This is a genomic window from Candidatus Methylobacter oryzae, assembly GCF_003994235.2.
In the GTDB taxonomy this organism is placed as follows: domain Bacteria; phylum Pseudomonadota; class Gammaproteobacteria; order Methylococcales; family Methylomonadaceae; genus Methylobacter_A; species Methylobacter_A oryzae.
The window spans coordinates 2445-44484 of record NZ_RYFG02000018.1; the positions used below are offsets into that span (position 1 = coordinate 2445).

Consider the following 42040-nt stretch of genomic DNA (forward strand, 5'->3'; position numbering starts at 1 on the left):
GTACTCGCTTGATCCAGATGGTAAAGCTGCGTCTTAACCGGGTTTGTTCCGGCGTTGCCAGCCATTCTATCAGATTACCGATCACGTCGATGATGTCTTCACGCGATGTCGAATTCTCCAGACGGAAGATCGCCGCAACTAGGTTTTTCAACGGGCTGAGTTCCTTGGCGTCGAAAGCGCCTTCATCCAGCAGCAGGTAATTTAACGAGGGTAGGTATTTTTCCAGGCCGCCGGGGACTTTGACAATCAGGTCTTTGAGTTCGGTGGCGGCATCCCAACGCTTTTCGCCGTTGTATAAGACGACGGGGAGGATCGGCGGCAGTTGTTTGTTTTCGGTCTGCTGTTTGGTTTTGATCAGGTCTTGGTACAGCAGGCCCATGTAGCTCATCAATCTGACGGCCATGTAGGCGTCTACGGTCGATTGGAATTCAATCAGCAAATAGACGTAAATCCAGCTTTGCTGGTATTGGACTCGCCAGATCACGTCGTCTTCCCGGCTGCGTAAGTCGTCGGCAATGTAGCTGCCGGAGACTTTTTCCAGGGTGCTGAAATCCAGTTCGTTAACCCAGGGTTCGTGAACGAAGCCCTGCAGCAGGTCGATGATGATTTCGGGTTCGGAAAACAGGAGTTTATAAGAGGAATCGTGGGCTTTATTCATGGCCTCATGCTAACACGTTTGTTTTTTTGTTCATAAATGTTAAGGGTCGATTAATCCGGGTTTTGTGGTCGGGCATGAACGGCGTACCCGGCCTCCCGCCCGTATCAAAATAAACAAATAAGGGGCAAGTCTTGCATTATATGGATAGGTGCGCACGACGAATATGAAATTCTTATTCGCTAAGATAACGCGTGGAGCCCGTTAAAAACCTGATCAACGCTGGAAACTCGTGCGTAACCGTACAGTGACATTTATTCCGGCCAGAACTCAGGGTTCATGATCTGCTTGTAGTCCCTCGGGCAAGATTTAGGAAACACGTTCAATATCCCGGTTTCGTTCTCTGCAATGCGTGCAGCATCGGTTCACGACTCCGACCAAAAATCAGGATTTTCAAGATTGGGTTTTAAACTCGGTATTTTACTGAGTCTGCGCGTAAGCATAGTACGCTGGTCGTTGATGGTTCGTTCCCAACTTTTACCCTGATGGCTTGGGTGATATCGCCATTTAATTAAGTGTGCTAGCAACAGCGCATTCTGTTTTCAAATTCACGTTGCTCACTTTTGCCCACGTCTTCAATCTCGTCCGCAATATGTTCAAGGTCGAGCAAGTTAAAGCGACCGGAACGAATAAACGCCGCTTGGCTATTACGTCAGTTTCGTAGCTTTGCATTAGTAATGCGCTCTGTGTCTCAATAGAGTTTAAACCTTTTCAGAATAACAGCCAGTCACAAACGGAACAATCCTATTGATCAGGACAATCGCGTTATATTTTCTTTTAGCGAGGCGTCTCATTACGGACGCGGACGCCGATACCAGCAGTTAATGGCAAAGCGGGCGTGCTCGAAGGCTTGCGATGGGCAACTGACCGGCAGTACTTCGTGCGGCGCCCAAGCCGGAAATAGCACCAGTTGGTCGCGCTCAGGCTCGATATCGATAAAACCGCCGCCTTGTTCCTGCGGCACCAACGCATGCATCCGCAATTGCCCGCCGCTAAAACATTTTGGTACGGAATGGAAATAATAAACGCCGGTTAATACGCGGTGGTTTTTTATATCCGGATCGTCAGCTTGAGTTATGGTGTCGATATGGCGTTTAAAAAATGCGCCGTCGCCATGAGCCACCAGTTCGATTTCGCAGGTTGACAGTTCAAATGGCGATAGGCGCAATTCGGAAACCGCTTGCGGCATAGCTGCCCGGAAGAGAGATTCCAGCTCGGCGCGCAGTGCGCCGAAATTCCGTAGTGTGGATGAAATGCGAACGCTCGGGTCGAGTCGGGCATTTGCTCGATAGCCTAGACCGCTGGCAACGAATGAAGATTGATGTTCGACGGCATACGCCAGTAAACGCTCTACCCAGTCGTTGCCAAGAAAGTTCGGCACAACGTGGTAAGGGAATGGGCGTGTCGAAGCGGCAAAGGAAGTGGTGATGTTCAAGCGATTGCTCCTGAAAGATGCTGTGAATTAGCGGGAGGTTTTTAGAGGAAAGGATAGTAACGGCGGCGCAATCTTTCTTCATCAATATTCAGGGGATCGTAGCCAAGCCGGGCGGCGAGCTCCATTATGTCCGGATATTTCTGAATGTCCAACGGGTTCCACCAACTATCGCAAACATAGTGGAACTTATCCTTCATCGTTCTCAATGGTTCCTCCCTATTTTTCGGCACGGTTAATCCAAGAAAATTGATTAAATCCAATAGAGCATTTCCATGAAACAAGTCTTCAAAACGTACTTGCAGCCAAGGCGTATCGGTTTCTTCCTCAAGTTTCAGGCCAAGATTATTGACTTCCGCCCAGAAAAAAAGAGCTTTTTCAAACGGATTCATGGAGTCCCATTTTTCTCGGTATTGAGGAAAAGAGCTTCCTGGGTCGAAAGGAGAGGCTAATATTTTTTCTTGAAAAGAATATCCCGGGATCAACGGGGGGCAAAAAGCCCTGTGGGAAACCCACGAACATGCAACAGGGACAGGATGACGGACAAGCTGCACAATTTTAATCCGGCCTTCAAATTGCCGCGAAAGATAAGGAATGGCCCCCCATGCAGGCCAGCCGCATTCGATATAGGATTTGGTCTTTAGGATTTCTTCGATTTTCGAGCAATGGGCAATAATCTCCGCCGCATTGCCGACGGCTTCCAAATTCCGGTTTCCGAGCATTATTCTCGGATAATAACGATCATGCAGAGGCTCGTGTTCAATAACGGCATTTTCTTTGCCAATGTGCTGCAAATACTCGGCAAGCCATTGGGTGCCGCATCTTCCGGTCGATAGAAAAAAGGTTGCTGTGTTCATTTAAATTTATAAAGAATGAGCGCTTAGTAAAAAGTTAGCGTGTTTTTTGATCAAAATCTCTGGCCAATTTCATCAATAACTTGCGCAAGGTCGCGAGACCCAAACGTTTTAAACGGCAGTCATCCGTAGTTGTTCGATTTCGGATTCGGACAAGCCTGTCGCGTGAGCAATGATGTCGATTGAAGTTCCGGCTTTTATTAAATTAAGCGCTATAGCACGCGCGGCCTTATCCATGCCCTTTTCCATTCCTCGCTCCATGCCTTTCTCTACCGCCGAAGCAATCTTGCTTTCCACGTCAGCCAACGCCTGCATACGCACCGGCATTTGGGCTCCGTTGTCGTTTTGGATTTCAATATGCAGAATAAATGTTTCGCCTTCAACAAGTTTTACACGAGCAACCAAGTCGGCATGGCGGTCCTCTACACGCTATTGGAATGTTTCAAACTACTCAACTTCTGTCACCGGTAAGTTGAATAAATAGTTAGCAAAATCTCGCACCAAATGCTTAAAAATTCGTTTGGAGATGATGTCTTTTTCTGCCATGCGTTTACCCTAGAACTTATCCGGGCAGTATACAACACAAGTAATTATATGTGCTTTCCCGGTCAATACATCGGATCTTGAAGAATGGATAAATTTGTTCGATACGTTCGTGTCTTGGATTACAAACCGGCTACAAGGCTGGCTGTCCGTAAGCGGGGCAATTAAGGACTTAACTTCCCGAATCACTGCTTCCGGTTGTCAAACCGTTCGTGCTGAGCCCCATTCGACAAGGTTCTCCTGAGCGTAGTCGAAAGGGCGAACGGAAAATCTATATCGGAATGTTATTAATGGCCGTACCCAAGTCGGTAGCCACCCGCTCTGTGGCAGCAGCGCAATAATTGCTCTTAAATATTGAGGCTATTGAAAATGAAACGCGGTAAATGGCGAACCACCGCCATAATCCAACGCCACTTGGCGGGTGTATATATAATCGGCTTTCCACGATCGATTCCGTCGACGATACAGCGGGCAACATCTTTTACCGGGGCGAGCTGCTGATTTAGCTGCGCGGTCATAGGGGTTTCTGTAGGACCCGGTTTTATTAGCACCACCTTAACATTCGTGGCCGCTAGACGGTGTTGCAAGCCTTGCGTATAGCGAGCAAGTAATCCTTTGGCGGCGCCGTAGACGTAATTAGATTTACGGCCGCGGTCTCCGGCCACCGAACCGATAATCGCCAACGTCCCCCGGCCTGCCTTGATCATGTGTCCGGCAAAAGCTTCGGCAAACAGTGCCGGAGAGACGCCGTTGATGGTCAGCGCTTCATGGGCGAGGCTCAGATTTTGCTGACAGAGCGCTTGATTCGGCAATGCTCCGTGTGCAATCAGGACGATATCGACGCCTCCTTGATCGACGGATTCATCTGCCACAGCCTGAATAGCGGATGGTTCGGTAAAATGCGCCTCGCGTACCCGAATGACCGATTGCGGGTTACGGATGCGTAGATCGGCCGCAATAGATTCCGCTTTTAGACGATCACGAACGACTAGCGTCAGGTCGACCGCGCTGCCCGAAACCCACAAGCGGGCGCAGTGTTCCGCAATTGTTGAGTTTCCGCCGATGATGACGATTCTTTTTTTGGGGGATTGCATCATCACATGCCGATTAAACGTCGCGATAGCGCTGAACTGATGCCGGGATCACGATAGCGTAAAAACTCGGCCAATCGCGGATAACCGGACCCGAACAGGTCGCGCGGCATGCGCGCGTCCTTGGCCAGATAAAGCCGCCCGTCCGCCGCATGCACGATGGCATCCAAGCGTTTGAAGAGCCGTTGAGTCGCGGAGCCTCGGTTGGCAAAATCCAGCGTCAGGGTAACGCCTTCCTGCGGAAAGCTCATTATCCCCGCCGCAGAAATACGGCCAAAAGTTTTCAGCACTGCCAGAAAAGAACCGTCTCCGTAGCGCGCGGTTTCCGCCAACATCGCGGTTATTGCATCGTGCGCCCATCGGCAGGGTACAACGCTTTGGTATTGAAAAAAACCTGAAGGACCGTAGAGCCGGTTCCATCCTTGCACTGTATCCAGCGGATAAAAAAAATTCTGGTAATGCGCCAAATGCCGACCTGTACGCCGTTTATTGATATGGAAATAGGCTGAATTGAACAGTGGCAGCGTTAGTCGATTTATCAAAGACAGCGGCGGCGTAAAAGGGATGCTTAGTCTCCGGTTGCGCGGCGGAGGCTGGTTCACTGCCGCTGAAGCAGGATTAGCGCGCATGAAAACTCCCCGCGTGTTTTTAGCGGACAGGCAATCGATCCAGGCCGCGCTGTATTCCCAATCCGTATGCGAGCTGTCCGCCAGATCGAAAAAATCGTCCAGCCGATCATAAGGCAACACTTCGACTTCTAACCAGGAACTGTCAGCTTGTTTCAGCTGAATTTCGGCTTCGGCGATCACGCCGGTCAGGCCAAAACCGCCTATGGTGGCGGCAAACCAGTCGGGCCGAAAGTTTGGGCCGCAATCGATGACTGTTCCATCGGTACGAATGAGTTTTAAGCGGCGGATATGGTTGCCGAATGAGCCGCAAGCGTGATGGTTTTTGCCATGCACGTCATTGGCGATGGCGCCGCCGACGGTAACGAACCGGGTGCCCGGCGTCACGGGGAGCGCCCAACCCTGAGGGATGGCAAGTTGCTGAATGTCGGATAACAGTACGCCGGCCTCGCACGTCAGGCGTCCCGTGTTCGCGTCAAAGTGGATAAAACGATCCAGCTGGGCCGTGTTCCATAAAATGCCGTGCGGATTCAGGCAAACATCGCCGTAGCTGCGGCCCATGCCGTAAGCAATGCCGGTTTGCCGGCCTTGCAACTGCTGAACGATGCGGTGGCGGTCGAACAGGCGCCGGACTTTATGTTCGGAGCTGTTTAAGCGCCCCCACGAAGAGACGGTTACCATAACGGCCAACCGTTCGCGCCTATTGCCAATATCGAGGCGAACACGAGACCGGACAACAAGCTGGCTTTATCGGTCAAGGCAAATATCAGCGGATCGTCGTGCATGTGGCCCCGATGCGTCTGCATCCACATCCAGCTAATCCAAAACAGCATAACGGGCACGTTTCCCCAAATGATTTCCGGTGTTCGATAGAGCCGGACGACGGCGTCGCTATTGATATATAAGGCCAGGATCAACGTGGCGGCATAGCCGGACACAATTCCCATTATTTGGATCAACGGAGCATCGGCTAAGACATAAGCGCGTCCGTATGCTTTCGGGGACTTATCCGGTAGTTGAGCGTCCAGCTCCGCATAGCGTTTGACAAAAGCCAGCGATAAAAACAGAAAGACAGAAAATGCAAGCAGCCAAAACGATAGCATCATCTTGGCTGCGGCAGCTCCGGCAATCACACGCAAAGTGTACAGAAAGGCCAGCAGAAGGCAATCGATTAGAATTAATCGCTTGAGTCGCCAGGAGTATGCGTTGGACAGTAAAAAATACAGCAATAGCCATGACATAAATTCGCCGTTCACATCGGCTGCGAGTACCAAGCTTACGCACAACAAAAGTGCCGCCAACGCCGCGCCTTGCCATAACGGCGCTTTGCCGGAGGCAAAAAGCCGATTGCATTTGCGAGGGTGTCGTTTGTCGCTTTCGAGGTCGAATAAGTTATTAATGATATACACTGCCGAAGCGCATAGGCTGAACGAACAAAATGCTTGAACCAGCGCTTGCCAGACGTTGCTATCGGTAAATTGGTGAGCGGCAAATGCAGGAACGAACAGCAGTAAATTCTTTAACCAGTGATGCGCGCGTAACTCGTGCCACCAAGCTGAAATGTCCATTATTCAAACCTTATTGTCAGGGAAAATCTGCTATGACAATTGCGATTGCTCTGTTTGGATTCCATGGTGAACATCGGGACTGAATATTTCTTTCCAAAACGCCAGGACGCCAAAAAACAGAAAAAACGCACCGTAACCGGCAAAATGCAAAGTCACTTTTCCGGATGCGAGACTGGAGAGCACTAGGCTGGCTAATACCGGGATTAACAGCACTATTGCACAGTTCCTGAAAAAAATCGCGCTGCCTGTTGCAACGGACTGGTAATAGCCTAGAGCAACAGCGGTCAGCCCCGTAGTCAACGATATAACAATATCCGAGTAAGGAAGCAACGACCTGAATCTTTTGATTTTGTTAATCGTATGTAAAGGGGAAAATCCGGCAGGGTCGTAAAAGTAAAACGGCGCCGTAATTAAAATAAAAACGGCACATGAAATACAGGTATATTTTACTGCCGGTTTCCAGCCGGCGTTTTGGGCTAATGCCGAAAAAATCAACGGTAAAATCAAAACAAAATTAGCGCGCGACGAAAGTCCTATACCAAGCAAACATGCCGTTATTAATTTTGTTGATTCTTTATGGCCGGATTCGGTAACGGCGCATATCATCCACAAGGAAAAAACCAGAATATATAAACTGTTGGATAAATAATCATTGCCGACAAACACATGAAATAAAACGGCCGGCGACAAAAACAACGTAGCCCATAAAAAAAACAAGCAGGATCTCCAGCTATTTAGATACGGTTTAATTGTTAATAAAAAAACAAATAACCAGAATATATTCTGGTATGCCGAGGTGCCAAGTAGTACAAAAGGGATTGCCAACAGTAAGGCGCCGGGCAATGGGCTGATCGGATTGTTAAAATAGGTTTTGACGTAATAAGGATAATGTCCTTGCATCAATTCGGCGACAGCGATATTCAATGCGTCGTCGCAATCGCTACCAGGACCAAATACTCCCGAATTGGCTAGCGGATACATGATCGAAAAGCCGCTGCAAATAACAAAAAACGTCAAAGCCAACAATAGTATGGCTTTTGCTTCGGAAATCTTGGGAAATCCCCGAAGTAAAATATGGCGGGTCACAAAAAATAGGATTAGCGATGATATGACGAAGTAGCAAGTAACTCCGGCTAGTCCTAGATATTTTTGCAATATCCAACCGGATGGAAGTTGCAGAGATAAGGTCCCTACTACGGCGTAGCTTTTTGTTTGGGCATTAAGTTTTGTCATTTATAAGGTTTTTACGATCTCAAAATTTAATTTAAATAACAACTGCCGGAGAGTTGCGTTTCAGTAATCCGTCGTGCCACAGTGATAACAAGCAGGTGAGCAGTAATACAAAATTAAAAGGGATGTAATAATGTAGGGCGCTGTTAATTGGTATGAAATAGTTAACTATTTTCAGGCCAAACCAAAACCAAAATATTATCCCATAAATTACCAGTGGCCGGGACAATAAGCCATTAACTGCTGCAAGCAAAAGTGGCAGTAAAAACACAAAGTCGTAACTAAGATGTTTAAAGCTTGCCAGGGATAAAAGCGATATAAAAGCCAGGTCGAGGAGGCGATTTCTTTTTGTTGTTTTGATAAAAAAATAAAAGACAGTCAGGCAAAATGCTATCGAAATAACATAGTTTATTTGATTGCCGCGGCCAAATTTCAGCTCGAAAATGCTCATAATATCGGCGGTGCCTATTCTTACGCCGAGGGTGCTGACCTTTAGCGGAAGAACAAGCCCGTCTATAAAATCAATTTTAAATAGATAGCAGAATACTATAACCGCTACTAGGTTAGTCATGGCGGCAAACAATACCGAAAGATAATATCTATCGTATAACAAGCTAAGAATTAAAGGTGGCGCAAAGCTGTATTTTATTATTGCAATAGAGGACGAAATACCTTTTATGATTTTGCTTTCCGATAATAGGGATAGCATAAAGCAAAGCAAAACGATTATTGAGATCTGTCCATTACCTAAAGTATTCCTGAAGGGCGTGGATATTAAAAACAAGCATGCGGTCAACATGGTCTTCTCTTTCGAGAAATGAAGCTCCTCGGCGGCAAGATAAAGAACCAAGACTGTGCATGTTAGGTTTACTGCCAACCATGCCACTTTGGCGGCATTGAAATCAAGGCTTCCAAGAGGAAGCAATATGAAATAGAGTAAGTGAAGATAATTGGGAATCTGTAGCAAAATGATTTCATGATTGATATTTCCGCTTAACCATTCTTGAAAAGGATTGATTCCTCGCAATAGCAATGAGGCTCCAGACCATTGTAAGTCTTGACTATATATTTGCGATTTTAAGCATGCTTTGGTTATGGAGACAGCGCTACCCGCAACAATAAATAGATAAAAAAGTTTTTTCGTTATATTCATAAAAAAGTAAGTGCTTTTTAAAGGTATATTGTTTGCCGAAAATAAAGTTGTTGTGATGCGCCGTTGACGCTAGCCGATTGCCTAAAATAACGACGACCTAAGCACGGCGGAATTGATGTCTAGCCTGTCATTTTGTTAGCTGCTGTTTTTTGGGAAAAACTTGTCTTTCATAAGAATAAACCTTCTTTCATATAACTCATAACTTATTGAGCTAATGATAATTGTTAGCAGGAGTGATATAAATATTCCTAGCTTTCCTGGAATCATATAACCTATCACCCATATTATCGGGAAATGGAAAATATATAACCCATAGCTGATTTTACCCATGTAATATAAAAATTCGCTTTCAAATATCGCCGGGAAAAACTTTCTATTATTAATTTGTAATAACAGGATGGCAAAAAATATATTTATAATCGAATAACCCAATACATAATTGTCTTTCATAAAGGGCATATAGCTCAAGCTCGATATTTTAACCGCGCCAGTTGAAATGTATTGTGTTGAGTAACCGAATAGCAACATAATAAATAAAGCTATCCACGCAGAATTATTGGATTGGCTGCGTTGGCGAAGCGCAAAAATTCCGCCTGTTGCAAAGGCGTCTATATGTGAAAAAGGCAATACATAAACGACCAAATCAATACGGCTGGCTAAGAAGGGAAGTGCATCTGACGCAACAATCTCCGAGATTAGAAGCCGAAAAATTGGGCCTAGGAAAATAGCGATCAACAATATCGATTTTATGTGCTGTTTCCTTGCAAAGAACATCAATAGCGGCCACAATAAATAAAATTGTTCTTCAACAGCTAAAGACCAAACGTAACTTAGCAGCTTGGTCAATTCCAACATTGTGCTGGCAGCAAAAAAATTATAGGTATACGTTAAAGCCCAAGGAAGCTGCTCAATAAATCTGTCTATTTCTTTGATACCCTTGTAACCGTCAAGATTAACTACAACCCAAGCTGCTAGCCCAGTGAATATTAAATAGGCGTAGTAAAGTGGAAATACGCGCAATGCACGTCTACCATAGAAGTTAATAAAATAACTACTTGGTTTTAAGGCAACTTTCATTTCAAGCAATATCGGGATCAGCAAGAAACCCGACAATACAAAAAATGCTTGTACGCCTAAATAACCAGCTCTGAAGTTAACGGCATGAAACAGAAAAACAGCAAAAAATGCCAACGCTCTAAAAGAAGTAAGTCCTTTATTCATTAATTACAGCCATAAAAGTATCTCGAAATACCGGAAAAATTACCAAGTTTCGATGTGTAAATAAATCTTATCTGAAAGTTACTAAATGTTTAGTCCCATGCTTTGGGTAAGCCGCGCACCGTTAGTATGCGACAGATCGTGAATGCGATCTTCTACGTGCTCACGACAGGCTGCCAATAGCGGCAATTGCCGCGCGAATTCCCGAAATGGACGGTGGTGTATTATTACTTTTACACGTGGTCGTCCGACGGCACCTGGGAGCGCCTGCACGGCCTGCTTCGTGCCCGGCTGCGGGAGAAATCCGGACGGCACAAGCATCCCACAGCAGGCTGCCTGGACAGCCAAAGCGTCAAGTGCACTGCCGTCCCTGGCATACGGGGCTTTGACGCGGGCAAAAAGGTCAACGGGCGCAAGCGCCACGTTCTGGTTGATACCTTGGGGATGGCGCTGACGGTGCTGGTCACGACTGCCGCCGTACAGGACAGCGACGGCGCGCGCCTGTTGCTGCAAAACCTGCCGGGTAGCTGTAAGAAGCTACGCAAGATATGGGGCGCAGCACGACGGCCAGGCAAAACTTGAAGCTCTCCTGCACCCAGTTCACCAACTGGCCGTCGTGCTGCGGCCCAAGGAGACCAAAAAATTCGTGTTGCTACCACGACGCTGGGTCGTCGAACGTACCTTTGCTTGGCTGAACTTGTCGCGCCGCCTGAGCAAAAGCTACGAGCGCCTCCCAAAGACCGACGAGGCCTGGATTTATATCGCTATGACCCGCATCATGTTGAACCGCTTGGCTTAGATCGATAATTTCCAAACAGCTTCTTAGGGATTCAGAGGCGACAGGTTTATATCTTTTGGCATTCCGTCGCTGTTGATTGTGATAAGCACAGTTGCACTTGAAGACGTTTTTTCAAACGTCCTCGAACACAAGCTATGGGATATTTTATCAGGTATGGGCGATGCAAGTTACGCAACTTACTTGACGCATTGGTATGTAATCGTTGCATTTAGAAAGATAGCGAGCGGGCAACTCGGATTATTTGATTTTTATTCAAATTTTGGCGTGACTTTGACATTGCTAGTCTCATTGCTTGTCGGGCAACTTACCTACCATTTTATTGATAAGCCATTACACATAAGCTTGAAGGCGTTTTTTACGGCAAAGCTTGCTAAACACACTTAACAGCAGCGTTTATGATGCTGAGAAATGATTTCTAGAAACCAGTTTTTGGCACGGTCTTAGAAAATAACAAATCTTATTAATCAAATTATAGCCTTCTGATATGTTCAAATTATTTTTATACGCCATCTTGTTATCGCCTATTCCGTTTGGCGCTAACCGGGCTTGGGCTTGGAACTTGTATGCGCTATTGCTTGCAGCCACTGGTTTAACCGGTTGCGTCGCAGTCTTGCTTGGTAAAACCGACATTCGCGTCAGTTTGGAACCGGTCAAGTATCCGTTTTATCTGGTTTGCATACCGGTTGTCTGGAGTTTAGTGCAGCAGTCCGGCTTTTTACCGAATGGATGGACGCATCCTTTCTGGCAATTAACCGGCGAACAATTACCGATTCCCGTTGAGGCTTACATCAGTCTCTCTCCGCAAGAGACAGCGACCGCGCTGATGAAGCTGGTCAGTTATTTGGTAGTTTTTTTTATCAGCCTGCAATTTAACCGGGATAGCGGACGGGCGGCAGTTACTTTTAAAAGCATTGCTTATGCCGGGTTGGTTTATGCGGTTTATGGCCTGATTGTTTATTTAGGCGGGTTTGATACGGTGTTATGGTTTGAAAAATCAGTTTACCGGGAGTCGGTGACCAGTACGTTTATTAACCGTAATTCTTACGCTACTTATGCGGGTTTAACGCTGCTGGCCGCTTTTCCGTTGTTATTTGAGAAAATTCAGTCCAGCTTTCAATATGGTATTAAAAGCTACTACGGTAGGCAGTATTTTTTTGAGAATATACTGGTTAGAGCTTGGTTTCCGTTATTACTGGTTATTACTATTACGACAGCGTTATTTTTAAGTTTGTCTCGCGGCGGCTGTTTGAGTACGGCTCTGGCTGTATTTGCACTTTTTACCATCTTGCTGGTGAGCCGCAGGATTAAAAATAATGCTGCTGCGATATTTTTGTTCGTTGCTATAGGTTTGGTCTCTGCGGGAGTGCTGAAACAAAGCGGCGATCAGTTAATCGAGCGTATTAACGACATATCGTCCGAACATCAGGATCGCTGGTTGGTTTATGATATTTTATCGAAAGCCAATGTCGAGAATCGCTGGTTGGGGGTTGGGTACGGTAGTTTTGAGAAAAGTTTCAGGTTATATCGCGATGAAACCATCTCGGCTTATTACGACAAAGCCCATAATACTTATTTGGAAAATATTTTTGAATTGGGTTTGTTTCAAGCCTCGGCGTTGTTTTTAGCTATTTTCTTAGCGGCTTTGCTATGTCTTCGCGGCGTTTGGGTTCGACGTAAAGATTGGATTTACCCGGCTGTCGGTTTTTCCGCCAGCGTGTTGGTTGGCGTGCATGCGTTGGTGGATTTTAGTTTGCAAATACCGGCCGTGGCTTTTACTTATGCGTTGATAATGGGGGCGGCTGTCGGACAGGCTTCCTCAACGCGGCGGGGCAGAAAGACAAGCGGTTGAGACCGTGAAAGCATCCACTACGAATTTTCAAAGAACCGACTTGAAAAGAAGAGTCAATAAACATTCTTTCCGGTAAATCCGCGAACAATTGTCAAAACAACAATTTTAAGGTCGAACCATAAAGACCAATTTTGGATATACTCCAGATCGTACTCAATACGTTTTTGCATCTTATCCAGTGTATCCGTCTCACCCCGCCAACCGTTTACTTGAGCCCATCCGGTAATGCCCGGTTTAACTTTGTGCCGCAACATATATCCCTTAATTAATTTGCGGTACTGCTCGTTATGCGCCAACGCATGCGGACGTGGTCCAACCACAGACATCGAACCTTGCAATACATTGATAAATTGAGGTAGTTCGTCCAGGGACGTCCGGCGTAAAAATGCTCCCAGCGCAGTAACGCGCTTATCGCCTTTTTGCGCTTGCGGAATGTTTTCACCATCCTCGCATACTGCCATCGAACGAAACTTCCATACTTCAACAACTGCGCCGTTCAAGCCATAGCGCCGCTGTTTGAATAATACCGGACCGGGCGATGTCGCTTTAATTGCAACTGCAATCGCAATCATAAGAGGGAAAATCAACGGCAGAATCAAACTACCTAAAATAAAATCCTCCGCCTGCTTGGCCCATCCATACAAGCCATAAAACGGAGTCTCATACACGCTTACCAGCGCTATTCCGCCGAAATTAACCCATCGCGAATGCATCAATTCCGAGATAAAAAGATCCGGTACCACATAGACCGATACCGTGGTGTCTGCAAACTGGTTGACCAATTCTTCAATAAGTTGTTCGTTTTTAAGCGGTAACGCAACATATACGGAATCAACCGCGCCTGTCCGCGCCTTTTCAATCAAATCGTCTATCGATGCTATGAAATATGTCGAGCTTTCAATATTCACCGGCAATTCTTCACGTTGATGATCGAAAATACCGTCGACAACCAAGCCGGACCATGGCATGGAATCGAAATGTTTGATCAGCCGATGCCCAACCGGATTATTCCCAACTACTGCAACCGTACGCGTATTCGTGCCATGCCGGCGGATATATCTTAATAATCCACGTACAGACAGCCTGACGATTATCAATGCGGTCGGGGCGGCAACGAACCATGTCAACACAACTAACCGGGAAAATATTTCCGATGTTTTGGTCGCAAACGCCAGCATTAGCAGCGTAGAGACCACTATCAGCCAAATGGACAATAATGTACGAATCTCATCCATCAGGGAATTGATGCGCCAAGAGTTATAAAGCCCTTTAATTTCTGCGAAAAGCGCAAAAAAGACCGCCGCTAATAACGATACTAGAATCCGTTTGGTATCCCATTCATTATCGTGCAGGACAAATCCGATCCAGTAAACGAAAAAAATCAGGAAGGCGTCAAGCAAACGCTGTAGGAAAGAAATGCGGGAGGCATATGGTCGAAGAAAATTTTTAGGCACGGCAAATCACTTTTAGTTCCCGTTCGAATTTTCTTAGCACAACCTCTCTTGAGAATTGCTGTTCCGCAATGCGTCTGCCCGCTCTTCCTAACCGTCTTCGTTCAACCGGATTAGCGGCCAGGGATTTTAAAAGGTCGGAAAATGCGTCGGCATTATCCGGAATTGAGACAGCTCCACACTGGGACACGATTCTGCCGACTTGGGTATCGGGATGGGCCGTGGCTAATACCGGCCGGCCGCTTGCCAAAATGCCTAACAATTTGGACGGCATGACCAAATCCGCTACATCCGCTCGTTGCGGCAATAAATGCACATCGGCCATGTTTAGTAATTCGTTGAGCATTTCCAACGGCTGCAACGGCAGCCACAGAACATTTTTTAGCGAGGCATATTTTTCTTGCAATCTCGATTTGGCGGCGCCATCGCCACACAAGACAAGTTGGACATCGGAACTTTCTTCAAGCTTGATTGCCGCTTCCAATATAATTTCCAACCCCTGCTTTTCGCCCATATTTCCTGAGTACAAGGCAACGATTTTTGATGGCAATATTCCCCAGCGGCTTCTGAACTCGTTCGTGGAGTCCAATGGATGAATCTCGCTTAAATCAACCCAGTTAGGAAAAAGAAAAGTTCTATCATACGTTACGCCTTTGCTGCCCAGTTTTTCCAACATCTTGACGGAAATTGTCGATACCCGGTCGAAACGGCGGAGTATTAAACGTTCGGCGATCAGGATGCAGCGCTTCAACCAATCCGCACGCAATATGCCAAGATCGAATGCGACATCAACCTCAAAATCCTGGATATGCAGCCATGCTTTCGCACCGGAAAGCCGTGCCGTCAGCCAAGCCTGTGGAGCACAAAAGAATGGCGGTTCAACGACCAGCACCATGTCGGGCCTCCAAAAAATTTGCCGCAACATAACCGGAAAACTGGACAGCGCAAAGCTGGCCAAATGCAGCAAACGCGTCAAACCGGAAGGTTTAGCGGGAATCCATAACGGGCAGCGGTATACAACCAAGCCGTTTTTGTCCCGCGGTTGCCGTCTTCTTTCTCTAAGCCATCTATTCGCATAACCTTCGCCTATTTGCCACTGCGGATAATAAGGCGGAGCCGTGACCACCCGGACCTCATGCCCTTGCGCAACCAGCCACTCGGCCATTTCGGCGGAATATTTGCCGATGCCTATCAACTCGGGGGAAAAGTTGATGCCGTGAATCAGTATTTTCATAATGTTATGTTTTGTTTAAAGATCGATCATTCTGTTGCGGCTGAATAGAAAATCCGCCTGTACGGCCTGTCCGCGATCGTTATAGGCTGGGTTAAACATACCTATCAGATGGAAGCCTCTGCATGAAAGCCAATCAATAATTTCCGCTGCCAATTTTTGTTTTGAATAGAGTTCAACGAAAGAACATTCGCAATATATCCACTCAAAATGACCAAGCAACGATTCGCAGCCTCGAAGCGCATCGAATTCAAAACCCTGGACATCGAGTTTCAGCATCGCAGGTGATTGTAAGTCGGCGGCGCTAACGAATTCATCAAGCGGTGCCACGCGTACTTCGGTAGTCGCTATTTCTTCGGTACCCGGAAACAGGGTTGCCTGCAATGGAGAAATCGGCAGTAACGATGACGAATCGTCTCTGGCGGAAACATGCATCTTCTGTATCGCGGGCTCCGGTCCGATCGCTGCTTGGTGCAGAACGACATGGCTATCGCCGGTAAAAACACGACGGAAAACAGCGGCCGGGCCGGGCAATGGTTCAAATGAAACGACATGGGCTTTAGACGTCCACTGCCGCGCTGCCAAGGCGAATTGGCCGCGGTTGGCGCCAATGTCGATGATAGTCAGCAGGTCTTTAGATAAAATATGCCGATGTTCGCTCCCCGCAAGCACCCGGTGAAGAAGCAAAGCAATTATCAATCGTTTGGAGAGTAATGCCTGAGTCAGTTTGTCCAACCTGTTGAGCAGGGCTTGATATTTCATAATAATGGGTTTACTCCGAATTCGCGCTGAATTGCTTCGACGCAATCAATTTTTTCTCTCCGCATCCGGCGTTCTACTTCCCGGATTTTGACATCTACCAAGAAGCGATACCAAAAACCTTGTAAGAAGTGAAAAATAAAGCCACTGCTTCCATCCAGTACGCCGAGACGGAAGATCATTCGGTAACAGAAAAACAAGAAGGCTCTTAAGCCTAACGGTAAATGCAAATATAAATTTTCTTTTAACCAACGGACATAGCGGGCTTGAGAGGTAAGGTCGTGATTGTTGGAAGAGACCGGCAGGAATTTATGTTTAATATTCAGTAGATCAATTGCCTCGCGGGTCGCATAGCTATTGTGCTTATGAGTCCACCAAGTAATATTGTTTAAGTTATCGTCGAAAAAATCTCCGTTAAGATGTTTTGTGTTTCCATGCTCCAGTACCATGTGCTCATCCATCCAGCGGCTTTCTATCTTTGCCGAGCCGTTGCGCCATAATCGCAGTACCCAATGAGATATACCGCCGTAACGTATTTCTTTTCCTTGGAAACACACGAGCCGATAAAATAGATAACCATGAGTTGCTGAACAGTTCAAAGACAATTCTGCGCGGATTTCTTCGGCCAATGCAGCAGAAATTACCTCGTCGGCATCTACTCTCATCACCCAGTCGGTGTCGACCGGAAGGTTTTCCAAAGCCCAGGCGAGCTGATCTGCGTGATTTTTGAATGTATGCTGGTAGATTTCCACTCCCAACATTCTTGCGCATTCAACAGTTCGGTCAGCGGAAAAGGAATCTACCACGAAGACTCGTTTGGTAACTTGGAAGACGCTTTGGATACAACGCTCAATGTGGGTTTCTTCATTAAACGTCAGAATTATGGCTGCCAGACTGACTGTATCGTTTGTTTCCTTATTACCTAAATTTTCCATGTTGAAAATGTTTTAATTGTTAATTTGGGCAGTGATAATCATGCTTTTCCATAGGCCGAAGGTTCTGCCCGCTCCTTTAAAACCGATAACTTTAAAGCCATTTGCTTCAAGCAGTTGCGACAGGGAACGGTACGACCAGAACTTGATGTGGCCGCCTTCCCATAAGCTGGTATGGTGACTGTCCCATTTGCCCGCCAAGCAGATTAGCAAATTTTTCAAATAGCCATGGTACGGCGTGGTGACAATCAGATGTCCGTCCGGTTTCAACACGGTACGTGCAAAGCGGGGGAGTGCCGACGGAGAAAAAAGGTGCTCAATAACTTCAGTTGAAATCACTGTATCGAAAAATGCTTCATGCAAGAGGTCAGGTGAATCGTAAACGGAAAGTTGCTTAAACTTTGCACCTGAATTTCCTGCTTTAGCTATTTCAATTCCATCCTGGTCGGCATCGCATCCGACAACACTAAAGCCTTGGTTGTGTAAGTAGTGGCTAAAAGCGCCGTTGCCGCAACCTAAATCCAGTATTTTTTCTGCTTTTAGATTATGTAAGATTTTGACGATGGGCTCGGATAAATAGGCTTGCGAATCCTTGGGCTCAGCATCTTTCCAGCCGTAATTAGCAATGCCGTTAACACTCTCTTTCATGTAATCCCTTAATATTCAGAATAAATAATCACTTTATAAATTATGCCGGCAATGTCAAAGATTCAATCTTTCGCGAATGACTCTTCCTGCCATGATCCGGAAAGGACGACTGAAAATATTGTTGTGCCGCGTCCATTCTTTTGAAATTAGTTGTTAATTTCGCGAAACAATCTCTTTATAAAGCTTGAGCATGTTATGGGCTACACTACTCCAAGAAAACTCTTGTTTCATCCATTCTCTGCCTCGATTTCCCATTGCTGCCAATTCCATAGACCGGATTCCGGTTATTGCTTGAGCCAATGATTCAGGACTATTACCCACCCAAAGTCCGCAATGCTTTGTTTCGAGATCGGCCCAGGGTGTGCCGTGACTGGCAATTACCGGAACACCGTGAGCGAGTGCTTCTGCAACTACCATGCAAAAGCATTCGGTATGTGATGGAACCACGCATGCGTCGGCATGATAAAAAGCCTGCGTTTTTGGGTTGCCATCCACATGACCAACAAAAAATACATTTTTATTTAAAATTCCGAGTTTATTCGCCAAATCGCACAGATTCCTGGCGTAAACGGCATCGCCGGTACCATGAATAGATAATATAACGGTTTGATCGTTGAGAATCGCCATCGCATGAAGCAGATTTTCTATCCCTTTTTTCGGCGCGAGACGTCCCAAATATAATAATCTTAGTTTCCCCTCCGGCACCCAGCTTCTTTGGGACATGGCATTAGGAATTTCTACACCGTTTGGCACAATTGCCGCTTTAGCCTTGGGTATTCTGGTTTGCGTCGCGACACGCTCTCGTTCGGATGTCACGTGAACGATCACTTTTTCCTTAGTAATTAAAAAGCTGCATAGCATTTCCCAAACGCGCTTCAAGTTTTTACGTTTTGATCCAGGCCATTCATGCGCATCCTGTATTGCTCCGTGAGGCGACCATACAACGGGTTTACGCAGCATTCGACAGATTAATAATGTTGGGATAGTGGGAAACGAATAAATAGCTGTGAGATGCACAACATCAGCCCAGCGTACTAGAGAGGGTAGTTTTCGTAACAGTTCGATCGAAACGCTGGCACCCGCTATTCGAGGTGTCATCAATACTTCTTGATTTGGGTAAAGGTCGTCAAGCAGTGCATAGTCCAAGCGTTGTGATGGCAGTAGGCCCGCTGTATCGGTTGTTAAAACCTTCAACGTTATCCCGGAAAATTTAGCCAAGGCATTGTTTAAAGCATAAGCAGTAAATATGGGACCGCCCCAATAAGTCGCTGGATAATAGGAAGGGATGACGTGAAGAATTTTCATGCGTTTGTTGGTTAATAGCTTGGCGGAAATGATAGTCAGCGATTCTTTATTTGTGCGATATTGCGTTCTAGTTCAGCCGGTTACTTTTGGCATTCGATGCCCAGGCAATTATCCCATCTGTCTTTATTTTCAACATCTTGAAACACTGGATTGGAAGAATCGCCAAATTGAGCCCGCCTAATATTATTAAATCCTACCTTTTTAAGCTCGTCTTCAAGCGATTTATAATCCCACATCCAAAGGTGTTGAGAATTTCCAAGCCATTCAAGTATGAATGGCTTTAATTTTCTGTTGCGAACTTCTTTGCCTAGCGAGGTATTTTGCATGAATTTAATTGCGGCCTCGGGCGAGGCATTATGGATATATTCTTTAATGAGGTATTCCAAGTCGGGCAATACCAGACGAAAAGTTCCGCCGGTCATCAGAATTTTGTAAGTATTTTTTAACGCGATCCTAAACTCGTACAACGACAAGTGTTCGAGAACATGCGAGCAATAGACCGCACGGCATGAATCGGCCGATATAGGTAAGCCGCGAACAATATTGCCGTAATTAACATTACCGGGAAAACGTGCCGCGTTCTTGATGTAAAGCCGTCCGATTAACGGCAGTCTTTCGAACCGTAACGTAGGAGAGGCATCGAAATTTATCCAGTTTTTCGGTGCCGACCAACCACAGCCGTATTGAACAAATTGATTATGATCGGATTGTTTCACCGCGTACTCATGGAAATAAATGATTGAAAATTTAATGTTCTATTGTCGGCTTTTCGTAAGTTTTACCGTTAATTCTTTTCGGTATGCTCAGCACTGTTTCGGCCCAACGGCGAGGGGTAAATTGCAGCGACATCAAATAGCTGTTTTCACCTATGATGCGGCGGGCAGCGGGGGGCAAGGCACTGTAATTCAGCATAGCCCCGGCTAGTTCCTCGGCGCTGCCTGTTTCGACAACATAACCATTATAATCGTCTTGAATGAGATGTGCCGTAGCGCCGACGGCATCTGAAGCAATTACTGCCATGCCCGCGGCCGTTGCTTCATGAACTACCAGCGCCCAAGGCTCAAAAGTGCTTGGTAATATCAGGCAATTTGCTTCCATGAATTTCTTGGGCAAATCGTCAGGTTGGCAGAATCCTTTGCATTCGATTCCTGGGATACCGTCAAGCATAGGTTGTAACGGTCCGGCGCCATAGCATTTCAACGGCCAAGGATCGACTGCTTGCTGACGGTAACGCTGATACGCATTAACCAAGGTATCCAAGCCTTTTTCGGAGACAAACCTGCCAACAAATAAAAATGAGCGGGCTTCTATTTGTTGTTTTTTTCTCTCGAAATAAATCGAAGCAAACTTTTCATGATCGCAGCTGTATAGGCCGTGCAAAATCTTTCTTTGTGAAAAGCCCATTTTTTTCGCGAAAACCCTTTGCCGCTCCCCTGCTACAAACATTGCTTCGCAAATAGGATGAAGATAAAAACGCGAAATAAAAACGCCTAACCATTGTCTGGGCGTTCCCAGCCATGGCCTGTCCGAGGTAAAGACTCGGATGGATTGCCCTTTGAAATGTCTTAGCGTTTTTCGATAGCCTTGATAATGCCAATTCGCGCAAAGAATCAACTCCGGTTGAAAATTCTCAAGAAGCGGGATGAGGCGATTAGCATCCACAGAGCCATGCCACTGAAAATGGTTTTCGATCCAAGCGAAAGTCAACTCGTCGAATGGTGCATCCTTGTTAATGCAGCTGCTTGCAACAAACAACTCCACGCCATCCATTGCGGCCAGCTTTTTAAGACAAGCATTCATATATCCCGATAACTCGGTCCACAAAACAGCGATTTTCATCTAACGATATCTAAAATTCGATTAAACGTTACTGCTGGATTGGTGATCCATTTCTCCAGCAAATATATTTTCATTAGAAGCTTATCCATAAAATTCATAGGCCGGCCCATTGCCTTAGAAAATAGCCGGTTGCAATCATGTTGATATAACGCGTTCAATCTCCCGGAGCCGCTGATTGACGAGTCATAGATTCTGAACGCAGCAATGTCCTGATAAAAAGCACCGAATTTACAGACGTTGATTGCCATATCGAGCAGTAACTCGCCATCCCAGCACGTCCGATTGTTAATGTTAAAGCCCGCGGTTGAATAAAATGCACTACGGCTGAAAAATGTGCCTTGCTGAATAAATGTAACAGCGCCGTAAGCAGCCAATCTTTTCGAATAACGGGTGGGCATAATTTTTCTAACTATCACCCCGGTTTTATCGATTATATATCCGCTGCCGCACGCTACATCGATTTGCGGATGCTGTTCAAAATAGCCGGCAATTTTTTGCAATGCTCCCGGCAAAAGTTCATCGTCGGCATTGATGAAGCCAAAGATGTCGCCGGTTGCAAGGCGAAACCCGTTATTCAACCCGTCGGCCGGGCCTTTATCGGGTTCATACAGGATTTGAGTTATTTTAGAACGGTATTTTTCGATAATATCCCTGCTTCCATCGTTTGAACCTGGGTCTACGACAATATATTCCAGATCGTCGAAATCCTGGTCGATGATGGAGCGGATTGCCTTTTCTAAATATTGAACCTGATTGTAGGAAATCGTGACGATGGAAATCTTCATGCTGGTAATTTTGATGTGGCTAAATATCTCGTCATGGATAGGGTTACGATCATTAACGATAGATCGTAGGCGGAGAACAATCGTCCTTCAGCTCCGAAAGGAGAAAACGGTATGTTCCATAACAAGTTAAAAGCGATAAACGAAATTAGCGGAGTATATGTCGCATTGGTTTGATAACACACTGTTAGGCAACGCAATGTAAGCATTAATGCAAAAAACCAAAAAATCGCTCCCGCAAGTCCTGCTTCCACCCACGCTCCCATTATATAAGAGTGGGTTGGGATTAGATCGTCATTTAGAGCTCCCTGAAGCGCGTACCCACGCTGGCTCAAGGCGTCTAGCATTGTGTCGACATATTTTGGGTTTTTTGCCCAAGAGCCATGGCCAATAATTGGAGAATCTATAATTGCTTGGGATGAAGCTAGAATTTCAGCGCGCCCGCCCAGCAGAAGTCCCATATCGCCTGTAGATTGCAGGAGATATTTTTCACGCACTTCCTCGCCAAACCAATCGTCATTGACACTATAACGATAAAATGCGGTGATGGCATAAATTGCAATCCCTCCGAACAAGATAAGTTTTGCAACGTCAGCTCGTTTGATGGCGTGATAACCAAAACTAACGGATTTAGTAATGATTATAAATCCGCCAGTTAGTGCGCAAATCAACCCAAGCGAACGAAAATCCGTATAGAAATTCAATAATCCTGCGCTTAGGATGATTATGGCGGACAGAAGTTTTCTTCTACTAAAAAACCTAAACTGCGCGGCCAATACGATTAACAGGGTGACTCCCGAACCGTAACCGAACTTCCAAGGATAATTTTCCGCATAGATATTCGGATTAATAAAATACATAAGAATTTGCCCTAGCGCGATACCCAACGCGAACATGAAGAGACGGTTCTTTTTGCCGTTTATATATAGGTAAACGCTTGAAAAATTAAGTAACAGAAAAATAATTTTTGAAACTCCGCGGCTCGAATCCTCTATGGGAGTGTCTCGGATGATGTCTGTTGCAATTTGAGAGAGTAACCATATAAAGCCGAGCAATATCAGTTTTTTCGGCAAGGGCTCGAGTAATAAATGTCCGCGAAAGATTAATAAAAACGGAAGCATTAATAGCAGCAGTATCTCGGGCAGAAACAAGCGGCCGACTATCTCTACTTCTACGAAAGTTAGCATCGGAAGAAGACAGGCGAATGCATCGCCAAAGATATTCGGTAGTTGCGATTGGGCTGTCAGGCGCGGCTTCCAATTCACTGGCTTGAAATCGCGGGGGGCTGTTTTTTCTATGTTCATTACTTATCTTTCAAATATGTGGCAGTGTAATTTTTCGATGCTGCGCTATGAGTTTTCCGGCAGCAGGAAATTGTAGACCTCCATTAACCCTTGTCCGTAATGACTCTGCGTGTATTGGGTTTTTATCAATTCCGCATTCCTACGGCCAATTTCCGGAATTTGATCCCGATTCAGGATACTTTCTCTCAGGGAAGTTTCCAGTGCATCGACACTGCCCGGTGCGATAATTTTTCCATGTACCTCATGTTGCACGATAGAGCCGCTGTTTGGTGTGGTAATGACGTAACATCCACAGGCCATGGCCATAAAAACAACCCGAGCCGAGCCTTCGGCCAATGACGGGAAGACAAAGATATCGGCCGCACTCATGTGGTTTGCCAGTTCGTCCCATGACAAATGGCCGGTTACCGTAACCCGGCTATCGGTAAAAAAAGCAGAAAAATCGTTGCGCAAATTCGGATCGATGGAACCTACGGCTTCGAATTGCCAAGACAGATCTCGTAATCGCATAAGCGTTTCTAGCAGTATTCGTCCTCCTTTTCTTGACCCCATGTCTCCGGCAAATAAAATCCTAATAGGCCGTTCCGCTAACGGAGCAAAAGTGCGTTGCGGAATTAAAGATAAAAAGCGGTCATCGATGCCGGTATATAGGACAAAAATCCGCTTTGCTTCGTAGCCAAAGTGGATAAAAGTATCCTTAACAAAATCCGAGTTAACAAGCAGATAATCCGCTTGCTCCATGTCTTTGCGAATGTTGCGCCACATTTTATTGATGGGAGCGTCCAGTCCCAACGGCGGCAATTGGCCGCCATTGGCAATTAGATAATCCAATGCCATAGGATGCGCAATCGAGTGGTCGCAAAGTGTAACCATGCCTTTCTGTTTGGCAATTTGTACGGAGTGGTGCCCGTATCCGGAGCGATAGTGGTAAAGCCGCGCCGGCGTTTTGCGTATAACGCGCTCGGCTTGCCATGCGTAAAATCTTAAACCATAGTCGACAACGCTTTCAAAGCACGGCATCCGTCTAGCGATAAGGCGAGAGAATCCATAAACAAATTCTGTCAACCATAAAGAGCATACTAAACTGTCGGACACACTTTCCTGACGATGCAATAAACGTTTGACCGGAGCAAATTTATCCAATTTTAACCAAGTGATCACTTGCCTAAGGTTAGGCGTTGGATAACCGGCAGTAATAAATCTCGTCAATACGTTATTCTTATAAGCTTCGGCCGCAGCCATGCCCGTAATAAATTTATGGTGTCCGTTCGAGATGATAATCATGCTGTTATTTATAATTTTGTAACCATTGCCAAGTGCGGTTTATGCCTTCTTCCAGAGGCACTTGCGGGCTCCATGAAAGTTCTTTCCGGGCACGGGAAATATCAAGAATATTGACAGATACGTCCAGTTTGCGCGCGGGTAAATATCGAATGAGCGGTGTGCGGCCTGTTACTGCCTGCATGATGTTGATCAATTCATTTAAAGTATGTGAAAAGCCACTGGCGATATTATAAATTTTCGAGGGCGGATCTTTTTCTATCGCCGCTAAAACCGCCTCCGCCAAATCGCTGATATAAAAATAATCTCTTGCAACCGTGCCATCGCCCCAAATGGATATCGGCTCTTCATTAAGAATTTGCTGCAAAAAGACTGTGATTGCGCCTTGTCCTGTCATCGGATCTTGCTTGGGACCGTAAGGATTGGCGAAACGAAGCACGGTATAATCCAAATTATAAAGATGGTGATATAACTGCAAGTATTTTTCGATAGTGATTTTGGCAATTCCGTGCGAACAAATCGGATCAGTCGGATGCGTTTCGCTGATTGGCTGATATTGGGGTAAGCCGTATACCGTTCCACCCGACGATGCGAAGATGATTTTACGAATGCCTAATTGCTTTGCGAGATTTAGCAATCTTATGGTGCCTATGACATTGGTTTCGACGTCGTAGATTACATTGTCATTTGAGGATTTGGGCAAAGTCGTACTTACCAGATGGATAATAATATCCATTCCTGCCAGGGCTCGACATAAATCATCTTCATTTAAAAAATCCCCATACACTAATTCAATACGCCCCAGCACATGCGCAATGTTTCGAGTGTTAATATTATGTCGCTCGAAAACTCGAACACTGTGCCCTTGTTCAGCTAATGTCTCAACAATATGAGAGCCGATGAAGCCGCCACCTCCTAAAATGACACACTTTAGTTGACTGCCCATCTTTAAGGTCGGCATTGAAGTCATTTTGAATATCGTGGTTTAACGGCTTCCAAACAAATAGAATACGAAGGCCAGTGCAGCAACTTTGTAATGAACCAATCGAAAATCGGGGGAAGGAGGCGTAAAGGGAAAATCACACCCCATGCAACTAATGGATGTATTGTGGATAGAACTCTCTGACAAGAGGTAATTTTTTGACTCAGGAAACCACTACAATAGGATATATTTTCAGGCATTAGTTTTGCTTGAACGCATAACTCTTCCAGCATCGCTTCACTATAACCTCTTCGCACATGTCCTCCATCCTCAACAGAAGAAAAAGGACCTTTATCTTCCTGCGATATAGGACAATATAATATGTTGGGCGTTGTCAACAAAAGACGCCCGCCTGGTTTCAAGCAGTTCGCAATATCGATAATAAGTTTTCTGTCATTTATTATGTGTTCTATATTCTCGAAACAAATAGCTACATCGAATTGACTCACCAGATCATGCCTATCATCTAAATTACGAACATCAAAAACTTCGAATCTGGCAGAACTCGCCCCACATATTTTTGCTCGATATGTCGCAATATTTTGATCGCGCTCATCCCAAGTCAGTCCCAAGGAATTGTATCCCCTTAAGGCCGCACCAATAGAGAAAGCTCCTCCCCCACATCCAATGTCAATTAAACTCTCCCCATTTCTAGTTTCTGGTAATCGCTTTTTTAACCAACGCCAACGATCCAATATCAATACATCGCCGTGAATCAGCGTTGCTGAAAACCCGAAAATTCTAACAAGTAACGATTTATCCATTACCAATCCCAAATATTGTTAAGTAAAAATTTCTTGCAAAAAATCACATCACGTTCCCAGGCATGAGGGCCTAGTGATGTCCCGTAATCCCTGAACATAACGGGATATAAATCGAATTTACTTAAAAAACCTGCTATTAGCGCAAACGAGGGCGTAATATTTTCGTATTCTCCTAAAAAGGAGCATTCGATAAGTACAACATCGATATGCGGCAAGGTATTAACCGCCCCGTGCAGTACATTTAACTCATGGCCTTGAACGTCGATTTTCAGAAGTTTTCTGTCTGCGGATATTGCACCAAGCTCGAAGCTGTCTAGTGTATCGAGATAAGCGGTTTGCGTGCCCTCAAACTTAACTTGCAGCGCAGGCTGCGCAATTGCGTAGTCATGTAGAGACGAATGCGAGGAAAGCTCGGCAACGCGAATTTCCAGTAGTTCTTTTTTATCCGATAAGCCGACGTTATGTACTTCGATGTTATCGGTATTTTGAAAACGTAATTTGTATTTTTCGAACTCATGTTTTAACGGCTCGAACGCAACTACGCCGGTATTAGGAAAGAATTCCAAAAAAGATTCGCACCAGTAGCCGGAATTTCCCCCTACATCAATTAGCAGATTGCTTTGGCCGGGATCGAGTAAGCGTAATAATAGGATTTTGTCGTCATAGCTGTGCGGGCATTTCAGGACGCGGGGAATGATATGCTTAGGCAACGTTTTTCCAAAACGGGCGGCGCGTTTTAGTTCGCAAATCAAACCGAGTCTCAGATCTATTGCATGGGTGTAATGTTGTAAAAAACGAAGCATATTTTCTTATGAGTTCATACTGGCAGTAATCTGGTGGCCGATTTGTTTGCTCAAAGGATGGTTCCAAAGAGAGGGCACAATAGGAATGAAACATATAGCTAGGCCAAATCCCGCCCTTACAATAGCTTTTTCTTCAAATTTCAGAAAGTAAAACAAAACACCTCCAACGATCAAGCCAAGGCAGCAAGCCGCAAATACATTTCTGCTTTCGTTAGGCACCATATTTATTAATGGAATATGAGACTCGTAATGATAGCCGGCTATGATTAAACTGCTGCCGATTATTAAGGCTAGTAAATATCCCAAAGCGACGCCTTCGCCTCCTAAAGAACGCCCAAACAAATACCCTAAAGCGGCATTGAAAAACGCCATGACAACGTGTCCCCAGATATTCCACTGTAATGAGCCGGTGCCGAGATTATTAAAATAAGCGGGGCCGCTAAGCGTATTGAAGCAATAAGCAATGGATAACAGCCCGACATAAATTACGAAGCTCTGTTCGTAACCGCCAATCCAAAGTTCGCTTGCCAATGGAGCTATGGCTATCACTCCGGTATAAAGCGGCAGCGAGAGAAAAAATATGGCCCGGTAAGAATCCAAGTATATTTTAGTAATTTCTTCCGGCGCATTTTCATGAAGATTTGCAATATGAGGGACAATGACCTGGTTCGCGGAGACCAGCAACGAGCGGAACTGTGAAACCATCCGATTTGCCATCTCATAGTAAGCGACAGTACTGAGTCCCCCGAATTTCGTCATTAGCATTTTGGTTGTAGGATCAACCAACATAACAAGAATATTAATGAGCTGAAAGTTGACGCCATAGCGAAACATCTCTCTAAACAACGGAAGACGCCATTTGTAAATCAAGAATGGTAATGAAGGAAGCTCTCGCCTGAGCAGTAGCAAGCTTGCGAAAAGCATCAATACATTTTGTCCTGTTTGCGCCCAGACTAAGCCGGTTAATCCGTATTGAGGAACAAATATCAATGTCAGCACTAAAAAAAGCACGGTCGTGGACATCGACACCAGCGCCCGCAAAGTAATGAGCTGACAGGCATCCAAACCGGAAATAAAAACATTGGCAATTGTGCCGATCCACATTGAAATCAGGATGTACGGAAGGATTGTTTGTATATTGCTAATATTTTGTTCAGGGATTAATTTGCTTATCAGCAAGGTAATCGGCAGATAACCGGCGGCAAGAACCAACGCTAAAAACACACCGATAGTAACAACTGTGGTCTGAATAACTTCCGAGGCCTTGCCTTTTTCGCCGCGGGCGACGTATTTAGCGGTGTATTTTACTGCGCTTCCGGTAAGTCCCATTTCACTGATTCTCGATGCGGATGCAATAGCCAATGCAATAGACCAGATTCCCAACTGCTCAGGTCCGATCGTTTTCAATAAATAGCGATACAATAAAAACAGAGTGATGCCGGAAACTATCGTCTGTGCTACTGCCATGACAGCATTTCTAGTTAAGCGGTTAGCCTTCATTTTTGTGTGAATAAAATCATTTAATTATTACCGGTAAATTCAAGACTTTAGATTATCCTCTATTAAATACTCGTGTTGCCGGCCGTTTCGGGCTGTAATAGCCAAGAGAAGTAATCGATAGTGCGAAGCAGGCCTGCGCGCAAATTGGTTGTCGGCCTCCAGTCCAGTATTTCGTTGGCCAAAGTTATATCGGGTTGCCGCTGTCTTGGATCGTCGGAAGGCAGAGGCAGGAAAATAAGCTCGGAGCGAGAGCCGGTAAGCTCTATGACTATCTCGGCCAGTTCTCGGATCGTGAATTCGTCAGGATTGCCTAGATTGACCGGGCCGGTAAAATCGTCCGGGGTTGCCATCAGCCTGATAATCGCTTCAATCAGGTCGTCGACATAGCAGAACGAACGGCTTTGATTGCCGTCGCCGTAGAGCGTAATAGGCTGGTTTTGCAAAGCCTGGACAATAAAATTCGATACCACCCTGCCATCGTTCGGATGCATGCGCGGGCCGTAAGTATTAAAAATACGGCCCACTTTAATGCGTAAACCGTGTTGGTGGTAGTAATCGAAAAACAGCGTTTCCGCGCAGCGCTTGCCTTCATCGTAACAAGAGCGCGGACCTATGGGGTTTACATTGCCCCAGTAGCTTTCAGGTTGCGGATGCACGGTCGGATCGCCGTAAACTTCGCTGGTAGAGGCTTGGAAAATCTTTGCCTTTAGCCGCTTGGCCAAGCCCAGCATGTTAATTGCGCCGTGCACGCTGGTTTTGGTGGTTTGCACCGGATCGTGTTGATAGTGTATCGGCGATGCTGGACAAGCCAAGTTATAGATTTCATCCACCTCGACATAGAGAGGGAAGGTGACATCGTGACGCATGACTTCAAAATGCGGATTAGGCAAAAGCCGGGCGATATTGTCCTTGGTGCCGGTATAGAAATTATCCACGCACAATACGTCGCAGCCGTCCGAAAGCAGGCGTTCGCATAAATGCGAGCCCAGGAATCCGGCGCCGCCGGTTACCAATACTCTTTTTCTATACCCTCTAGCCATGTTCCACTCTTTAGAATCCGATTTGTCTTGGGGTGTTAATTTTTAGCGCTCAGCCGCGCAATCCCCGTCGACTGCTTGTGTCTTATTGTGTTCTGTAGTTACTCGCGCACAGGAATATTAAATTTTGCCGGAAAATGCGGCCCCGTGTCTTCAGGCCTATGTATCATTGGATACGACCCAAGCTGTTAGATCTCAAAAAATCCCTATAGGCTAGTGCTATGCCGTCCTTTAAAGTCGTGGTGGCCGACCAGCCATAATTATTTATTTTTGTCACATTCAGTACTTTCTGCGGAGTCCCGTCCGGCTTACTGTGATCAAAACTTAAGCGTCCGGCAAAGCCCACCACATCGGCAATAAGCTGCGCTAAATCGGCGATGGAAATGTCCTCGCCGCAACCGATGTTAATTAACGGCGGAGCGTTGTCATTAAACAAAGGTGCAAGTTGCGAGTCGGTTTGCTGCAAAATATGTAGGCAAGCGCTTGCTAAATCATCGCTGTAGAGGAATTCGCGGCGAGGTGTTCCTGTGCCCCAAACAACGGCCTCTTCTTGTTCATATTGCTTGGCTTCGTGCATCTTGCGGATAAGCGCCGGTAAAACGTGGCTATTGTAGGAATCGTAATTATCGCCGGGCCCGTATAAATTAGTGGGCATGACGGCTAAATAGCGCGTTCCGTATTGGCGATTAAAGGCCCAGCACAATTCTATTCCGGCTATTTTGGCAAGCGCATAGGAGCGATTGGTCGGCTCTAGCGTTCCTGTCAGCAAACTGGATTCTTCTATCGGTTGCGGACAATCGCGAGGATAAATACAACTTGAACCCAAAAATAATAATCGCGTAACGCCGGCGGCGTGCGCAGAAGTAATAACATTTTGCTCAATGGCTAGGTTATCGCGTATGAAATCTGCCGGGTAAGTATTATTGGCGAGAATTCCACCTACTTTTGCGGCTGCAAGCAAAACATAATCGGGGCGATTTTCAACGAAAAAAGCGCTGGTAGCGGCTTGATCGGTTAGGTCGAGCTCGTCACGCGTGCTCAGCAACAAGTTATGGAATCCCTGAGCCTGTAGCTGGCGCACTAAGGCTGAGCCAACTAATCCCCGATGACCCGCCACAAAAATACGCGCAGTTTTTTTCATTTTAATTTGCTCATGGTAACTGAAAAAAATAGATTAGCCCTGGCCGTTTAACATTAAGTATTGAATAACACATTTGCATAAGCAGTCTCCTGCACCTTGCTCCAGCTGCCCTGGGCAACAATGCTTCCTGCTTCCATTACCAGCACTTGATCGGCATGCTGCAACGTTGCCATCCGATGGCCGATCGCGACAACCGTCAGGTTACCATGCAGATTAACAATAGCCTGCCGGATACGTTCTTCATTCTCCATATCCAGCGCGCTGGTCGCTTCGTCCAGAATCAGCAGCGACGGTTTTCCCAGTAGGGCGCGGGCCAGCGCGATACGTTGGCGCTCGCCGCCGGAAAGGCGCAGGCCCTGATCTCCGACTACAGTATCCAAGCCATTAGGCAATTGGCGCACAAAATCGGCGGCGGCTTTATCCAGTGCTTGCCAGAGTTCGTCATCCGTGGCCTCGGGCATGGCCCACAGCAGGTTTGCCCGGATCGAGTCGTTAAACAGGATGGTTTCCTGCGGCACATAGGCTACCGACTTCCGCCAATGCAATCGGGTTGCGTCATCCAACAGTTGACCGTCGATGCCGATGCAGCCAGTGTCCGGCCGCAGCAGTCCCATCAATACATCGGCCAAGGTACTTTTACCGGCTCCGGATGCGCCGATAATGGCGGTTGTCGATTTGGCCGGAAGGCGCAGGTTGATTTCGCTTAAGGCCTGCTGTTCTCGGCCGGGGTAGATAAAACTTACCGCGTTCAATGTTAAATCGTGTTGCAGCAGTAAAGGCGGTTGCAGCGACTCATCGGCCGGCTCGGCCATATCGCGGCATTCCGTCAACAAGCGATTAGCCGTGGTTAACGCCGGCAAGGTGTGCAACCAATGGTGCAGTTGTTGTTGCAGTTGCGAACCCAACGGCATCAGCCTGGCGAACACAAAAATCAACGTGCCCAGCTCGGCCATCGGCAATCGCCAAACTGCAATGCCGGAGTAAAGCAGGGCAACCAGAATAATCACGCTGCCCAATTGCATTCTGGCTTTTGAGCGGCTGGAACTGCGCTGGAAATTCAGTTGGTGTTCGCGGAATGCGTGCATTGATTGTTGGAATTTATCCAGGTGCCGCTCTTCATTGCCGAGAATTTTGGCTAGTTTCATTCCTGCCAAGCTTTCCTGTACGACACTGTGCAAGCTGCGCGAAGTCTGGCCGATACGGTTGCCCAGCGATAAGGCCTCGTGTCGCAAGCCGTTTTCGGCCAGCACAAATATCAAGCCCATCGTCAGCACCAACAGCGTTATTGGCCAGGACAGCCACAATGCCGCCAGCGAGTAAGTTAACATCAGTGTTGAGCCGCTGCACAGTTGTAAGAAAAAATTGACGCCAACGCCAATCCTGTTGATGTCGGTCAGCAATAAATTGGCGTATTCCGCATTATTGCGTTGCGATAGCCAATACCATTCGCTACGCAAGATTGCCATAAAACAACGTTTGCGCAATCGATCTACCAGATTGGACTGGAAAGAGTTGGACGTCACTTCGCGGCTGCTTTGTAAAACGATTCTCAGGGCCTGTAAGAGCAGGAAAAGCAACAGCACGCTGGCAACTTGATAAGGGATACCCGTCAATGCAAAGAAACGGCCGAACTGTGCCGCTATGCCTGTTGTTGGGGCGGTGCTGTTTTGTAATAACTCAAGCAGCGGCACTAACAGGGTAATCCCGAAACCTTCGCTCAAACTGCCCAGTAACATGCAACTAAAAACCAGCATCATCGGACGATGCGGTTCGTTCGCTAGCAGATGAAAGAAGGGAATAGCGGCCCGGTATATAGAAAGACGTTTCATGCCAAGTCTATCGATTTCGTGACGAGAAAACCGAAATTTTTCCGTGTGGCAATATGGGTTGCAGATTGAGATGCCTTAGCGATAACTAATAAGCCGTTCGTGTTGAGCTTTTCGACCGCTCTTAGGGCGGACGGGATTTTGGATAGCTCAACTGTTTTTTTTAGGGTTACGCAAATCAATTTTAGCATTAGAGGTTAGGATGTCGCTTAGGTGTTGCAAGCAGTCCGGCAACGTCGATCCGATGCAAAAGGTAGAAATATGGCATGAAATAGTTAATTCGCGCTTTGGACGGGACATCATAAGCTTAGTAAATATCAATATGCAACTTGGATTGATGTCGGTTGCCGGGCATTCCGGAATGTTATACTGCCGCCGAAATATCCTATTTACCTGAATTTAGTTCATGATTTCCGATTACCATCGCGTTTTTGAATGTCCGTTAGATCCTGCCGAACAAGGGCCGGAATTTGAGTTGGCGCTGACCTGCTGCCGGCCCAAACCGAATGAAGCGCATTTTCTGCGCCAGCAAGAATTGGCCGCTATCGGGCTGGATACGCGTAAAGTGTTGGAGCTTGGCGTCAGGCACAAGATTTCGCCATTATTGTACTGCAATCTACGCCGTCATCCGCCGGGCACGTTTTCAAATGAATTAATGGATAAGCTGGCCGAGCAGCATAAGCGCAATAAGCGGCGAGCATTACACGCTTTGCAGGCAACGCACGAATTGGCGCGTGCCGCTCAAGGTCTTCGTTTAATTGCCCTGAAAGGGCTAGATGTTGCCGCGCGCGCTTATGGCGACTTGGCCGTCCGGCATGTTGGCGATATCGATATTTTAGTTGATCCTGAGCGGCTTGATGAAGCGATCACTGTATTGGAAAAACTGAAATGGAAGTCCGAGCAACCTGAAATTTTGTTATCTGTAAATAGAAAAATTTTGCTCCGAAAGCACAATCATTGCATCTTGATCCGGGAAAACTTTCCCCATATGGAGTTGCACTGGAGGGCTACGTTTAACCCTTTTGAGTTTCCGATTGATGATTGGCGGGCTTTATCAGTATCGAAAGGGGCAAATATTGGTATTCCCGGTCTGAATAATGAAGACTTGGTGATTTACTTGTGCTTACATGCAGTCAGACATGGCTGGGGGCGTTTGAAATGGCTTTTTGACCTGCCCAATGTATTGGATAAGTATGACATCAATTGGCCGCAACTGTGGCAACGAGCTGACCAGTTGGGTGCCGGGCTGGTAATACAGCAAGGGCTTTTGCTTGCCCAAAAATATTGTGGCATAAATTTGAGTCTGGAGATTAAAAGCGGATTCAGGTACAGAATGAATTCGTTTCAATGGAAAGCTATTTATACTTTTCAGCAAGGCCCTGAGTTGTGGATGGAATACCCTCCTACTCGATTAAAGCTTCACCAGTGGTTGAACCGCATCCAAACTACCCGCAGCATAGATGCCTTAATGTGGTATTGTGCAATCATATTTTATCCAAATATCGATGATTACCGCTTGCTCAAGCTCCCGTCCTGGCTGCATCCGCTCTACTTTCCGCTACGTCCAATCTTGTGGAGTATACGCCAAGTTCAAATTCGGCAAGCGCGGAGGTCAAAAACCAGGGATGCCGATCATTAATCCTTGCTATGATCGAAGCGGTTGCGCTGAAATCAAATACTTTGCAGTTAATGGATTTAAGAATCGTAAAAGACTGAAAAAGTGTTGAGAATATACTAAGTAGTCGATTCTAAACAATAAAGCGCCAGGTTTTTTATTGCTATTCTTGGTCTCCTAACGCACTTCAACAAGCTTTTCACATGTTTTATTTTTTTATGCTTCACGCTCTCTACTTCTTTCTTAATACGCAACAACACATCTAAGGATCTGTTTGGAAATTGTCGTGTCAAGCCAAACGATTCAACATGAGCGTTTTAGCCTATGGCACAGGGCAATAACATTGACATTAAAATCGTTTTTTAATGACCGGATTAGATTTTTGTGTGATGGTTGGCGGTGAGCAGTTAAATTCGAATCTGAATTATAATTGGCGCAATTTTTTAGTGAACTGGATATAACTATGCGGCAAACAATAAAGGCAAAACACGAGCTATGCTTGTATGAGTTGAAAAAAGCGGTGAACGATTTTCTTGAGTTTACCGAAGATTTAACATTGCTCCAGGCGGTTAATGAAAAGGCCCGGGAGATGGCGCAGGCGGTCGATGGCTTGCAACAATTGTTGCAACAGGGCTTGGTTGGAAACAAGCTGGTTAAGGCGGTTCATACTTCCGAGGCGGCGGCCCTGCTCGATGAGATTGTCGATGCCGATGCGGTCAGTGAGCTTGAAGCTTATATGCTGTCCGCGGCGGAAGATGTTGAGGATGCCGAGATCACGCAGTTCTTAACCGAGGTCATGGACAAGGTTGAACGTAAATATAATCTGCTGCTCGAAAAAGCGCATACTTATAACGCGCTGCTTAAAGGTTAGGCCGGTACCGTTCTAATAGTTGCGCTGTACGGAAAATAGCGCCAATAAAGTTAACGCTTGTTTATAGTCGGAATCGGGCAGGACACTTAATGCAGATATTGCTTTTTGGGCTTCCTCGTCGGCGCGTTGTTCGGTGTAATCAATGGCTTTAGTGCTCTGCACGATGGCGTAGACTTCGTTAAAGGCGTCACGGTTACCGTTTTTGATCGCGTCGATAATAATTTGGGCTTCGCTTTCGCTGCTGTTTTGAATGGCGTAAATCAGCGGTAAGGTCGGCTTTCCTTCGGCAAGGTCATCGCCGAGATTTTTGCCCAATTCGTCCGTGCTGGCTTTGTAGTCTAGGGCGTCGTCAATCAATTGAAAAGCGACGCCCAGATGTTGGCCGTACAGCGCTAAGCTTTGTTCGACTTCTGCCGATGCGTCTGAAATGACTGCCGCTAATTTAGTCGCGGCACTGAATAAAATGGCAGTTTTCCGTGCGATGACTTCGAGATATTTTTCTTCGCTTGTTTCCGGGTTATTGCAGTTCAGCAGTTGCAGTACCTCGCCTTCGGCAATGGCGGTGGTGGTTTTTGAAAGTATCTCCATGACCCGCATATTGCCGGTGCGTACCATCATTTCGAATGCGCTGGAATACAAATAATCACCCACCAGCACGCTGGCGGCATTGCCCCAGACCGCGTTGGCCGATTCCTTTCCGCGTCTGAGATCGGAGTCGTCGACAACGTCATCATGCAGCAGTGTGGCGGTGTGAATGAACTCAATGACCGCAGCCAGTATCAAATGATTATTGCTGACGTCGCCCAATGCCTTGGCAGCCAATAACAATAGCATCGGACGCAATCTTTTGCCGCCGCTGCCCACTATATACCTGCCCATTTGGTTAATGAGGACAACATCGGAACTTAACTCGTTAATGATGAGTTGGTCGACGGCTTTGGCTTCGGATGTTGTTAATTTTTTGATTGAATCAAAATCGATGCGGGCAGTTGAAGATTGTGGATACGATGACATTATGTATGTGCTGCGTGTAAGTTTGGGTTACTTTTCATGTCAAATAGCCATGAAAATCAAAATCTGTTAAACTATTATAACTTAATAAAACATTAATCGCCCATGCTATTGAGCATGGCTGATTGATAATAATGGCTTTCTTGTGCTATTTTAATAAGATACAAAGCGTTGGGTTAATTTAAATTGACTTAAACTTGTTTTGTAAATATAATTTTTTGTTCACTTTAAACAGATTAATGCTTGATGGAGCTTGCGCCGATGTATGCGGTAATTCAAACGGGTGGTAAACAGTACCGTGTAGAAGAAGGTACTTACTTAAAAATAGAAAAACTGGAGCTAGGCCAAGGCGACAGCGTTGAGTTCGATAAAGTACTGATGATTCAGTCAGACGATGCTGTTAAAGTTGGTATGCCTTTTATTGAAGGCGGGAAGGTTACAGCGACTGTCTTGTCTCAAGGTAGACATGAAAAAGTCAAAATTATTAAATTCAGAAGACGTAAGCACCATATGAAACAAATGGGTCATCGTCAGTACTATACAGAAGTCCAGATTACTGGCATTTCTGCTTAAGATATCAGGAGTTACAAATGGCTCATAAGAAGGCTGGTGGTAGTACGCGTAACGGGCGCGACTCTAATGCGAAAAGATTAGGCGTTAAACGTTACGGCGGCGAAAGCGTAGCAGCAGGCAGCATTATCGTTCGTCAGCGCGGAACTCAGTTTCATGCAGGTGACAACGTAGGTTGCGGAAAAGATCATACTTTGTTTGCGACAGCTGATGGCAAGGTAGTTTTTCAGGTTAAAGGTCCTGATAGCCGTAAATTTGTTAGTATTGTTGCTGCATAAGCTATACGGCTGTATCGCGCTATAGCATGGCGAGACAGTCAGGTCGGGCGATCTAGCTCGGCAGCTCTAAAAAAAGCTCCGCCGTTGTTATGGCGGGGCTTTTTTTGTTTTTATCGGTAGTGTTTGACGTTTGGCGGCGTGTGATTTATGAAATTTGTTGACGAGGCGGAAGTTCGCGTAGAAGCGGGAGATGGCGGTAACGGCGCCGTCGGCTTTCGGCGTGAGAAATACATTCCGATGGGTGGTCCGGACGGCGGCGACGGTGGCGATGGTGGTAGCGTTTACCTGATTGCGGCGGAGAATGTAAATACGTTGGTCGATTTTCGCTATCACGCCGTGCATAGAGCGCAGCGCGGGCAAAACGGCATGAGCCGTAATTGCACCGGCAGGAAAGGCGACGATTGTTACGTGCCGGTTCCTCTCGGAACGCTGGTTTCCGACGCCGACACAGGTGAAGTCATAGGTGATTTAACTGAAATCGGGCAAACGCTATTGGTCGCTCAAGGCGGTTTTCACGGTCTGGGGAATACGCGTTTCAAAAGCAGTATTAACAGGGCCCCGCAGAAAGCCAGTAAAGGTACGGAAGGAGAGCATCGCCGGCTTAACCTGGAGCTGACGCTGATTGCCGATGTCGGTCTTTTGGGTATGCCTAATGCCGGAAAATCCAGTTTGATTCGTGCGGTATCGGCGGCAACGCCGAAAGTTGCGGATTATCCGTTTACAACTTTGCATCCTAATTTGGGGGTGGTAAAGGTTGATGATTTGCGCAGTTTTGTTATTGCCGATATTCCCGGCGTTATAGAAGGTGCGGCTGAAGGTGCCGGGCTTGGTTTGCAGTTCCTGAAGCATTTGTTGCGCACCGGATTGCTGTTGCATTTGGTTGATGTTGAGCCCTACGAAAGCATGGATTCGCCGGTTGATGCCGCGAAAAAAATCATTCATGAAGTTGAAATATGGAATGATGAGTTGGCCGCCAAACCGCGTTGGCTGGTGTTAAACAAGATAGATCGTCTGTCTGCTGAAGAAGTTGACCAGCGTTGCCAAGCTATTGTTGATGAGCTGGAGTGGACGGGGCCGGTCTTTAAGATTGCGGCGATTAACGGAGATGGCACAAAAGAGTTGATATTTGCCATCATGAACTTTTTGGAACAGCAACGGCAGGAAAAAAGTGAGCAGGACTGATTTTGCCAAAGTTAAACGGGTTGTCGTAAAAATAGGCAGTTCTTTATTGACCAAGGGCGGGCAGGGGCTTGATAGGGTCTCTATCGCTGCCTGGGTTGAGCAAATGGCTGGTTTGAGGCAGCAGTCCATTGATGTAATCCTGGTTTCTTCCGGCTCCGTCGCCGAGGGCATGTGTCGGCTGGGTATGAAAGTAAGGCCCAAAACATTGCATGAATTGCAGGCGGCTGCATCCGTCGGTCAAATGGGCTTGGTGCGCGTGTTCGACGATAATTTTCAGCAGCATCAATTGCATGCGGCGCAAGTGTTATTGACGCATGATGATTTGTCGGACAGGCAGCGCTATTTAAATGCCAGGAGCACTTTACTGACCTTGCTTAAGCTTGGTGTGGTGCCGGTCATTAATGAGAATGACGCAGTGGCGACCGAAGAAATCCGTTTTGGCGACAACGATACGCTGGCGGCATTGGTGGCTAATCTGGTCGAGGCTGATCTGTTGATTATTCTGACCGACCAAAAAGGCTTGTTTACAGCCGATCCGGGCTTGAGTCCCGATGCGGAATTAATCTCCGAAATCAGTGTTAATGACGACAGACTGGATATTATGGCTGGAGGAAGCCGGAGCGGACTGGGTCGGGGCGGTATGTGTACGAAAGTGCGCGCGGCGCGGCTGGCTTCCCGTTCAGGCGCGGCAACGGTCATTGCTGCAGGCGCTGTCGAGAATGTTATCGCTGCCGTGATTGCCGGAGTTGATTTGGGTACTTATCTGTTACCGGACATAGAGCCGCTGGTGGCCAGAAAGCGCTGGCTTGCCGGGCAGTTGCAGGTTAAAGGGCGGTTGGTTCTGGATGCGGGGGCGGTCAGGATGCTACAAAATGAGGGTAAAAGCCTTTTGGCGGTTGGCGTAAAATCGGCATCGGGCCGGTTTGAACGTGGCGAATTGGTTTCTTGCGTGGACGAGGCGGGTTTGGAAATTGCACGGGGGCTGATTAATTACGGCAGTGTCGATGCGCAATTGATAGCGGGCAAGAATAGTTCGGAGTTTGAGAATATTCTGGGCTACTTCGATGACTCAGAGTTGATACACCGCGATAATCTGGTAGTGATATGACGCTGGCTTGAGCGGCTTATCTGCTCAGGCCAAAATTCGCCAGGCAATAAAAAAGGCCGCAACTGAATGAGTTCGGCCTTTTTTATTGCGTAAAGCTAAAGCAATTAAGCGATGGCTTTTACTTTTGCATTCAGTCTGCTTTTGCTGCGTGCGGCTTTATTTTTGTGAATAATGCCTTTGTTAACTGCGGAATCGATAATTGGAACAGCCGTGTTATAGGCAGCTTGCGCTTTTTCTTTGTCGCCAAGCTTAACTGCGGCAATGATTTTTTTGATGAAGGTGCGTAAGTTGCTGCGTTGTCCGGCGTTGCGAATACGGCTTTTTTCCGCTTGCTTCGCACGCTTTTTAGCTTGTGCTGTATTAGCCATAGTTTCTCGATTCTTGTGGTAAGTTAAATAAGCCGTGCATTATCTTTATAAATGCTATTATTGTCAAACTATTTTAACACCTTATAGCAGGAGCGGCATTGAGCAGGCAGCTTTTCAAATCGACGGTGGTTGTCGGCAGCATGACCTTGATTTCACGTATTCTTGGGTTTATCCGGGATATGTTGATCGCTCATATTTTCGGTGTTAATTTGGCAACGGATGCTTTTTTTGTGGTGTTTAAGATCCCGAATTTTTTGCGCCGTTTATTTGCAGAGGGCGCTTTTGCACATGCTTTTGTGCCGATCTTGTCCGATTATAAAGAGCGCGGCAGTCGGGTTGCGTTAAAACAGTTTATTGATAAGACTGCCGGCACACTATCCGTGTTTTTACTATTAATCACATTGATAGGTGTCGTTGCCGCCCCGGTGCTGATTATGCTGATCGCTCCCGGTTTTGCATGGCAAGAGACTCAGTACGAACTATCCGTACAACTGCTGCAAATTACTTTTCCGTATTTTCTTTTTATTACCTTGGTCGCTTTTGCCGGCGGCATCTTAAATGCTCACGGACAATTTGCGATTCCGGCCCTGACTCCGGCTTTTCTGAACATCTGCATGATTGCCGCGGCAATCTGGCTTGCGCCTTTGATGGGCGAGCCGATTAAAGGCTTGGCATGGGGTGTTCTTTTAGCGGGCATCGTACAGCTATTATTTCAGGTTCCGGCGTTAATACGTCTGGGATTAGTGCCGCGGCCGAGATTAGGCTTCAACGATGCGGGTGTTAAACGGATTATAAGTTTGATGATCCCGGCAATTTTCAGCGTTTCCGTGACGCAGATTAATCTGTTGCTGGATACTTTGTTCGCCTCGTTTTTAACGGTCGGTAGCGTGTCCTGGCTTTATTATTCGGACCGTCTGGTGGAGTTCCCGTCCGGCATCTTAGGCACCGCGCTGGCAACGGTCATTTTACCTAATTTAGCCGGAAGCCATGCCGCCGAGGACGCTGCCGCTTTTTCAAATGCATTGGATTGGGGATTGCGCCTAGTCATTTTAATCGCATTGCCGGCTACGATTGGTTTATTGCTGTTAGCCGAGCCGATGCTGTCAACGTTATTCCAATACAATGAGTTCGGCGTCAACGACGTGCATTTTGCGGGGCAGAGCCTAAAGGCATATTCGTTTGGCCTGCTGGGTTTTATCCTGATTAAAATCCTGGTGCCGGGCTTTACTTCGCGCGGAGACATGAAAACGCCGGTCCGGTACGGCGTTTACGCGATGATGGCCAGCTTGGGTTTGAATGTCGCGTTGGTATTCGTGCTGGCTCATGCAGGGCTGGCGTTAGCGACCTCTTTGGGCGCTTTTTTCAACGCCGCGTTATTATTGATAAAGCTGAAAAAAGATAAGATATATCAACCGGCTGCCGGATGGTGGCTGTTTTTTGGCAGGGTATTGTTGGCAGCGGCGGCAATGTCCGCAGTTCTCTACTATTTCGTCGATGCCGAGTGGTGGAATCATTGGAATTCTTTAACGCGCGTTATCAACTTGGCGAAATGGATAGCAGTAGGCTTGGTTGTTTATACGCTTACCTTGCTGCTAACGGGCTTAAGGCTGAAACATTTGGCCGGACAAATGCACGGCCAAGCCTAAACTGCCTGTCTAAAATAGAAACCATTTGAAGCCGCAATCAAACATCAGTCGTCGTAAATGCGCTCATGCCTTTTGTTAATTTCTTCAGCGTAACCGTGTCTAATGCGTCAGTCACGTTTGAAAATATTAACTGAAATGTGATCCGTATTTGCGAGTTATAATATTCAAGGCCAGTCCATTATTAGAGATGATTTCATTGGCCGCTATTTTCCTGTTTCCTGTCAGCCTTTGGAGGGGCAATAGGAATCGGCGGAACCTTCACAAGTAAAAAGGGGGAGGTATGGCAACAACTATACCGAGCATGACCACCGGAGATATTGCAGCGCTAACTACAAGTCAAATCATGTCTTTGACTGGCGAAGATATTATTGCATTATCCACAACTCAGGTTAGGACGTTCAGTACCGGCCAAATTGCCGCGTTGACGACCGCGCAGGTCCCTGCATTGAAAACCACGCAGATTGCCGCGTTAAGGACGACCCAAATCGTAGCGATTGAGATCGCAGATATCGATGCATTGACCTCATCGCAAGCATCGGCCTTGACGACTACCCAGCTCGCGAGCTTGACCACCAGTCAGGTGTCCAGCCTGGAGACTACGGATCTGCGGGCGCTGAAGATAAGCCAGATCGCCGCCTTAACGACCTCCCAAACCGTTCAGCTGACTTCTTCCCAATTAAACGCCTTGACGACCGCACAACTTGGCGCCTTGAGCACCAAGCAAATTACAGTGCTCAATCAGAGTTTTTTTACCGGCTTGACCAGCTCCGGCATTGCCGCGTTGTCGA

At 46.5% G+C, this 42040-nt stretch carries 40 protein-coding genes and 2 pseudogenes; 11 read left to right on the forward strand and 31 right to left on the reverse strand.

Translation table 11 applies throughout. From position 1 onward, the window contains the following. The 11 genes and pseudogenes from EKO24_RS03230 to EKO24_RS03280 form a co-directional block, all read right to left on the reverse strand. A partial coding sequence (locus EKO24_RS03230) for an Rpn family recombination-promoting nuclease/putative transposase (protein WP_143733167.1) occupies positions 1-658 on the reverse strand: 658 nt, incomplete at its 3' end. Between the two features lie 362 nt (positions 659-1020). Then, positions 1021-1289, reverse strand: a pseudogene (locus EKO24_RS23545) (DUF29 domain-containing protein); the annotation flags it as partial. A 159-nt stretch (positions 1290-1448) separates the two neighbouring features. Beyond that, complete coding sequence (locus EKO24_RS03240) at positions 1449-2090, reverse strand: 2OG-Fe(II) oxygenase (RefSeq protein WP_127028979.1); 642 nt, start codon at positions 2088-2090, stop codon at positions 1449-1451. A 41-nt stretch (positions 2091-2131) separates the two neighbouring features. Further along, a complete protein-coding gene (locus EKO24_RS03245; protein ID WP_127028980.1) occupies positions 2132-2791 on the reverse strand; it encodes a hypothetical protein in 660 nt (219 codons plus the stop codon). 261 nt (positions 2792-3052) lie between these two features. Then, on the reverse strand, positions 3053-3346 hold the full coding sequence (locus EKO24_RS03250) for a hypothetical protein (RefSeq protein WP_127028981.1): 294 nt from the start codon (positions 3344-3346) through the stop codon (positions 3053-3055). Positions 3347-3831: 485 nt separating this feature from the next. Further along, positions 3832-4578 (reverse strand): SDR family NAD(P)-dependent oxidoreductase, encoded by a 747-nt coding sequence (locus EKO24_RS03255; RefSeq protein WP_127028982.1) that lies wholly within the window; start codon positions 4576-4578, stop codon positions 3832-3834. Positions 4579-4580: 2 nt separating this feature from the next. After that, positions 4581-5882 carry an FAD-binding oxidoreductase gene (locus EKO24_RS03260; protein ID WP_127028983.1) on the reverse strand — a complete coding sequence of 434 codons (1302 nt, stop codon included), beginning with the start codon at positions 5880-5882 and terminating at the stop codon, positions 4581-4583. Beyond that, positions 5876-6769, reverse strand: coding sequence for a UbiA family prenyltransferase (locus tag EKO24_RS03265; RefSeq protein ID WP_127028984.1), 894 nt, complete (start codon positions 6767-6769; stop codon positions 5876-5878). Before EKO24_RS03265 ends, EKO24_RS03260 begins: the two co-directional genes overlap by 7 nt. Positions 6770-6799: 30 nt before the next feature. Then, complete coding sequence (locus tag EKO24_RS03270) at positions 6800-7855, reverse strand: hypothetical protein (RefSeq protein WP_127028985.1); 1056 nt, start codon at positions 7853-7855, stop codon at positions 6800-6802. Between the two features lie 178 nt (positions 7856-8033). Then, positions 8034-9152 carry a glycosyltransferase family 87 protein gene (locus EKO24_RS03275; RefSeq protein ID WP_127028986.1) on the reverse strand — a complete coding sequence of 373 codons (1119 nt, stop codon included), beginning with the start codon at positions 9150-9152 and terminating at the stop codon, positions 8034-8036. A gap of 135 nt (positions 9153-9287) precedes the next feature. Continuing rightward, positions 9288-10373, reverse strand: a complete 1086-nt coding sequence (locus tag EKO24_RS03280) for an acyltransferase family protein (RefSeq protein ID WP_127028987.1) — start codon at positions 10371-10373, stop codon at positions 9288-9290. 216 nt (positions 10374-10589) lie between these two features. On the opposite strand from EKO24_RS03280, the pseudogene EKO24_RS23460 reads away from it, so the two are divergent. The 3 genes and pseudogenes from EKO24_RS23460 to EKO24_RS03305 all read left to right on the forward strand — a co-directional run bounded on the left by EKO24_RS23460 (position 10590) and on the right by EKO24_RS03305 (position 13018). Continuing rightward, positions 10590-11169: pseudogene (locus EKO24_RS23460) on the forward strand (IS5 family transposase). Between the two features lie 78 nt (positions 11170-11247). After that, positions 11248-11553, forward strand: a complete 306-nt coding sequence (locus EKO24_RS03300; RefSeq protein WP_127028990.1) for an acyltransferase family protein — start codon at positions 11248-11250, stop codon at positions 11551-11553. A gap of 100 nt (positions 11554-11653) precedes the next feature. Further along, positions 11654-13018, forward strand: a complete 1365-nt coding sequence (locus tag EKO24_RS03305; protein ID WP_127028991.1) for an O-antigen ligase family protein — start codon at positions 11654-11656, stop codon at positions 13016-13018. A 53-nt stretch (positions 13019-13071) separates the two neighbouring features. Here EKO24_RS03305 and EKO24_RS03310 read toward each other — a convergent pair whose 3' ends face one another. From EKO24_RS03310 to EKO24_RS03395, 18 genes are all read right to left on the reverse strand, one after another. Further along, positions 13072-14472 carry an undecaprenyl-phosphate glucose phosphotransferase gene (locus EKO24_RS03310; protein ID WP_127028992.1) on the reverse strand — a complete coding sequence of 467 codons (1401 nt, stop codon included), beginning with the start codon at positions 14470-14472 and terminating at the stop codon, positions 13072-13074. Then, positions 14465-15703: a glycosyltransferase WbuB gene (locus tag EKO24_RS03315; RefSeq protein ID WP_127028993.1), complete on the reverse strand. Its 1239-nt coding sequence runs from the start codon at positions 15701-15703 to the stop codon at positions 14465-14467. The genes EKO24_RS03310 and EKO24_RS03315 overlap by 8 nt, the downstream gene beginning before the upstream one ends. Positions 15704-15718: 15 nt before the next feature. Beyond that, the gene (locus EKO24_RS03320; protein WP_127028994.1) at positions 15719-16462 is read right to left on the reverse strand and encodes an FkbM family methyltransferase; all 744 of its coding nucleotides are present in this window, start codon (positions 16460-16462) and stop codon (positions 15719-15721) included. Next, positions 16459-17394 carry a glycosyltransferase family 2 protein gene (locus EKO24_RS03325; RefSeq protein WP_127028995.1) on the reverse strand — a complete coding sequence of 312 codons (936 nt, stop codon included), beginning with the start codon at positions 17392-17394 and terminating at the stop codon, positions 16459-16461. The genes EKO24_RS03320 and EKO24_RS03325 overlap by 4 nt, the downstream gene beginning before the upstream one ends. A 12-nt stretch (positions 17395-17406) precedes the next feature. Beyond that, entirely contained in the window at positions 17407-18039 is a 633-nt protein-coding gene (locus EKO24_RS03330; RefSeq protein ID WP_127028996.1) for a class I SAM-dependent methyltransferase, read from the reverse strand. A 153-nt stretch (positions 18040-18192) separates the two neighbouring features. Then, complete coding sequence (locus tag EKO24_RS03335) at positions 18193-19344, reverse strand: glycosyltransferase (protein WP_127028997.1); 1152 nt, start codon at positions 19342-19344, stop codon at positions 18193-18195. A gap of 80 nt (positions 19345-19424) precedes the next feature. Continuing rightward, the gene (locus EKO24_RS03340; protein WP_127028998.1) at positions 19425-20060 is read right to left on the reverse strand and encodes a class I SAM-dependent methyltransferase; all 636 of its coding nucleotides are present in this window, start codon (positions 20058-20060) and stop codon (positions 19425-19427) included. 31 nt (positions 20061-20091) lie between these two features. Next, a complete protein-coding gene (locus EKO24_RS03345) occupies positions 20092-21183 on the reverse strand; it encodes a glycosyltransferase family 4 protein (RefSeq protein ID WP_127028999.1) in 1092 nt (363 codons plus the stop codon). Continuing rightward, positions 21180-21968: a glycosyltransferase family 2 protein gene (locus EKO24_RS03350; RefSeq protein WP_127029000.1), complete on the reverse strand. Its 789-nt coding sequence runs from the start codon at positions 21966-21968 to the stop codon at positions 21180-21182. The genes EKO24_RS03345 and EKO24_RS03350 overlap by 4 nt, the downstream gene beginning before the upstream one ends. Continuing rightward, positions 21965-23269: a hypothetical protein gene (locus tag EKO24_RS03355; protein WP_127029001.1), complete on the reverse strand. Its 1305-nt coding sequence runs from the start codon at positions 23267-23269 to the stop codon at positions 21965-21967. Before EKO24_RS03355 ends, EKO24_RS03350 begins: the two co-directional genes overlap by 4 nt. A 45-nt stretch (positions 23270-23314) precedes the next feature. Beyond that, a complete protein-coding gene (locus tag EKO24_RS03360; RefSeq protein ID WP_127029002.1) occupies positions 23315-24553 on the reverse strand; it encodes a glycosyltransferase family 4 protein in 1239 nt (412 codons plus the stop codon). A 4-nt stretch (positions 24554-24557) separates the two neighbouring features. Next, positions 24558-25520 carry an NAD-dependent epimerase/dehydratase family protein gene (locus EKO24_RS03365; protein ID WP_241674377.1) on the reverse strand — a complete coding sequence of 321 codons (963 nt, stop codon included), beginning with the start codon at positions 25518-25520 and terminating at the stop codon, positions 24558-24560. Then, positions 25517-26296, reverse strand: coding sequence for a class I SAM-dependent methyltransferase (locus EKO24_RS03370; RefSeq protein ID WP_127029003.1), 780 nt, complete (start codon positions 26294-26296; stop codon positions 25517-25519). Before EKO24_RS03370 ends, EKO24_RS03365 begins: the two co-directional genes overlap by 4 nt. Continuing rightward, positions 26296-27099 (reverse strand): FkbM family methyltransferase, encoded by an 804-nt coding sequence (locus EKO24_RS03375; RefSeq protein ID WP_127029004.1) that lies wholly within the window; start codon positions 27097-27099, stop codon positions 26296-26298. Before EKO24_RS03375 ends, EKO24_RS03370 begins: the two co-directional genes overlap by 1 nt. A gap of 6 nt (positions 27100-27105) precedes the next feature. Further along, positions 27106-28599, reverse strand: coding sequence for a lipopolysaccharide biosynthesis protein (locus tag EKO24_RS03380; protein ID WP_127029005.1), 1494 nt, complete (start codon positions 28597-28599; stop codon positions 27106-27108). A gap of 62 nt (positions 28600-28661) precedes the next feature. Then, the gene (locus tag EKO24_RS03385; RefSeq protein ID WP_127029006.1) at positions 28662-29639 is read right to left on the reverse strand and encodes a UDP-glucuronic acid decarboxylase family protein; all 978 of its coding nucleotides are present in this window, start codon (positions 29637-29639) and stop codon (positions 28662-28664) included. Positions 29640-29802: 163 nt separating this feature from the next. Next, positions 29803-30777, reverse strand: a complete 975-nt coding sequence (locus tag EKO24_RS03390) for a GDP-L-fucose synthase family protein (protein ID WP_127029007.1) — start codon at positions 30775-30777, stop codon at positions 29803-29805. 53 nt (positions 30778-30830) lie between these two features. Further along, positions 30831-32606 (reverse strand): ABC transporter ATP-binding protein, encoded by a 1776-nt coding sequence (locus EKO24_RS03395; RefSeq protein WP_127029008.1) that lies wholly within the window; start codon positions 32604-32606, stop codon positions 30831-30833. Between the two features lie 403 nt (positions 32607-33009). Between EKO24_RS03395 and EKO24_RS03400 the strand changes: the two genes are divergently transcribed. Continuing rightward, on the forward strand, positions 33010-34242 hold the full coding sequence (locus tag EKO24_RS03400; RefSeq protein ID WP_127029009.1) for a nucleotidyltransferase domain-containing protein: 1233 nt from the start codon (positions 33010-33012) through the stop codon (positions 34240-34242). A gap of 439 nt (positions 34243-34681) precedes the next feature. Beyond that, positions 34682-35089 (forward strand): hypothetical protein, encoded by a 408-nt coding sequence (locus EKO24_RS03405; protein ID WP_127029010.1) that lies wholly within the window; start codon positions 34682-34684, stop codon positions 35087-35089. A 12-nt stretch (positions 35090-35101) separates the two neighbouring features. On the opposite strand, the gene ispB is transcribed toward EKO24_RS03405, so the two are convergent. After that, positions 35102-36103 (reverse strand): octaprenyl diphosphate synthase, encoded by a 1002-nt coding sequence (gene ispB / locus EKO24_RS03410; protein ID WP_196239987.1) that lies wholly within the window; start codon positions 36101-36103, stop codon positions 35102-35104. 258 nt (positions 36104-36361) lie between these two features. Between ispB and rplU the strand changes: the two genes are divergently transcribed. From rplU to proB, 4 genes are all read left to right on the forward strand, one after another. Next, positions 36362-36673 carry a 50S ribosomal protein L21 gene (gene rplU, locus EKO24_RS03415; protein ID WP_127029011.1) on the forward strand — a complete coding sequence of 104 codons (312 nt, stop codon included), beginning with the start codon at positions 36362-36364 and terminating at the stop codon, positions 36671-36673. Positions 36674-36690: 17 nt separating this feature from the next. After that, entirely contained in the window at positions 36691-36948 is a 258-nt protein-coding gene (rpmA, locus tag EKO24_RS03420; protein WP_127029012.1) for a 50S ribosomal protein L27, read from the forward strand. Positions 36949-37095: 147 nt separating this feature from the next. Continuing rightward, positions 37096-38130 carry an Obg family GTPase CgtA gene (cgtA, locus tag EKO24_RS03425; protein ID WP_127029013.1) on the forward strand — a complete coding sequence of 345 codons (1035 nt, stop codon included), beginning with the start codon at positions 37096-37098 and terminating at the stop codon, positions 38128-38130. After that, positions 38117-39238: a glutamate 5-kinase gene (gene proB / locus EKO24_RS03430; protein ID WP_127029014.1), complete on the forward strand. Its 1122-nt coding sequence runs from the start codon at positions 38117-38119 to the stop codon at positions 39236-39238. The genes cgtA and proB overlap by 14 nt, the downstream gene beginning before the upstream one ends. Positions 39239-39342: 104 nt before the next feature. Here the strand turns inward: proB and rpsT are convergent, their stop codons facing one another. Then, on the reverse strand, positions 39343-39606 hold the full coding sequence (rpsT, locus tag EKO24_RS03435) for a 30S ribosomal protein S20 (protein WP_127029015.1): 264 nt from the start codon (positions 39604-39606) through the stop codon (positions 39343-39345). 98 nt (positions 39607-39704) lie between these two features. Here rpsT and murJ point away from each other — a divergent pair, with 98 nt between their 5' ends. Together murJ and EKO24_RS03445 are read left to right on the forward strand one after the other, a co-directional pair. Next, positions 39705-41252, forward strand: coding sequence for a murein biosynthesis integral membrane protein MurJ (gene murJ / locus EKO24_RS03440; RefSeq protein ID WP_127029016.1), 1548 nt, complete (start codon positions 39705-39707; stop codon positions 41250-41252). A gap of 280 nt (positions 41253-41532) precedes the next feature. Beyond that, positions 41533-42040 (forward strand): hypothetical protein (locus EKO24_RS03445; RefSeq protein WP_206667198.1); only part of this gene is annotated, 508 nt, incomplete at its 3' end.

Excerpts from the sequence above, each read along its gene's own strand:
- EKO24_RS03255 (WP_127028982.1), bottom strand. The coding sequence starts at position 4,578 with ATGCAATCCCCCAAAAAAAGAATCGTCATCATCGGCGGAAACTCAACA.
- EKO24_RS03260 (WP_127028983.1), bottom strand. The coding sequence starts at position 5,882 with ATGGTAACCGTCTCTTCGTGGGGGCGCTTAAACAGCTCCGAACATAAA.
- EKO24_RS03265 (WP_127028984.1), bottom strand. The coding sequence starts at position 6,769 with ATGGACATTTCAGCTTGGTGGCACGAGTTACGCGCGCATCACTGGTTA.
- EKO24_RS03275 (WP_127028986.1), bottom strand. The coding sequence starts at position 9,152 with ATGAATATAACGAAAAAACTTTTTTATCTATTTATTGTTGCGGGTAGC.
- EKO24_RS03280 (WP_127028987.1), bottom strand. The coding sequence starts at position 10,373 with ATGAATAAAGGACTTACTTCTTTTAGAGCGTTGGCATTTTTTGCTGTT.
- EKO24_RS03305 (WP_127028991.1), top strand. The coding sequence starts at position 11,654 with ATGTTCAAATTATTTTTATACGCCATCTTGTTATCGCCTATTCCGTTT.
- EKO24_RS03315 (WP_127028993.1), bottom strand. The coding sequence starts at position 15,703 with ATGAAAATACTGATTCACGGCATCAACTTTTCCCCCGAGTTGATAGGC.
- EKO24_RS03320 (WP_127028994.1), bottom strand. The coding sequence starts at position 16,462 with ATGAAATATCAAGCCCTGCTCAACAGGTTGGACAAACTGACTCAGGCA.
- EKO24_RS03325 (WP_127028995.1), bottom strand. The coding sequence starts at position 17,394 with ATGGAAAATTTAGGTAATAAGGAAACAAACGATACAGTCAGTCTGGCA.
- EKO24_RS03330 (WP_127028996.1), bottom strand. The coding sequence starts at position 18,039 with ATGAAAGAGAGTGTTAACGGCATTGCTAATTACGGCTGGAAAGATGCT.
- EKO24_RS03335 (WP_127028997.1), bottom strand. The coding sequence starts at position 19,344 with ATGAAAATTCTTCACGTCATCCCTTCCTATTATCCAGCGACTTATTGG.
- EKO24_RS03345 (WP_127028999.1), bottom strand. The coding sequence starts at position 21,183 with ATGAAAATCGCTGTTTTGTGGACCGAGTTATCGGGATATATGAATGCT.
- EKO24_RS03350 (WP_127029000.1), bottom strand. The coding sequence starts at position 21,968 with ATGAAGATTTCCATCGTCACGATTTCCTACAATCAGGTTCAATATTTA.
- EKO24_RS03355 (WP_127029001.1), bottom strand. The coding sequence starts at position 23,269 with ATGAACATAGAAAAAACAGCCCCCCGCGATTTCAAGCCAGTGAATTGG.
- EKO24_RS03360 (WP_127029002.1), bottom strand. The coding sequence starts at position 24,553 with ATGATTATCATCTCGAACGGACACCATAAATTTATTACGGGCATGGCT.
- EKO24_RS03365 (WP_241674377.1), bottom strand. The coding sequence starts at position 25,520 with ATGACTTCAATGCCGACCTTAAAGATGGGCAGTCAACTAAAGTGTGTC.
- EKO24_RS03370 (WP_127029003.1), bottom strand. The coding sequence starts at position 26,296 with ATGGATAAATCGTTACTTGTTAGAATTTTCGGGTTTTCAGCAACGCTG.
- EKO24_RS03375 (WP_127029004.1), bottom strand. The coding sequence starts at position 27,099 with ATGCTTCGTTTTTTACAACATTACACCCATGCAATAGATCTGAGACTC.
- EKO24_RS03380 (WP_127029005.1), bottom strand. The coding sequence starts at position 28,599 with ATGAAGGCTAACCGCTTAACTAGAAATGCTGTCATGGCAGTAGCACAG.
- EKO24_RS03385 (WP_127029006.1), bottom strand. The coding sequence starts at position 29,639 with ATGGCTAGAGGGTATAGAAAAAGAGTATTGGTAACCGGCGGCGCCGGA.
- EKO24_RS03390 (WP_127029007.1), bottom strand. The coding sequence starts at position 30,777 with ATGAAAAAAACTGCGCGTATTTTTGTGGCGGGTCATCGGGGATTAGTT.
- EKO24_RS03395 (WP_127029008.1), bottom strand. The coding sequence starts at position 32,606 with ATGAAACGTCTTTCTATATACCGGGCCGCTATTCCCTTCTTTCATCTG.
- EKO24_RS03400 (WP_127029009.1), top strand. The coding sequence starts at position 33,010 with ATGATTTCCGATTACCATCGCGTTTTTGAATGTCCGTTAGATCCTGCC.
- EKO24_RS03405 (WP_127029010.1), top strand. The coding sequence starts at position 34,682 with ATGCGGCAAACAATAAAGGCAAAACACGAGCTATGCTTGTATGAGTTG.
- ispB (WP_196239987.1), bottom strand. The coding sequence starts at position 36,103 with ATGTCATCGTATCCACAATCTTCAACTGCCCGCATCGATTTTGATTCA.
- rplU (WP_127029011.1), top strand. The coding sequence starts at position 36,362 with ATGTATGCGGTAATTCAAACGGGTGGTAAACAGTACCGTGTAGAAGAA.
- rpmA (WP_127029012.1), top strand. The coding sequence starts at position 36,691 with ATGGCTCATAAGAAGGCTGGTGGTAGTACGCGTAACGGGCGCGACTCT.
- cgtA (WP_127029013.1), top strand. The coding sequence starts at position 37,096 with ATGAAATTTGTTGACGAGGCGGAAGTTCGCGTAGAAGCGGGAGATGGC.
- rpsT (WP_127029015.1), bottom strand. The coding sequence starts at position 39,606 with ATGGCTAATACAGCACAAGCTAAAAAGCGTGCGAAGCAAGCGGAAAAA.